Origin of the sequence: Chryseolinea lacunae (assembly GCF_016735595.1) — a bacterium.
Classification (GTDB): domain Bacteria; phylum Bacteroidota; class Bacteroidia; order Cytophagales; family Cyclobacteriaceae; genus Chryseolinea; species Chryseolinea lacunae.
On the sequence record NZ_JAERRB010000014.1, the window covers coordinates 57,672 to 115,342 of the forward strand.

A 57,671-nucleotide genomic window follows, 5' to 3' on the forward strand; every position below is an offset into this window, starting at 1 on the left:
CAAAAACTGCAAAGAGGCCCACAGGCCCGGCACCAATGATACAAAGATCGGTCTGGATCATAATCTGGGAGGTTTGTATACTCAAATGTAGTGTAATAACTATTAGTATAACAACTATTTTGGTACGAATAAAGTTGCGCAAACAGGCTGTTATTTTCAGCCCAGGTTGTTATAAATGGTGTCGAGAATTTTCTTGAATTGGTTGAAGTCGCGCTCCGACAGGCCCTCCCAGGCTTTGAGGCGAATGGCTTTCACTTTGGGGGTGAGTTGTTCCACTTTGCGGATGCCTTCCTTGGTGAGGTTCACCACAAAGCTGCGCCGGTCGGTGGGGTGGACGTTACGCACCGTGAGGCCTTTGTCGCACAGCAGGTCGATGATGCGCGTGAGGGTGGGATTGTCTTTGAACAGCAGTTCGGCCAGCTCGTTCTGCTTCATGTTGTCGTGCTCATAGAGGTGCTTCAACACAATCCATTGATCCACCGTCACGTTGAAACCAAGTTCTGTGAAACGTTGCTGGGCATATTGCTTCACGCGTTTGGCGGTGCGGTCCAGCAAAAAGGAATATGAACTGTATTGATCGTCGCTCATAGCACTAATTATTAGTGTACAAACTTATCAATTTAACACCAGCAAAGAATTTTTTTACGGAATTTGAATGGGCCTGTGCTATTCGCTCTTGAGCGTAGTGGCCGGATTGACACGCGCCAGCTTCAGCGTGAGATAGCCCAATGTGGCCCACGCCACCACCAGCAGCAACACACCCGCGCCCACAAACACCAATGGACTCATGCCTACCCGGTAGGTGAAATGCTGAAGCCAGTCGTTCATGATCCACCAGGCCAGCGGTGCCGCAATGACAACGGCAAACAACACCAGCGTTGTGAAATCTTTGACGAGCAAAAAGATGAGGTCACCAAACCCGGCACCCAACACTTTGCGCACACTCACTTCTTTGGTTCGGTTCTGGAAGGTGAGGGCCGCGATGCCCAGCAAACCAAAACACGCAATGAGGATGGCCACCACCGAAAAGGTGATGAGTACCTGCGCAATTTTTTTCTCTTCGGCATACTGTTCGTTAAGGGTGTCCGACAGAAAGGAGAACTCGAAGCCAAACCGGCTGTCGAACTTCTTCCACGTCGACGTGATGGCGGCAAGCGTTTTGGGAAAGTCTTTTGTGTTGAGCTTCACCAGCACATAATTAAAATTCGCTTTGCGCACGGTGAAGATGAGGGGCTGCACGGCCTGGTGAAACGACTGGTAATGAAAATCTTTCACCACCCCAATCACGTTTCCCTTCAGCGCGTCGCCGTCGCGATCGAGCACAATGGTTTTGCCCACGGGTTGGTTCAGGTTGAGGCTTTGGGCTGCGGTTTCGTTGATGAGGAATGAATTTTCGTCGGCGGCATTTTCGCGCAGGAAGTTTCTTCCCGAGGCCAGCGGAATGTCGAGCACCTTCAGCAGGTCATAGCTCACGGCAATCTCCGAAGCGTCGACCCGTTGCTGGGGATCGCTGTCGGCAAAAATGGTTTGCTGGTTAAAAGACTTGCCGGGTATGTTCGACGCGGCCGACACTTCTTTCACGCCGGCAATCTTGGCCAGCTCGGTGTGGAGTTCGTCCTGGTGAGGCGCAATGGCGTGACGGTTTTTGATGGGGATCACCAGCACTTCTTCGCGGTTAAATCCCAACCCCCGATTTTCAACAGCGTTCAGTTGCTGATAGATGATGACGCTCACGCAAATGAGAATCATGGAGGCGCTGAATTGAAACACGGTGAACACCTTGCGCAAGCCGGTGCCCCGCGGACCCTGAAGGCCTTTGCCTTTCAACACAGCCGCGGGTTTGATGCCCGACAGGAACAGCGAAGGGTATAGTCCAGCCAACAGACCAGCCGTGAGGCCGAGGCCCACCAGCAACACCACAGCATAGCCGCTAAGCTGAACCGTTTGATGTGTGGCCGCATTGAACAATGGAAGTGCAAACTGAATGAGCACCAGCGAGAGAAACGTGGCCAGCAAAGCCACCAGCATCGACTCGCCCGTGAACTGTGTGATCAGTTGGGTGCGGAATGCACCAAGCGATTTGCGAATGCCAATCTCTTTGGCGCGCCCCGACGATTGCGCCGTGCTGAGGTTTATGAAGTTGATGCAGGCGATGACCAGAATGAGAATGGCCGCGGCGCTCATCATATACACATAGTCGATGTTGCCGTTGGGTTCCAGTTCCCAACGCAGCACCGAGGTGAGGTGAATGTCGGTGATGGGTTGCAGACGGAAGCCGTAGTGATTGGCTTCGAGGTAGCGAAACTCTTCGGGTGTGAGGTCGATGTATTTTCTTACCCAGGGGAGAATTTTTGCTTCGAGGGCTTTTGCATCGGTGCCGGGTTTGAGACGGATGTAGTTATAATGTCCGAAATCTTTCCAGGTATAAAATTCGCTGTCGGGATCTTCGTCTGCTTTCTCGTGAACATACGACACCAGAAAATCGAAATGAAAGTGCGACTGGGCCGGCACATCGCGGAACACACCGATCACCTCGATAGTGTTGCGATCGTCGTTCACGGAAAGAAATTTGCCAATGGGTTCGTCGGTTCCAAAATAGCGCTTTGCTGTAGACTCCGAGATGAGCAATCCATCGGGTCGCTTCAGCACTGTGGACGGATCGCCTTTGAGGAGTTCAAAAGAAAACACCTTGAAGAAATTGCTGTCCACGGCCAACACGTTGGTCTCGTCGTATTGAATGTTTTTTTCGATGTTCCGGAACGAGAACGTTTGGCGTGTGAGGCCCGGACCCCACAGGGGCGTGAGGCTCACGGCACTCTCCACTTCCGGAAAGTCGTTGGCCATGGCTTGGGCCATAGGGTGCGGCACACGCGTTTGCGGATTTTGATTTTCCCAGGTGATGCGATAGATGTTTTCGGCGCCATCGTGAAAACGATCGTATGCCAATTCGGTGCGCAGGTATTGCACAATCAGAAACACACACGTGATCCCCAGCGTGAGGCCACCGATGTTGATGAGGCTGTAGTTTACGTTCTTGAGAAGACTCCGGAACGAGGTGATGAGGTAGTTTCTGAACATGGCGATAGGTTAGCGTACCTGGTCTTTCAATTTGTGTACCAACGCTGCAAAGGCAGCCAGGAGCAAAGGAACAACCTATTTCAGAAAGATCATTGGTCGGTTATGGCAAAGCGCCGTTCGGTTCCGGACTGTTGTGGACGTTTCAAATGTTTTCTTATTTTTGTGCCGGTGAAAACAAACGTTTCCACATATCGCCCCTTCCCTGCCGGAATTCGGATAGCGTAGGCGACAGACGTATCGATTTGCATCGCATACAAGTTTGTCTGTCGTTTCCTTAACGTCCTATTCATTTTCTGTTACCAGGAATGCATGACGCCGGTCAGGCTTCGTTCGCATTCTTCAAATTTTCACCATCATGAACATTCTTCAACTATATGGCTGGGAAGCCTATCGTGAATCCTTATCTATAACAATACCCGAAGGCCTCACCCCGGCGCGCATCATCAGCATTAAAGGATTTAAATATTATGCTGTTGCCGACGATGGCGAACTGGAAGCCGAACTGTCGGGCAAGCTGCTGTATGGCGCGGAGTCCGAAGAGTTGCCCAAGGTGGGCGACTGGGTTGCGCTGATGCGTTATGATACCCTCGGCTACATCATCGAGGTGTTGCCGCGCAGCAATGCGCTGTCGCGCAAAACTCCGGGCGCCCAAACACAACGACAAATTCTGGCCACGAACGTGGACGCCGCATTGGTGGTGCAGGGCCTTGACCGCGACTTCAACGTTATGCGGCTGGAGCGCTACCTCGTGCAGTTGCAAGCCTGCGGCATCGCGCCCGTGGTGATCCTCAACAAAGCCGACCTGGTAGACGACCCGAATGTGTTTCTGCAAGACGTGGAACGGCTGCAACGCGATGTGCCCGTTCATCTGTGCAGCACACTGAGCAGGCTTGGGATGGACGACCTGCGTCACACGGTGTTGAAACCGCAGCGCACCTACATCATGATCGGCTCGTCGGGCGTGGGCAAAAGCTCGTTGCTGAATGCGCTGCTGCCCGGCGTTGTGCAAACCACCGGCGCAACGAGTGATGCAAACCACAAAGGCAAACACACCACCACCACGCGCGACCTGTTCCGGTTGCCCAACGGCAGCCTGCTCATTGACACACCGGGCATGCGCGAGTTTGGCGTGACGGCCGAAGAGGGGCAGGGCACCGACGACCTGTTTCCCGCCATTCAGCGCGCAGCCCAAGGCTGCAAGTTCTCGGACTGCGACCACATCGACGCGGCAGGCTGCGCCGTTATCGCCGCCGTGCAGCAGGGCGACCTTGATCCGGACCTCTACGACAGCTATCTGAAACTGAAGAAAGAGCAACGCCGTTTCGAAATCCGCATCGAAGACAAAAAACGCCTCGGCAAGCAGTTTGGAAAACTGACGCGTGAAGCAAAGAACTATCGCAAGAAGTACAAGTTTTGAACCGCGCCGTTTCGGAATGGCAGGCGTTGCGTGTATGTGAATCGTTATTTTGCCTGCACGCGATGCCCGCGCCGGAACCTACACCACCGAAAGCACGTTTCACAACAGACCCGATAAACTATGAAACAAATTCCAACTCTCTACACATGGGCCGGCGGAACCGAGGCTCTTGAAAAACTGACAACCGTTTTTTATGAAAAGGTTCTCAAAGACGACCTGCTCTATCCTGTTTTCAAAAACATGAGCGGCGACCACTCCAGACACGTGGCCCATTTTATAGGCGAAGTGTTTGGCGGCCCGCAGCAATACACAAAGGGCGATGGTGGAAGTCATGCCAGCATGGTGGCCCACCACCTCGGCAAAATGCTCGACGACAAAAAACGGAAACGCTGGATGGAACTGCTGCTGGAAAGCGCCGACGAAATTGGATTGGCCAACGACCCCGAGTTTCGATCGGCACTGGTGGGCTATCTCGAATGGGGCAGTCGCATTGCCGTGCTCAACTCAGTGACCACCACCAACCCCATCAACGAAAATGAACCCATGCCCAAGTGGGGTTGGGGTGAAACCGGCGGACCGTATTTGCCGGAATGATTTTTTGTGTTGACAACGACTACCTATAAAATAAAAACGGGCGGCATATAAAATTGCCACCCGTTTTTTTTATTCGTTTGCCGATGTCATTTCTTCAGCCACAAATCAACGGGCTTTTCCACTTTCGGACGGAACGGCAATTCTATTTTCTTTCCTTGTCCTGCCGAAGCATAGGCCGCGTAGATCACTTCCAACACGGCGCGTCCCAGTTCGCCGGTCACCAACGGCTCTTTGTTTTGCTGCACGCATTCAATGAAGTGTTTCAGTTCGTGCGGGTAGCCTTGATTAAAAACTTCTTCAAAGATGGGGAAGCTCCAGCCGGCCGTGGTGTCGGCTTTTTCCATGGCATAGCCGTAGCCGTTCTTGCTGTAGGCCAGTGCGGCGTTGCCCATGAACAGGTCGGCATAGATCACGCCTTCGGTGCCATACACTTCGCTCTTGTCGTCCATGCCGCCGTGTTTGGCCCAGCTGTTTTCGGCAAGGGCCGTCACACCGTTTTCGAATTCCACGATCACCACCGAGTTGTCTTCACCTTGTGTGCGACCGTTGTGAAGCACGGTGGCCATGGAAGCGGACACTGATTTCACTTTCGCATTGTTCAGCATCCAGAAGAACCAGCCAAAGGCATGGCATCCCATGTCCATGAGCACGCCGCCGCCGGCTTGTCTGATGTCATAGAACCAATCGCCGTGCGGGCCGGAGTGTTTTTCGGATTGTTTCAGCATAAACACTTTTCCAACGGCGCCTTCTTTCACGAGGTGGCGCACGCGTTCATACTTTGGTGCAAAACAAAGCTCTTCGGCATACATCAGTTTCACGTTTGCTTTTTTGCACGCGTCGATCATGGCGTCGGCTTCTTCCAGGGTAACGGCCAATGGCTTTTCGATGATCACGTGTTTGCCAGCCTTCGCGGCCTTCAGCGTCACCTCGGCGTGGAGGAAGTTGGGCAGACAGATGTCCACCACATCGCAGCCTGACTTTTCAAGAAGTTCGTCCACGTTGTCATACCACTGTGCGATATGATATTTTTCGGCGTGGGCTTTTGCTTTGTCTTTGTTGCGGGCATAGACCGCCACAACTTCCGCTTCGGGAATGAAACGGTGATAGCTTTCGATGTGAATGTCGGTGATGAAACCGGCGCCGAGAATGGCTACTTTGGTGCGCATAGGGTGTATGGTGAGTTTGGGTTGTTGAATGTTTATGTTTTGAGTTTCAGTGATGACTTATGTTGCCCAGGCCTTGCCATCCGAAAAAGGAATGCATCCTTCGAAGCGTCCGGGAACAGCCACATAGGTTCGTGCAGTTGTGGCGCCTGGTTCGGACGTGAAGTAGCCCAGCGTGGTGAGCTGTTTGATGAGTGTGAAATAATGTTCGGGATCGTTGTGAAGTTTGGTGTTGGCATACGCCTTTGCTTCCTTGTTCACGGCGTTGAGTAAGGCCCGTTGATCGTCGCCCGAAAGGGAAACAAAATCGGTATCGTGTTTTTGCTGCGCCAACGCTTTCAGGGTTGTTATGCCGTCGAAGAAAATTTTTTGCTCGTGCTCATCGTAGCAGTCGGTCACCATCACGTTCATGAACTCGCCTATGCGGGCGGCTTTGGCGCCGGGCGATCTCGGTGTGGTGGGAATGATCACTTCCCCAACGGCGTCGAGAAAGGCTATGTCATGTTCCGAAAAGGAAGCGATTTTCTCCGGCGTCGATTTGCAGCCGTTCAGAAAAACGTTGGATCCAACAATAGTGCCACCCAGTAGGCGTGCCGTGGTGGCTAAGGCTTCGCGTCGGTTCATGGTCAGAGGTTTTGGCGTTTCATTTCTTTCACAGCATGGTCCACTGCGCGGGCCGTCAGGGCCATGTATAGGATCGACGGACTTTGGTTGCCTGTGCTGGTCATGCAGGCGCCGTCGGTGACGAACACATTTTTGCAATGGTGCATCTGGTTCCAACCGTTGAGCATCGATGTTTTTGGGTCGCGCCCCATGCGGCAGCCGCCCATCTCGTGTATGTCGAGGCCGGGGGCTTGTTTGTTGTCTTGTGTGGAGATGTCGAGGCAACCGGCCTTCTCCAGCATCTGACTGCTTTCGTGGAGAAAGTCCTTGATCATCTTCTCGTCGTTGTCGTCGTAGCCAACCGACGTGATCAATTGCGGAATGCCCCATTGGTCTTTCCCCGTGGTGCTGAGACGAACGTGGTTGCTTTCTTTGGGAATGGTTTCACCCTGCATATACATGTAGGTGCGCCACCCTCCCGGCTTTGACAACGCATTTTTATAGGCCGTGCCCAATTCTGTTTCGGCCGCATCGTCGGCGCCGCGGGTGCGATAGGCGCCGAGAAAGGTGGTGAAGCCGCCCACGTAGTCGGTGTCTTGCTTGTGCAGGTTCCGATAGTTGGCCAGTATGGGTTCCGTTGGGTTTCGGCCGTAGTAATAGCGGTCTTCAAATCCTTCCACCGATGCGCTCACGCTGCCGCGATAGAGGTGGAAGGCCACATACTTTCCGAGCACGCCGCTGTCGTTGCCCAGGCCGTTGGGAAACCGTTTGCTCACGGAGTTCAATAACAACAATGTGCTGTTCAAAGCCGAGGCATTCACAAAAATGACGCGCGCAAAATATTCCGTCACCGCTTGCGTGTTTGTGTCGATGATGCGCACACCGGTGGCCTTTCCTTTCTGTTCGTCATACATGATGGAGTGCACAACAGAGAACGGGCGCACCGTGAGGTTGCCGGTCTTCGCGGCCCACGGCAAGGTAGACGACACCGAACTGAAGTATCCGCCATAGGGACAACCGCGCATGCACAGGTTGCGTGCCTGACATTTGCCGCGTCCCTGTTGCAGGTGAACTTCGGCAGGTTGTGTGAGGTGTGCCCAGCGCGCATGCACCAGGTGGCGGTCGGCATAATGTTCTTTGAATTTTTTCTGCAGGTGTGCTTCCACACAGTTGAAGTCGAAGGGCGGAAGAAACTCGCCGTCGGGCATCGCCTCAATGCCATCCTTGTTTCCACAGATGCCGATAAATTTTTCGACGTGCGAATACCACGGCGCCACGTCGTCATAGCGGATGGGCCAGTCGATGCCGTAGCCGTATTTTGCGGGCGCGGTGAATTCGAAATTGCTCCAGCGTTGCGTAGCCCGTCCCCACGTTAGCGACTTGCCGCCCACCTGGTAGCCTCTGATCCAGTCGAATGGTTTTTCCTGCACGTAGGGATGGTCTTTGTCTTTCACAAAGAAGTGCGCCGTGTCATCGCCAAAGCCTGCGGCTTTGCTGATGAGGGGATTCTCTTTCAGAAATGCACGGGTCATCTGGCCGCGGTGTTCAAACTGCCAGGGATCTTTGGTGGCGGTGGGATAATCTTTCAGGTGCTCCACATTCCGGCCGCGCTCCACCACCAGCGTTTTCAGTCCGCTTTCGCAAAGCTCTTTCGCCGCCCAACCGCCGCTGATGCCCGAGCCAATCACGATGGCATCGTAGGTGTTGCCTGCGACGCCCGAAGCATTGATGTTCACAGAATCGACTTGCATAGGCGAATGGGGTTATGGTCTGCCTAATGTTGGAAACTCACGGCGATTTCGCAAGCGATAATCCACAAATGAAAGAACAGTACGAGCCACGAAGAAGGGCAGGGCCAACGCTCACCCGTGTGGCATCACACAAGCGATCGGCGTATGCCCACTTCAAGACCGCGCAGTTCGGCAAGTCCCCTCAGTCTGCCAATGGCAGAATAGCCTGGGTAGGTTGTTTTGTGCAGGTCGTCCAGCATCTGGTGGCCGTGGTCCGGACGCATGGGAATGGAAACCTGGCGGCGTTTCATCAACTTCACAATGGCTTCCACAACGGCTGGCATATTGGCATCGCCTTCCAGATGGTTGGCTTCATAGAAATTTCCCTGTGCGTCGCGCTGTGTGCTGCGCAGGTGCAGAAAGTGGATGTTGTCGCCGAGGCGTTCCACCATGCCCGGCAGGTCGTTGTCGGGGCGTGCGCCATACGAGCCGGTGCAGAAGCAAAGTCCGTTGGCTTTGGATGGACTGGCACGGATAATTTCCTGCGCGTCGGCCTCTGTGCTCACAATGCGTGGCAGGCCGAGAATGGGATACGGAGGATCGTCGGGATGGATGGCCATCTTCACACCGGCTTCTTCGGCCACGGGCACCACCTGTTGCAGAAAATAGAACAAGTGTTGTTTGAGAAGGGTGGCGTTGATGCCTTCGTATTTTTTGAGCGCGTCCAGAATTTCTTGTGGCGTGAAGGGAATGTCGCTGCCCGGAAGTCCCAACAGTGCGTTGCGAAAAAGTTTGCCGCGTTCTTCTTCCGACATGCCGTCGAAGCGCTTGCGGGCGATGGCTTGTTCTTCGGCGCTGTAGTCTTTTTCGGCGCCGGGTCTTTTCAGCAGGAAGAGGTCGAACGCAATGAAGGCGGCGCGTTCGAAGTATAGTGCCTTACTGCCGTCGGGCAGCGTATACGAAATGTCGGTGCGCATCCAATCGAGAATGGGCATGAAGTTGTAGGTGATCACCTTCAGCCCGCAGCGGCCGGTGTTGCGCAGACTTTGTTTGTAGTTTTCGATGTGGCGCAGGTAGTCACCACTTTGGCGTTTGATGTCTTCGTGAACCGGCAAGCTTTCCACCACGGTCCACGTGAGCCCTGCTTTTTCGATCACGGCTTTGCGCGTTTCAATTTCTTCTACCGTCCACACGTCGCCCACGGCAATGTGATGCAGGGCGGTGACCACGCCGGTGCAACCGGATTGGCGAATGTCGGCGAGGCTAACGGGGTCGTTGGGCCCGTACCAGCGCATGGTTTGTTCCATTGTCATGTGGCGGATTCTTTTTTGTGGAAACGAAAATAGACGTTGCGTCAGAACTTCACTACTTCGCCATACACTTTTTTGACTTCAGGTTCAGATCGAATAGCAGCGGCGGGTTCTTTGATCGCCGTCGCAGTCTATTCTTCTTCCTCGCTGTTCTTCATTTTACCCAACAGGTCGTAGGCACCTTTAATCACCACGGGCGAGCCGGTCACAAAGTCGCGCGGCACCGTCACTTCGGTGAAGCCCTGCTCCTGAAATCCCGTTGTGATTTCGATGATCTTGAAACGATGAACGTTTTGTTCGGCACCGGGGGCTGCAATGAAAATGTATTTCTTTCCATCGAACGTAACAATGGCCTGGTCGGGTAGCGAAGGCGTTTCGTGGCTGGCTGTTTCCACGTGGGCCGTCAGATACATGCCGGGCAAAAGGTCGGTGTCTTCATTGTCGAGGTGGCAATGCACGCGCACGGTGCGTTGTTCGCTGATCTCGCGGCCGATGAGGTGAATGGTGGCCGTGCGTTCGCGGCTTTCATTGGCCAGCACAAACCTCACTTTCTGACCGATCTTCAGTTTCAAAACATCTTTCTCAAACACGGTGAGCTCGGCATGCAGGTGGCGCGTGTCCACAATCTTGAAGATGGCGTGCGTGGGCGCCACATACATGCCGATGTTGGCATTCACTTCCGTCACAAAACCGCTGATGGGTGTGTAGAGTGGAATGGTTTGTTGAATGACCGATGTTTCCTCCAATCGTTTGGCGTCAATGTTGATGAGTTGCAGCTTACTTTTCAAACCGCTCACTTTGGCCAGCATGCTCCGATAGCTCGACGATGCTTGCTGCAGCGTCTTGGTGGCATTCACATTTTCTTTCGACAGCGCTTCCTGGCGTTTGAATTCTTCTTCCAGAAAATCGAGCTGACTTTTCTGATCGAGATAGTCCTGTTGCAGCTGAATGTATTCAGTGCTTTCCATCACCGCCACCACTTCGCCTTTTTTCACGGCGCGGCCTTGCAGCAATTCGGTCGATTTCAGAAAACCACCGAGGGGCGCGGAAATGCTCACGAGGTTTTGCGGGGGCACGTCGAGCATGCCGTTCACCACGATGGCGCCACTGAGCGCGCGCGGTTCAATTTTTCCCCAGGTAATGTCGGCGCTGGCATATTGCGGGTCGGTAAGTTCCACTTCGTCGGCCAACGGTGTTTCTGCTTCGGGCGCCGCGGCCGCTTCGGGTTTGGATGATTGACAGCCCGCGAGAAGTGTGAGCACAAAGAATGTGAGTATGAAGGATGATAGTTTTGTCATGACAAGATTCGATTAAAGTTGACCTTGAATAAATTCGATGCGCAACACGGCCTGGTTGTAGAGGTTCAGTGTTTCGAGGTAGCCCATGCGCAGGGCTGTGGCCGTGTTCAGCCCTTGCAGATATTCCACATAGCCAATGTCGCCGCTGCGGTAGGCCCTGGCCGATTGGTTGAGGATGAGGTCTGCCTGCGGGAGCGCGCTTTGCTGATAGTAGGCCAGCGACTCCTGGTGTTTTTTCCACTCGGCCACCAACGTGGCGTATTCGCTTTCGGTGTTGCGTCGCGCCTGTTCGTAGTGATTTTGTGCCGACTGTTCTTTGAACGCCGCAGCTTTTATTTTGCTGGCCTGCGGATGAAACCACAACGGAATGCTCAGCCCCAGTTGAAAGCCTTGAAAGCGATTGCTCCGGGTGGCCAGCTCGTTGTTGGCCGTGTTGAGCGGTGTGCCGATGAGCGTTTGGTTGAAGTAGCCAAACGTGATGTCGGGCAACAGATGATTTTTTTCCAGGCTTGTTTCTTTTTGAGCCACCACCAGATCTTGCCTGTAGAGCTTGAGCGCCACATTGCCCGCCACGGAAAGGCTATCGGCAGTGGCGAGTGATCGTGGGGTGAGCTCGCCCGACAAAACATCGACGGGCTGGTCGGTATACAATAGTGTTTGTAGGCGTGTGCGGTAGATGCGGATGTCGGCTTCGTTCTGGCGCAGCGTGGTGTGAAATTGCTGTGCTCGTGCTTCGGCCGTTGTTTTTTCGAGAAGGTTGGTTTCGCCCACGCGCTGGCGGGCAGCGGCAGCCGTGGCAAATGCCGAGAAGGTGCTGTCTTGTTGCGTGAGCCAGCGGTTCAGTTGTTTCAGGTAGGCCAGATGATACCACGTGGACTTCACCTGGTAGGCCAGTTCGTTTTCGGTGGAAGCCAGAACCAGCTCGCTACGTTCCACATGGGCCTTGCCCAACGCACCCCGTGCACCAAACACGGTGGGAAACGGAATGGACTGCGACACGGTGATGTTATTGTCTTCTTTGGCGATGCTGTTGTATTGCCCAAAGGTGCCCAGCACAACCGTCTTGCTCACATCGCCCGCGGTGCGCTTCAGGCTTTTGCTGGCTTCCACATCGTAGGTCGCCGCTTTCACCGACAGGTTGTTTTGCAACGCCATGGCTACCGCCTGTTCGACCGGAAGGGCCGACGTGTTTTGGGCTGTGGCGACGCCGGGTAGCACCAGCGCCAGCAACAGCATGATCGTGATGTGTGGTTTCATTTTTATTCCTTTTTCAACGTAGATGTATAAACAGGGCAGCACCAGCAGCGTGAGCACGGTGGCACTGATCAATCCGCCGATCACCACGGTGGCCAACGGCTTTTGCACTTCGGCCCCGCCGCCTTGCGACAAGGCCATGGGCAGAAAACCCAGCGACGCCACAAGGGCCGTCATGATGACAGGACGCAAACGGATGGCGGTGCCTTTAAAGACAATCTCTTTCAGGTCTGTCATGCCTTCTGCTTTCAGGTGATTGAACTCGGCCAGCAACACGATGCCATTCAACACCGACACGCCAAACAACGCAATGAACCCGATGCCCGCCGAAATGCTGAACGGCATGTCGCGAAGCCACAAGGCGAGAATGCCTCCGATGGCCGAGAGCGGAATGGCACTCAGAATCAACAGACTTTGACGCAGCGAGTGGAACGTGAAATAGAGCAACAGAAAAATCAACGCCAGCGCGATGGGCACGGCAATGCTGAGGCGCGTGCGGGCTTGTTGCAGGTTTTCGAAGGTGCCGCCATAGGTGGCGTAGTAGCCGGGGCTGAATTTTATTTTTGCATCGATCTTTGCCTGCAACTCTTTCACGATGCTCTCCACATCGCGACCGCGCACATTGAAGCCCACCAGGATGCGGCGGTGTGTGTCGTCGCGCTGGATTTGGTTGGGACCCACCGTGAGGTCTACGGTGGCGAGTTGCGACAGTGGCACGGGGTGTCCTTCGCTGGTGTTCACATACAGGTTTCGAAGATCTTCCACGCTCTGGCGATTTTGTTTGTCGAGCCGCACCACCAGATCGAAGCGACGGTCGCCTTCAAACACGAGGCCCGCCGATGCACCGGCAAAGCCCGCACGGATAACGCGGTTTACTTCGTCGATCGACAAGCCGAATTGTGCCAGCTTGGCGCGATCGAAGTGCACCACCACCTGGGGCAATCCTTCCATCACTTCCACATAGGTGTCTTGTGCGCCCTCGATCTTGCGGGCAATGGCACCAACCTGTGCGGCATAGTCTGACAACAGGCGCATATCTTCGCCATAGATTTTCACCACCACATCCTGGCGCGCGCCGGTGGCCAGTTCGTTGAAACGCATTTGTATGGGTTGCTGAAATCCATAGGTGATGCCCGACAACTGTTGTTCCAGCGTGGCCTGCATTTTTTCGGCGAGGGCTTCGCGGCTGTGGGCACTGGTCCATTCCGATTTGTCTTTCAAAATCACAATCAGATCGCAGGCTTCCACAGGCATGGGGTCGATGGGAATTTCGGACGAGCCGATTTTGGCCACCACTTCTTTCACTTCCGGAAAATTGGCCAGCAACACGCGCGACGATTGTGTGGCTGCGTCGATGGTCTTCGACAAACTGCTGCCCGTGAGCACGCGCGTTTCCACGGCAAAGTCGCCTTCTTCGAGTGTGGGAATAAACTCAGCACCCAGCGTGTTGAACAACAGGAGGCTCAGCACAAACAACACCACCGAGGCGGCGATCACGGCCAGCCGTTGTTTCACCGCGAAGCGAATGGCGGGATCATAGACCTTGTGAAAGAATGCCATGATCCGGTCGGATATATTTTTTTTCGTCGACAGTTCTTTGCTGAGAAATTGTGCGCTCATCATGGGCACATAGGTGAGCGACAACAGGAACGCGCCCAGGATGGCGAACGAAACGGTCTCGGCCATGGGGCGGAACATTTTTCCTTCGGTGCCCACCAGTGCAAGAATGGGCAGGTACACAATGAGGATGATAATTTCGCCAAAGGCAGCGCTGTTCCGGATCTTCGATGCCGACTGATAGACTTCTTCATCCATTTCGGGTTGTGTGAGCCGACGCGTGATGCCGCGAAGGTTGAGATGATGCATGGTGGCTTCTACGATGATGACGGCGCCATCCACAATCAAACCAAAGTCGATGGCACCCAGGCTCATGAGGTTGCCCGACACACCAAAGAGGTTCATCATGGCCACCGTGAACAACATGGCCAGCGGAATGACGGAGGCCACGATGAGACCCGCGCGCAGATTGCCCAGCAACAACACCAGCACAAAGATGACGATGAGTGCACCTTCGGCGAGGTTGCGTGTGACGGTGCCAATGGCGTTGTCGACCAGCTTTGTGCGATCGAGGAACGGTTCGATGGTGACGCCCTCGGGAAGGTTCTTGGCAATTTGCGCGATGCGTTCTTTCACGTTGCCGATCACGCGCGACGAGTTGGCGCCTTTGAGCATGAGCACGAGACCGCCCACCACTTCGCCTTCGGTGTTGCGTGTCATGGCGCCATAGCGCGTGGCGTGACCAAACTGCACATCGGCCACGTTGCGCAGCAACACGGGAATGCCCTTGGTGTCGCGCTTCACCACAATGTTTTCAATGTCTTGCAGGCTGGTGATGAGCCCTTCGCTGCGGATGAAGTAGGCGCTGGGATTTTTGTCGATATAGGAACCGCCGGTGTTTTGATTGTTCTTCTCCAGGGCAGCAAACACCTCGTTCATGCCGATGTTCATGCTGCGCAGCCGTTCGGGGTTGAGGGTGATTTCGTATTGCTTCAGGTAGCCGCCAAAGCTGCTCACATCGGCCACACCTTCCACGCCCAGCAACTGACGGCGCACAATCCAGTCTTGCAGCGTGCGCAATTCCATAGACGAGAATTTGGATTCGAAGCCGGGTTCGGGTCGGAGTATGTATTGAAATATTTCGCCCAGCCCGGTGGTGACGGGCGCGAGCTGCGGCTTGCCCATGCCGGCTGGAATGTCGCTGGTGACTTCCGACAGCCGCTCGCTCACTTGCTGCCGCGCCCAGTAGATGTCGACGCTCTCTTTGAACACGATGGTGACCACCGACAAGCCGAACCGCGAAATGGAACGGATCTCTTCCTTGCCGGGAATGGTGGCCATGGTTTGTTCGATGGGGAAGGTGACAAACCGCTCCATGTCTTCGGCACCGTTGGAGGGCGACACCGTATAGACCTGAACCTGGTTGCTCGTGATGTCGGGCACGGCGTCGATGGGAAGTTGGGTGAGCGAATAACTGCCCCAGACCATGAGCCCCGCCACCAACAACCCCACGATGAATTTGTTGTGGATGGAAAAATGAATGATCTTATCTAACATACGATTCTTGCTGTATTAGAAATGGTCTTTTGAAGTCGGCGCGTCACTTGCCGACATTCTCTGGAATAAATTTTTTTGAATGGCATATTCTTTCACAGACGAAAGAACGGCGATCTAAAAAAGGGTGGACGCAGAAACAGTCTTACGACAACCGGGGTGGCTGCCAGATGGATGTTTGGCTGTGGAGGATGTGTTTGTCCAGATAGGGTGTGACAAACGAAGAGTTATGTTCAGGCGATGCCGGCACCACGGCATGTGCCGTTGTTAGTGGCACCGAGGATGCGCAGCAGGAGCAAATGCAGAACGGCGAACAATGGTCGGGCTCGCCGGGTATATGCTGATGATAGGGTGTGAAGATGCTGACGGTGCTGGCGTTGTTGTCGGGACATGCTTCGGCGTCGCTGCACGGGTAGCATGCGAGCAGGAGCAGGTAGAACGCCAATATGATGTGCAGAGGCTTCACGGTAGTTCAAAGGTAACACGAATAGATGTGCAACAGGTTTTCACGTGAGATTTTTGTGAAATTTGGACCCATTCTAAATTCGACCGCTCTGGGAGATGAAATTTGCCCTTGGCAGAGCTTGACTGCTTCCTTAATTAAAGGGTGTTATTTTTAAGAGTCGGCCAGAGCCAGGGCGCGTTGTTTCCTGTAGGTAAATACAAATTTCTCATGAATGCCCGCGTGTTGCCAGTGCCTTTTCGAGGCCATGATTTACCCCGGGGTTTCAATGCCCGGTGTGTTCGTGTTTGCCTACTTTCAGTTTCTTGACCAGCCATGGCAGCGTTAGGCCCTGGCCCACGATGGTGATGAGCACCACCACAATGGAGATGTAGAGAATGGCGTTGCGCAGCGGAAACGGTTCGCCGTTGCCCAGCGTGGTGGGCAACGCAATGGCGGTGGCCAGCGACACAATGCCCCGCATGCCCGACCAGGTGATGATCATGCTGGTTTTGAAATCGAGCAAAGCGCCTTCGGTGATGCGTCCTTTTTTGCTTTGGAATGCGCGTTGCAGATTGACCTGTTGCAGGAAGACACGCGCCATGCGCAGCACAAACGCCACAATGGTGATGAGCACACCATAGCCCGCATAGATGAGCAACTCGCTGCTGTTGAGCGTGCGCACCACGTAGGGAAACTCAAGGCCGATGAGAATAAAGATCAAACCGTTTAGCAGGAAGAGGATGACGTCCCACAGGGTTTTGGATTGTTGCTTGAGGGGTTCGGGAAACACCTTTGTGCTGAAGCGCGAAATGGCCAGCCCCAACACCACCACGCCGATCACACCCGACACGCGCAACTCTTCTGCTATGCGGTAGGTAACAAACGGCATGAGCAACATGAAGGCGATAGACACCAGCGTGTTGTTGCGCACCCGCGACAAAATGAACGCCAGCAGCCGACCCATGACAATGCCCACCAGAAACCCACCCCCCAGCACCATCACAAAATTGAGAGACGCCTTCCACACGACCACCGCCGTGCCCGTGGCGGCCAACACCGAAAAGCGATAGGCCACCAAAGCCGACGCGTCGTTGACCAGGCTTTCGCCCTCGAGGATGGTGACGGTTTTGTGCGAGAGGCCGAGGCCCTTGGTGATGCTGATGGCCGACACGGCGTCGGTGGCCGAAAGAATGGAGCCGAGCACAAACGCCAGCGGCCACGTCATGCCCGGAATGAGGTAGTAGGCCACCACGGCAATGCCCGAAGCTGTGATGAACACCAGCGACACGGCCAGCGTGGTGATGGTGTTGAAGTTGGTTTTGAACTCGGCAGACGAGATGTTGAACGCGGCATCGTAGATGAGTGGCGGCAGAAAGATGAGGAAAATGATTTCCGGATCCAGCTCGATCATGGGGATGGTGGGAATGTAGCCGATGGCTATGCCCGCCGTGATCATGAGGATGGGATAGGGTAACCTGATTTTTTCGGCCATGGCCGACAGCCCGATCATGACAGCCAAAAGAAAGATGACGACGCTGTAGTGTTCCATGTGTGTTGAGCCGGTGGAAGATGTCTGAAGACACTTCGCAGTTGATTTTAGTTTGTTGATCACGACAGCAAGCGCGAGTTATGATTTGATGTGAACCGCTGCGTGCTGGCGTCGTATGAACAGACGTCTGTAAACATACTGAAATTAATTTAATACGGCTGCGACCAACGGCAACACCTCTGGTGGTCTTGGTCGGTAGTGTATGAGAAATGTTTTTTTAAACGATGCACGAAGGATGGTAGCGGAAAGCCCACGGCGAGGACTTGCAGCGGACAGCCTGACCCGACGCGAGGAGGGACGCACATAACAAACGGCAAAATTGGGATGGACTGTGTGCGCTGTTGAAAACGAAAAAGCCCATGACGTAGGTCACAGGCTTTTGTTGTTTTGCTGAATCGGGTTCAATAGAAATACTGCTCTTTCACAATTTTTCCGTCGCTCACTTCATAGACGCAGAGCTCTTCCATTTTCTGGCGGCCGGCGTTTTTGAAGGTCATGTCGGCCATCATGCCGAGGGCGAAAAAATTCCCAATCACGATGGGTTGGGTGATGGCGCCGTCGTGTGTTTCCACCACGTTTTCATACCACGCCCTGAGCCGTTCCATGACGGCCGTTTTCCCTTTGACGCCGGGCATGGGCGAGTGGTCGGGTTCGATGCATTCTATGGCGTCGTGGAAAAGCTCGTGTTGAATGTCAACATACTTTCCAAGGCTGGCCAGTTCCATGAAGCGGTTGGCTACGTCTTGTGTTGTCATGCGTTGTGTTGTTTAAAGGTTTGAAAAGAACAAGTTTGTCCGGGGAGCGATGCAATCTTACGGAGGGCTACTGCAATGGGGTTGCAGTGGTTTGTTTTTTTAGAAGACGCGCCGGGAGAGCATTTAATCAATGCTCCGTCTTCCGACGGTCTTCCGATGATCTTCCGACGGTCTTACGACAAAAAATACATCCATTATTCAAGGCGTGTTTCTGAGGCGTCAGCTCTTTAGAAAAAAAGAAAAGAAGATTGTTTTTATGCCATGTCTGAGCCTGCAGCCAACGAAATATCGTTGGCCCGACGAAATGTCGTTGGCTTTAGATACCCCCATCGTTGGGGGTTGTACGACAAATTTTGAGAAAAACGAAGATCAACTTTTGGCACTGATTTGGTAAAGCCGGTTGACATGCATGCACGTTCCGGGGCAAGCGCGAATGTTAACAATGTTCCCGGAGCCAGATCTGAAAAAGTGTAGTAGTTGTTAAAAATTTTAAAACGTTACGAAAATGAGTAAGTCAGAAGGAAACCCCATCGTTGATGGGTTCAGAGGAAAGCTGGGAAAGTTTCTGGTTTTCAAAAAGGTGAATGGAAACACCATTGCCACCATAGCGCCACAAGGCGAAAGAGGCCAAGGCACAGAAAAACAACAAGCCGTGCGTAGTCGCTTTAGCGATGCCGCAACGTTTGTGAAGTCACATTTTAAGAACCCTGCAAACAAAGCCCTCTATCAGGAGGCTGCCAAGCGAAAGGGCTATGTGAATGGACGCACAATGGCGATGGCCGATTTTTTTGGTTCACCAAAGATCACCGCTATAGACGTGTCGGCATATGCCGGAAGCGTTGGCAGCAAAATCTTTGTTGAAGCCGACGACGAACTTGAGTCGGGCGCGTGGGAGTATGTGGCAACCGTTGAAAACGCAGACCGCACTGGCGACAAGGTGGTGGTGTCGGTAACGGACCGGCCGGGTAATACCACCACGAGGGAAAAGGTTTTGTAAAACCTGACCACGTTGTGTGAGAAAATGGAGAGCCGGCGCGACGGCTCTCTACTTTTCAAAAACAACCTATCGTGTTTTCAGTCGACGTCAGATCTTGTCAAGGCCTGTTTATTTTTAATCTTCTTAAACCAACACACGTATGCAACCGGCAATTCTCAAAGCAACCGTTTTCTGTAACGATGGCCAATTTCGCTTTATTAAAATCTCGGAACTTATGATTCCGAAAAAAGCATAGCAGCGTATATTGATCATTTCGAAAAACAGGCGTATGAAAAAACTAAAGCGCCTGTGGTTATCGTGATTTATCTGGAGCGCACACTGCACGATGAAGACGGAAATTATGTGTAAGTTGTATAATGGGAAAATTTCACTGGGCCTGTTTGATGGAACTTCGTACAACGGAGGCGTTTACACAGGAAGGCAAGCCACCACACGCATCGCTGAAGATGGTTCACTGTTAATAACATATCAACGTATGAACGGCCAGATATTAACGGTTGATGGTATCCGTTCGTTGTTTGGTGGTCATGAATACTACGCTCATGGCATATTGGGATTGGTGCATCCGAATGATAACGAAGAAATTGATAGGATAGAATCCGCTTATCCTTATTAAACCACTATTACTCTTAATTCTTTTCAAATGAATAGAAAAATATTATTAATAGCACTATTTGCATTAATTGTATGCAGATGTCAATCACAATGCGATATTCGAGGTATGTGGTTGGTAACACAAGGTAGAATAATAGAGAACTATGAGATGGCGCCTGCCTATTCAAATAACAGAATCACGTTTTCAAATGACAGCATAGAGTTTGCTTCGGGTTTCTTTTACAATACTCTTAATTTAGATAGTGATACCTATGCTTTAGGGAGGTATCCTTTTGTTTACTACGGAAAAAAGGAGAAGTATCGGGTGTTGGGTGATACGTTGTTTGTTTACAGTAAGCCTTATCAGAGTTGGAATAAATTTAAAATGCGATGTGTCAATCGCGATGAATTGCGCTTGGACGGCAAGAAGGACAACTTAGTTCTGGTGAGGAGAAAAGTTAAAGAGACTTCTAAGGCATGTCCTATCAAATACATAAAAGCACATGTTGATGGAGGTAGTCTTGATCTGTATAATGTTAACTATAAAGCCACCTATACAAAGGATGATAGATTGTTTTTTGAACAGAAAGACTCCCTAGCTGAAAGGTTTAACGGAGTTGAAATAAAACTAGCTTTAGGAACATTTAATAGTATTTGCAGAGGATTCTATGATATCGATCTTCAGAAAGTTAAGAAAATGTATCCGACTAAAGTGTCAGATTTTAGTATCATTAGAGTTGAAATTGGATTGGAGGACGGGGTAATTATTAAATCCGAAATCCAGAATCAAGAATGCCCGGAGGACTTGTGGATAGCCTTGATTCCAGTGTTATACGGGCATCAGCAACTTCTTTATTCTACGTATCCACCTTTAAAATGGAAATAGTGGAAAGGCGCGAAGATGCCACTTGTTTATGTTTAAGGATGGCTAAATAAGTTTAAGAAGGAGTATGGAGTTGAAGTTACTGATATTTATTTTCGCACTTCAACCAAGTCAATTTTCAGATTCGATAAGCATTGAGTTGCCAAAGAAGAATATTTACCTCCGATCGAACGACTGTGTTTGATATTGAGGTGAAAATGCACAATTTCTCGAATGAGAATTTATTATTGTATAATTTTAACAGTGAAACTGAACAGGCGTTTAGAGAGGAGTCCTTTTTCTGCAATGATCGAATGTCTGCTCGGTCCACAATTTTAATTTATGATGAAGATGCTGAACCCATTTGTGCATCGCTCGCGCCCATCCCAAAGGAAATAAACCATAAACCCATTTCGACTTCCGAATTTCAAACGGTGATTGACGAGGAGAAATCGAGCTTCCGAAAGGCTTTGCAAGTTGTTAAAAAAGGACGGGACATAGTGATGAAGAAGAAAGTCAATGTAGAACACTTTCATCTGGAGCCCGGTGTGTATTTTATAAGATTTTTTTACACATCTGGAACGTCAACAAAAAATATGGTGTCGCAGCAAGAAGTTGAAGAGGACGCTGCGAGATATAAGGCTAAGGTATTTAGTGGATGCGTTAAGTCTAACCTTGTAAAACTTATCGTGAAGTAAGCCTTTTACCTGGCGTTGCAATCGACTAGTATGCTTATGAAGTGGCATTGCTGTGAAATTTAGAATTATGAAAAGAGTATTATTTCTTTCTCAAATCTTGAATGTAATAGGTATTGGTAATTTTCTTACCGTTTTGTTATGCAAAACCACATGAGCCCGGTTACAGCAAACTTTGGGTTCAGGTTTTCGGTTGTGGTAATATTAGTTATCATACTTATGGTGGTGCTATGGAAGCAGCGCGGCTGTCCGCAGCCGCAAAGGACTTAGCTGAAGAACAAGTTGAAATGATTCTTGGTAGCCAGCCTAGACCAGCCACTGCTACTTTAGAGAAAACATTCCTTACTGAGCTAAGAGCCATACTTACACCATTTGGTGCCCGTGTTTCCCTTACACCGAACTATGGCCCTGTACCAGTGAATCCTTATAGCAAAACACCATGGGGGAATGGCAGATGATATTTTTAGAGTTGATCAAAAAGAATGCAATACTTTACTCAATTTTAATTAACGGCAATTTTGCACAGGTTGATTTGCGTTCGCAGAATGTAGTTGCGTGGTCAGATCGAGCAATTGAGATAAAGAACATCAGGCTTGGTGAGCATGAATTTGATTCTGTTATGGTAGTGTTGTATGGCTCTTTCATCTCGATGGAGTTTAGAACTGCTGATGCTAAGTTCTTCAACGATACAAAGCATTATTTTGGAAAAGATGCGTTGGTACGCTCGAAGAAGTCTTACCTTATGGGCAACGACGTTATTGAAGAAGAATACAAAGATTTAGGAACGTTCAAAGGTTTGGAAGGCCTGGCATCTGCTATGGTCAGGAATTCCAATCTATTTGGTTTTACGATAAGTCTTCGTTTTTACGGAGAGACGGCTCAGGCAAAGAGTCTATCAAAACCTACTTACTTCCTCACAGGTATTGAAGTTGCGCAGGAGGCATTACATCTATTCAAGCCGAATGAAATTACTTTGGTGCCTACGTTTAGTCCGTTTGATTACGCCCCAAGAATTGAAATTGTTGTAAGGAACTCCGAGCATCCTGTTCTGAAATATGTTGCAAACAAAGCCTCACTATCTTACGGTAACAGGTTATACGAACATGGCAGAATCCCAAGGCTTGATCCTTTTCGCGTTTGTGGACTAACTTATGTTGATCAGGCTGGCACTGATGACGACACTTTAGAAGTAAAGTCAGTTTTGATTGTAAACTTGTGTGCTTCCGGCCAGACTAGTACGGACGGAAATGTAGGACATATCTCTTATGAAGTTCTATCTCCTGAGGTCGAGTTTTTTCAAGTCGGAAACCGTGTGCTTACAAAAAATGAACTTGAAGCAAGCGGACTAAATTTGGAGGGCGACTACATCTTGGAAAAGACGCTCTTTGGAAAGGAAGCTGTTGACGAATTTAACAATCTTGATTACGCTCAGGGAATAAGCGTGTACAAGTCAAAGAAGTAATCCAATTCATTCGCTAGCGGGAACTTCGGCAGGAAAACCCTATGCTAGCTGCATAAGCAAGATGATGTATAAATGTCTGCCAAAATGATTTTCCTCGAAACTCGAAAAAGACTGGAAAGTGAAGTAGATTTTTCTTTTTCAACTGAAAAAAATAAGGGCTTATTTTGCAGCTGGTTGTTCATTGAAACGGTGGCGTGTTGAATGTATTGGGTAGATTGATGCAGATCGATCCGTTAGCCAGCAAATTTTCGTCCATTACGTCGTATAATTATGGGTCAATAACCCAATTTTTTGGAACGATCCTTCAGGTGCAGCCGGCGCCTCGCCTGGTGAACCGGATTATGTGCCGCCGAGGGATTTGGGATTAGTTTAGGCTGCATGTAGGAACTTTGGTGCAGGATCGTTGCAAGGTCATTAGAGGCCTTTAGGCTATTAAGTTTATGAAGTACTTTGCATTAAGAGGAGAATCTAACCCCAAAATGATAGGTGTCAAGAATGGGGTTGCTCAGGTAGAGATCGACGAAAGTCTATTTGAAAACAAAAAAATGTATAGTTCAATCCGATCTTTTTTTGACGCATTTGCCTATTGGGAAAAGACCAGCTTTTATCCGGAGTTAGATTTTCAGGTTGAGGCTGCCAGAATGTTGCCGCATGCAAAGCTAACAGATTTTTTATCGTTCAAACCGTTTCTGATTTCTTGTCCATTTATGGTTAACGAAAGAATCAAGTCTTTGCTGAGCAAGCATAACCTTCAAGAACATTACTATTTTCCGGTAAGGGTTTTTGAAAAGGAAACGTTGCGAGACGGAAACTATTATTTGTTTTACAGTCCAATGCAGGACTATGATGTTATCGATTTTTCGAAATCGACTTTTTTTTCTGGCAGTACAATATCAGGCAAACAGTATTTTCGATTTGGCGATAAGGATGAGTTTTTAAAGGCTATGGAGTCAAATCCTCTTCTAACCGGAGAAAAGCTGGTATTGAATCGAGATTTTGACAAAACGCTGGATCTATTTAATCCACGATTCGGTCCTGTCTGTATTTCTGAAAAACTAAAAGATGCACTACAGACTATGGATGCTACCGGCATTAACGTGATTGATGGCGTCGATCCAAAGATTGAGGTTCAAGTGGTCTGAGGAGGACGATATGTGAAAGACAGATTTTATGGATATTTAAAGACGAATTGATAGGCATTGAAAATGAGCGTGATATTTACGAGGCAATGTGAATCGACTTTTTTCGTGGTTCCCTATGAACTGAACTAGCATGAATAACATTTTGTCACTAAAATTCGCATTTACTTGCTCATTGTCCTTCTTATGTTTGTGTTGCCGTTCTCAGGATGGCTGGCAACATGTGACAATAGACGGTGGATATAATTATTCTGTTCCAAATTTTGGTCAACTTAAAAGAACTTTAAGTGAAAGAGCCAATACAATCACCGCAGAAATTACAGTAAATAATGACTCTCTTTCAAAGATTCAATTTGCCAAGGCGGAATAAATAGAGACACGTTGCGCGTCAATGCCTATAGTTTAAATGAAGCAACCTATGATAAGCTGTCAATAACTGTTACCAATGGAAAATTTCATGCCGACTATACTTTTATTCAAAGTGGTGAGCAGGAGAAGGTAGTAATGGAGGAACTTTATAGTAAGTTGGTATTGAAGACAATGGATTTTGGGAGAGGATCAGTGGTTAGGGGGTATATTGAGTATAAATCGAAATGTAAGCAAGGGTGTGTTAGTCAGAATTATTTAATAGAGATTAGGGGTAATTTTGTCGTGATTGTTAAGTGATGAATTTCTTACTGTGCAATTTTAGCAATGAAATTATACAGGCGTATAGAGAGGAATCATTTTTTGCAATGATCGAATGTCTGCTCGGTCCACAATTTTAATTTATGATGAAGATGATGAGCCCATTTATGCATCGCTCCCGCCCATCCCAAAGGAAATAAACCATAAACCCATTTCGAACTTCCGAATTTCAAACTGTGATTGACGAGGAGAAATCGAGATTCCCGGAAGGCTTTACAAGCTGTTAAAAAAGGAAGGGACATAGTGATAAAGAAGCTTACGGTTTCTATTTTGGTCTCGACGGCGGATTTAATGTTGCTTTATTTTTAGGAGGAAGCTTAAATATAAAAATAGGAACAAAGTATGTTTTTAAAGAATAAAATGGGGCGTATTTCAAGTTCAATAACGGTTATTTATAGATGGATCATTCCTTCATGTATCGCGCTGATGAATGTCGTCTTAATTGTATTTGTGTTTTTTTTGCCCCTGATGTTTATTGGGACCTATACGTTGTTATAGTGCCTTTTTTCTTAGGAGGATCGATAGTTGTTGTGTATCCTTTGCTGCAATTAAGAGAGATTTTTCTTGATGATGAGTTTGGAATAACGATAAGGGATCGGGGCAAGTTGATAAAAATCCCGTTTAGTAAAATTTCTGGTGTTGACCGGTTTATTTTTTTTCTTTTTTAAAATCTTCTATCACTGTCCAGACGGCAAAGCCCGGGTAGTGGTGGTTATGCCTAGGATACGAGAATTCGCACGTACCTATGGGTTTGGTGATGTGAAAAGTTTTAAATTTCTTAAACAAAAAGCCAAGGTTTAGGTAAGCAAAGCATGCTACCTGACACGCTCTATGTTGATTGAATGAGAAGAGAAGGGGAATTTCCGGGGGTCGCGATGTCTTGGAGTAGCTGGGGATAAGCAAGGGGAGATTATGAGAAACGGAAATCTTAAAAGTGGCGGAGATGTTAAAACTAGATACCTCAGTTTTAAGAAAGAGGAGCACGATAAGAGGCTATACCGAGTTTCCCTTGGAAAATGTACAGGATTTAGCTGGGATGACAGCATTGCAGTGAAGGGATACTTTAGTGTTGTGATTGAATGATTTGTGGGCAGGGATAGAATTTTTTTGATAATAATTTGTAAAAAAGATGCTTAGATGAATTTTGCAATCGTTGAAGAGTTGTCCCTGGATTTGATAGAACTGGCAAACGTATTTGCCGGAATTTCTGATCATGTAAATGACAATCTCAAAGACAGTGGCTACGGGCCTGGGGTGAGTTCGATTATTTTTGGAGTCAATTGTATAGACCCCAAACTTCTGGTTCCATCGCGGGATTTTGAGACGGGGTTCGTGCTTTATAAGAAATACACAAAAGCCAGTAGGCAGTTGGATGTTAAAATTAAACTTAATCACAAAGAACTATCGGATGCGACCGAAATGGACGTGGCGAAAATACTTGTCCGGGGATTTTTCAATTCACGTTTGAGTGTTGTAGAGTTGAACATTAAAGACTTCGCAGCAGATGCCTTTTATGAAGATGTTATTTCAGTCTTGTCGAACTACTTACCTGCAGAAGAGTCCTATCAGGAAAAAATTTTTCACTACCAACATCGGCAAGCACTGAAGTTTGAAGCGAACGAAAAAATGTTGCGCGAAGAGTTTTGGCGATTGGTTCATTCTTCACGGTCAGAAACTAATAATAGTCTTGATAAGCAGATTGAGATTTTGACTACTAAATTGGGCGCACTCACTGAATCGGAAATTGTCGGCTTCGAATGTATGCTGAGAGAATTGCTAGTGGAAGCTAATCACTATAATGTAATGGCCATTCAAAAAATGGCTGAGGGATGGGTCACCGACGATTCGTTTCTGTATTTTCGATGCAAAATCATATTGCAAGGGCAAGCCATTTTTCAAAATGCAATTGAAAATCCGGATCTTGTTGTAGAGCGGATGGATGCATCTCAAAGTGGTGAACTTCTGTTGTATGTAGCGGATACGGCGTTTGCGAACAAGTTTGGAGAATCTACCGAAAAGGTATTCCCTCGTGAGTACGCATCAAAAATAATTGACTACAACTCGGACGATTTTCCTATTGGCGGAGAAGATTGGAATGAAGAAGATTTGCCAAAACGTTTTCCTGCACTGTGGAAGGCATATCATTAACAACCCTCGACTACGCCGCCACCTTCTCCTTCTTCACCTTCTTCTTCATCGGAAACTCAAATCCAAATCGCACATTCAGCACATCGCCATAGGGACTCTTGTGGTGCGGATCGAACGTGCGCAGCATGATTAGTGCGGTGCCTTTCACGTTCTTGATGAAGCGGTATTCTTTTTTCACGCCCACAAACACGCCCCATACCCATTCGCGTTGGCCTTGGTCGGGGAGGGTTAGGCGGGAGAGGGGGGGCACGTAGGTGTTCATGGTTTCCACTTCGAGGCGTGGGGAGAAACCTTTCCAGAGTTTGTATTCGCCAAACACACGGGGGCCATAGATGCGCGAGGCGTGGTCGAAGTAGCGGCGTTCGGTGTTGTAGGCCACGCGTTGGTTCCAGCCGGCGCCGGCGGTGAGGCGGCCCGTGAAGCGATAGCCCGCATAGGGATTGAAGTCGACCATCACGTCTTCGCCTTTCTTTTGGATTTGCATGGCGATGCCGGGCACCACGCGTTCGTACCACGGTTTGCCGCGCATTTCGTTGGGACGTTTTTTGGGAATGTCGCTGAGGCTGTTGAGGCTGCCGTATTTCTTTTTGTATTTGGCCACCATGTCCATGGCTTCCTGCAGTTGTTTTTCTTTGCCGGCAAAGTGGTTCACGGCCATCTGTTGCACTTTGGTAGCGGCTTCTTCTTTCATGGCGGCAGGATCTTTGGCAGCACCGGCCATGTCTTTGTATTGGTCGAGCACGTTGGCCTGACCTTGCAGGTCTTTGATGCCGGCCACTTCGGCGGCTTTGGTTTCGGCGGTGTTGGGCAGCGCCTTCACATCGCCCAGGTTTCCGCTGGTGAGGGCTTTGGCGTCTTTGGTGTATTCGGAGGCCTGGCCTGTTATTTTGGAGAGGTCGCCGGTTTGGTTGGTCACATTTTTAAGGTCTCCTAGTTTCTCGGTGCCGGGCACGTTGCCAAGGCCGGGCACGTCGGTGTTGGGCAGGTTGGGCACGTTCACGCCGCCGAGTGAGGTTGAGCCGCCCAGGTTGCCTAGCGGATTGCCTCCGGTGGAGGGTAGTCCGAGTTGTGATGATGGAATGTTGAAGCCTTCTGCTTTGCTGGTGAGGCCCGACACCTTTTCGTTCAGCTCGGGGGGCAGCTCCATGGTTTTGAGTTTGCCAGTGGTTTTTTCTTTGATGGTGTTGAGCTTTTCGTTGAAGCCGGCCACGGTTTTTTCGCGCAGCTGGTTCACGCTGTCGAGGGCGTGGGCGGTTTTGCCGGTAGGCAGTTGCAGGGTGGTGAGGCTGTCGAGGCGGCTTTGCAGTTTGCTTTGGGCGGCGTCGAGTTTTTGGATGGGGGCCTGGTAGAGGTTTTGCAGGCTGTCGGTGCGCTGGTAGAATGCGTTTTGCACGGAGTCGACGCGTTGGCTGGAGCGCTGCAACAGCGTGTCCTGGGGCATTCGCAAATGAAGACTATCGGCCGAAGGGACACGCCCGAGCAGGCTATCCAAAGACGTTTGTTGGGCTTGAACCGTCGCACCCAGACAGATTAAAACTAAAATAGCACACAACCTCATACGGACTGTAAAGATAATGATATCCATTATCGGCGGTGAGCGTGTGATGGTAAAAATGTTAAACGCGTCAAAATGCCCGTAATTAGATGGCAAATGGGCTAAATCCGGAGGGGTGATGTGTCTGGATTCTTTGAATTGCGAGTGATGACGTGACTTTGATAACAACAAAAAAGCCCGACAATTGCCGGGCTTTTATGTGATGAAAAATGATTTTTCTTAATGTCCCACTTCACTCATGTCCACTTTGTTTTTCGCGGGTTTGAGGAGTAACACCAGGGGCACGCAGATGAGGAAGAACAAGCCGATGCCGAGGAACACGTCCATGTAGGTGAGGAGGGCGGCTTGTTTTGTTACCATGCCGTCGATCACTTTGAGGGCTTTGAGGCTGGCCAGTTCGGCGCCGTCGCCGTTGGCCATGAAGCCTGCTTTGAGGCCCGCGAGTCGTTGTTGCACGCTGGCGCTGTAGCCGGTCACGTAGTTCACCATGTCGGAGCGGTGTTGCACCGTGCGGCGGCTGATGTAAGTACTGATCAAAGCAATGCCGAACGAACCACCCAGCTGGCGCACCATGCCGGTGAAGGCTGCACCTTGACCAATCTCTTTTCCTTTCAGCGACGAGAGTGCCAGGGTTGTGGTGGGCACGAACAGGAAACCCAGTCCGATGCCGCGCACCATGAGCAGCCAGAAGAAGTCACCTTCGCCGGTGAACGGTGTGATGATGGTGTAGGCCCAAAGGCTGTAGCCAAAAAACACCGAGAAGCCGAGTGCGATGAGATACTTATGCGGTATGTCTTTTTGAATGGCGCGTCCCACGATGGGCATCATCAACCCGGTGGCTACTGAACTGGGCACCAGCATCAGTCCCGATTGCAGGGCCGTCCATCCTAAAGCATTCTGTGTGAACAGCGGGATGACAAACGTGGACCCATACAAGCCGAAGCCGAGTATGAAGGAGAGCACTGTGCCCATGGCGAGGTTTCGGTCTTTGAGCACTCGCAGTTCCACCACGGGGTTTTTGATGACGAGCTCGCGCCAGATGAACAAGTACACGCCGAGGGCTGCTACTACCGAGAGGCCAACAATCCATCCGTCTTCAAACCAGTCGTGCTCTTGTCCTTTCTCCAACACAAACTGCAGTGCACCCACGGCCATGATGAGGAAAAGAATGCCAAACCAGTCTACGTCGCCCAGCGATTTTTTGCCGCCATAGTTGGGGCTCTTCACATACGACATGGTGAGCAGCGTGGCGACAACACCGATGGGAATGTTGATATAGAAAATGTAGGGCCACGAAAAGTTATCGACAATGTAGCCACCCAGCGGAGGACCGAGGGTAGGACCCACAATCACACCCATGCCATAAAGGGCCTGGGCCATACCTCTTTTTTCGGGAGGATATACTTCGGTGATGATGGTTTGGGATGTTACCAGCAATGCGCCGCCACCCAGACCCTGGATGAAGCGGAAGAACACCAGCTCCCAGATGTTGTCAGCGTTTCCGCAGAGGAACGACGACACCGTGAAGATGATGATGGAGGCTGCAAAATAGTTGCGCCGTCCGAATTGCTGTGACAACCAGCTGGTGAGGGGCACGATGATGACGTTGGCAATGGCATAGGCTGTGATGACCCAACTGACGTCGTTGAGTGTTGCGCCCAGGTTTCCCTTCATCTCATTCAGCGCCACGTTCACAATGGTGGTATCGATGATTTCGAGCAGGGCGCACATCACCGCGGTGACGGTGATGATGACCCGCTTCCAACCATGTTCCACCAATGACTCTTGCTGAAGCTGCATAGTGCTGCTATTAATCTAAGTGTACGTCAACAATCACGTTCATGCCGGCGCGGAGCAGGCTTGCTTTTTCGGGTGCTTCGGTCAGCACAATTTTCACGGGCACACGTTGCACCACTTTCACGAAGTTGCCCGACGCATTGTCGGCGGGTAGCAAGGCGAATTTGGCTCCGGTGGCGGGAGAGATAGACTCCACTTTGCCTTTGAACGATTCGTGCGGGAAGGCATCGACGTTGATTTCAACAACTTGACCCGTTTTCATTTTTTCGAGTTGTGTTTCCTTGAAGTTTGCAATCACCCATTTCTGACGTTCGGGCACAAGGGCAAACAACGACTGGCCGGCTTGCACATATTGGCCGGGTTGCACACTCTTGCGCGAGATCACGCCCGTTTCGGGGGCGAGGATGTAGGCATACGACAATTGCAGTTGGGCATACTCAAGGTCGGCTTCGCGTTCTTTCACTACCGTTTCAGACAATGCGATGTTGCGATCGCTCACGTTGCTTTGTGCTTTGCGCGATGCGGTTTCGCGGGTAAGGGCTTCGCGCTGACGTTTGGATACTTCCAGTTGTTTGAGGGCAGCATCGCGGTCGGCTTCGGCCTGTTCGAATTGTTGTTGTGTAATGGAGTTTGTTTTGATGAGCTCCTGATAGCGTTTGAAATCCTGTTCGGCACGACGCGCTCTTACCTCGGCAATGGAGATGCTGGATTCGGATGCATCCTGGTTCGACTTTGCCGTCAACACGTTTTCGGAAGACGTAACATAGCCGGCTTTGGTGGCGGCCAGGCTTGCCTTCGCGTTTTCGAGGGCAGCTTGTGCCTGCAACACGCGCACGGCGAGGTCGCGGTCGTCGAGCACCACCAGGGTGTCGCCTTTTTTCACAGGTTGGTTATCTTCTACAAACAGTTTTGCTACGAAGCCCGGCACTTTGGGAATGATGGGGCTGATGTCGCCTTCCACTTGGGCATCGTCGGTTTCTTCGTGATGTTTTCCGTGGATGTATTTGGTGATGCCGAACGCGCCGCCGGCAATGACTAAGACGCCTAACACAATGGCAAATCTTTTATTCTTCTTAGGTTTTGTTTCCATAAAATTTAATGATGATGCTGTTTATTGAAGTGTTCCAATAGATTCCTGAAGTTCGTAGTAGGCGATCATGCTCTCGGCCTTGGTGGTGACATAGTTGATCTGCGAACGCAGCAGGGCCACGTCGGCGTCGAGATAGTCGGAGAGAATGAGCAAGCCTTGTTTGTATTTGTTTTGTGAGATCTGAAAATTTTCCTGGGCCTGTTCGATGGCGCGCTGGTTGATGGCGAGCTTGTCGAGCATTTCCTGGCACTTCAGGTATTTCTGACGGATGTCGACTTTCACGTTGTCGGATGCAATTTGCTGGTAGGCGCTGGCTTGTTCGTAGCGCGCTTTGGCTTCGTGCATGGAGTGTTTGGCGTGTATGGCTCCCGTGATGCTGTATTTCAAAGACACACCGGCGTTGAGGGCGTTGGTCACGGTCATCACGTTGGGGATGTAGACGTTGGCATAGCCAGCGCTCACGTTCAACGTGGGCAAGCGGTTTGCTTTCGCGATTTTATAGCCCGAGTCGCTGGCTTTCACCTGGAAGTCGGCCGACTTGAGTTCGGTGCGGTTGGTGAGGCCGGCTTGCAGACTTTCTTCCCACGTGGTGAGTTTCGACAAGGTGAAGATGCCCGTGGTGTCGAGTTGAATGGACGTGTCGTCGGGCAGGCCCAGCAGGATGTTGAGGTTGTATTCGGCAAGCTTCACGCTGTTGCTCACTTCGGTGAGGGCGAGTTCCACGTTGTTGGCTTGCAGCTCGGCTTTCAACCGGTCGTTGCGTGCCAGCAAACCCTGGGCTTCCTGATTTTTGAATTCCACCACGCGTTGTTGTTCGTGCTTCAGGTTTTCTTCGATGGTCTTGCGGCTTTGCGTGAGCTCGTAGTATTGATACACCGCTTTGATGGTGTTTACAGCCACGTCGCTTTTGGTGGTTTGGGCGTCATACTGTGCGGCTTGTTGCAGGTAGTCGTTCATCACCTTGGTGTTGCGGATGCGCATGCCGTTAAAAACCGGCATTGAGGCGCTAACCTGAGCCAGCCCGATGTTGTGAAGGTTGGCCAACGAGGCCAGCGGAGAGTCGGAACTTCCGCTGTTGTCGGTAGTCGAATTGGAGAACGACACATTGGGTGTGTTGATGTGGAGGAACGTGCCGCTGATGCCAAGTTCGGGCAGTGCCTTGTCTTTGGCCTGATCGAGCTTGGCCTGCGCTTCTTTCACCTTCGCGTTAGACACCATCAGTTGCTTGCTGTTGGTGTAGCCCAGGTCGATGGCTTCCTTTAAGGTTAAGGTTTTAACCGATTGCGCCTGCAGCTGAATCGCCGCCAGCAGGAACGCACATCCGATACTGATTTTTCGATACATAAATTTGTTAAACATCTATTTCGCTAAATAACTAATGAGCAGATCGTACATAAATTTTTCGATGCGTTTGCGGAAGGCATCGTCATCTTCGCCGCTGCGCCGGTAGCGCTTGGTGAACAGCGAATGCGTGGTCTGGTAGATGATGCCAAACATGGTGGCACTAACCAGTTCGATGTCGGCATCTTTGCGGAACACTTTTTTCTTCTGGCCGTCTTCAAAGAACTTGCGCAGTTCGTTGGTGTTGCGGCCCAGAATTTTGGTGAAGCCTTCAATGAGCTCGGGCCGCGAGGTGTTGGAGAGTTCGCGGTGGATGAACTGGTAGTATTTGCAATTGGAAAAGATCTTGTTCACATAGAGTGAGGTGACCTCTTTCAATTTTTCTTCGGGTGTGTTGGGCGAACTGTTGATGTCGCTCAGTTTCATCCGCGTGGTGTCCATCGATGCTTCCATGATGGTGAGCAACAGGTTGTCTTTGGAGCCGAAATGATAATTGATCAACGCCACATTGACACCTGCCTGTGCAGCAATTTCGCGAACACTCGTAAGGTCGAAACCTTTCTCTTCAAAGAGCTCGCGGGCCGCCGTAAGTATTTTGTCGCTTGTCATATGCTTGATAACGGGCGTAAAATTAAACGGTTGTTTAAATTTAAACAACCGTTTAAAACAAAATTATTTTCCGCCGCTTTTTGTCGCGGCGCAAACGGATGAAGCGTTTAGAAAATTTTTTGACCACCGGTCTACCCGGACGTGCAGACACCGTGTTTCAAATGAATGACACAGCAAAGGTTACATGCTCATGGAACAATCAAGGGGCACAAAGGGATGTTTCATTTGGCGATATAGCGCACTTGCCAAAGGGTATTGGATACATCGTCGGTAATGAGCAACGATCCGTTGGGAAGCACCACCACGCCCACGGGGCGGCCGCGCACTTTTTCTTTCTCCAGGTCCACAATGAAGCCCGTCAGAAAGTCTTCGGCTTTGCCCGAGGGCTCGCCGTTGCGGAAAGGCACGAACAGTACTTTATAGCCCGACAGCGTGGAGCGGTTCCATGAACCGTGCTGGGCAATGAAAGCACCTTCGCGGTATTTTTCGGGGAAGGCTTCTCTGTTATAAAAGGCCAAACCCAACGATGCCGTGTGGGCGTTCAGGTTCACATCGGGCACCAGGGCCTGTTTGGCCATAACGGGTTTGTCTTTCACGCGCGGGTCTTCGTGCTGGCCATAATACACATAAGGCCATCCATAGAAACCACCCTCTTCCACATGGGTGAAATAGTCGGGCACAAGTTCATCGCCCAGTTCGTCGCGTTCGTTCACCACCGTCCACAGGGTTTTGGTGCCCACGGCCCATCCCATGCCTACGGGATTGCGCAGGCCGCTGGCATATACGCGCAGTTCGGAGCCGTCGGGGTTGATTTCGAGAATGTCGGCGCGCAGCAGTTCGTTGGCCATGCCGTGTTCGGCCACGTTGCTGCCCGAGCCCACGGCGATGTAGAGTTTAGAGCCCTCGGCGTTGGCAATGAGGTTGCGCGTCCAATGGCGGTTGTGTTTGCCCGCGGGCAGGTCGAGTATCTTTTTTCCTTTGTCAACAATTTTGATCTGGCCCGGTGTGTAGGGAAAACGCCAGAGGCCGTTGGTGTTGGCCACATAGAACCATCCGTCCAGCACCAGCATGCCAAAGGGCTGGTCGAGGTTGGAGAGAAAGGTTTCGCGCACTTCGGGCACACCATCGTTGTTGGCGTCGCGCAGCAGGGTGATGCGGTCGGCGCTGTGGCGAAGGTTGTTGGATTTGTTTGCTCCGATAAAGAGCGCCCCGATGCGTTCGTACCACGGGTGATTGGAATTGCTTTCGGCCACCAACAGGTCGCCGTTGGGTGTGACATACATCCAACGCGGATTTTCAAACCCGTCGGCATAGTTCGACACCTGAAACCCTGACGGTGCTTTGGGCATGCTGCCGTTCCACCCTACCACGTTGCTGAAGTTCATGCTCGACTTGGTAGCATAGGGCGCCGGGAGTGTGTCGCTGGCAGAAGTTTTTTTATACGTCGCCGCAGCTTCGCGGGCTTTCTTTTGCGACGAGCATGCAAACGTGAGAAGCGTGACGACGAGGATGAAAAAGGAATATCGAAAGGACATGGCGATGGGAATGATGGTGGCGATTACGCGCCCAGGTTTTTCAGGCATTTGTTGAGGTTGTTCTTTTCTTTCAACACGGGCGCAAACAGGTCACCGGTCCGGGCGAGGCGTTTGCCAATGTTCTTCAGCGTGAAGTCGCTGGGGTGCAGACCATGCTTCACTTCTTTCCAGGCCAGCGGCGTTGAAACGGTAGCGCCTTCTACCGGCCGCACACTGTAGACCGACGCCAGCGTTTGTCCGCGTTTGTTTTGCAGATAGTCGAGGTAGATGCGATTTTTTCGTTTCGAAAGCGAGCGCTCCAACGTGGTGCTGTCGGGCAGGAGCGCTTGCGCGAAGCGCGCTATGATTTCCGAGAAGTCGCGCGCATGGTCGTAGGAATATTGGGCGTGCAGCGGCACGTAAACATGCAGACCGCTTGCTCCCGATGTTTTGCAATAGGAAGAAGCACCAGCCTTGTCGAGCACTTCCTTCACGGCCAGAGCTGCGTCGATCACTTCATTGAATGTGTTTTTATCGGAGGGGTCGATGTCGAGAATCAGGTAATCCGGGTTATCTAATTTTTTGACACGCGAGTTCCACGGGTTGATTTCAATGCAGCCGAGGTTGTTGAGGTATAGCAGCGTGGCTTTGTTGTTGCAAAGGATGTAGTCAATGTCTTTGTCGGCACTTTCGGAATAGAGTTCGATGTGATCGACCCACCGTGGCGCAGCGTCGGCAGCGTCTTTTTGAAAAAAGCCCCAGTCGCCAATGCCGTTCGGATTTCGTTTCAGTGATTGTGGACGATCTTTCAGGTAGGGGCCGATGTAAGGATAGATCGTATTGTAATATTCAATCACGTCACCTTTGGTGATGTGATCGTTGGGAAAATAGATTTTGCCGGGATGCGTGACGCGGAGCTCGTGGCCATCAACTTTTCTTATTTCGGCAGCGCCGTTTGCTTTTGTGTGTGAAGAAGATATACTGGAAGCTGATTTTTTAGACGCGGTTTTCTTTGGCGTCTTTATACTTTTTGTTTTTGCGGGCACGTCCACATGATCTACCTCTTTTGCACTCTTGTCCACACGAAGACCCATGAACACGGGATGGCGAAGGATGCCGTCGTTGGTGATCTCCGTAAATTTCACCTGACATACTTTCTCGGGCGTGACCCACGTGACGGGTGAGTTAACAGGAATTTTTTCATCGAAGGGCGATGTTTTGCGAATGAGTGGCTTGAGCTTGTCGTGAATTTCCTGCAAAAGTTTTTCCGTGAAGCCGGTGCCCGTGTGGCCAATGTATTTCAGTTTCCCTTTTTCGTAAACGCCCAGCACCAGCGCGCCAAAGTGGCTCCGGCTGTTGCGTGGCGCGGTGAACCCCGCGACGACGGCTTCCTGTGTATTTTGATTTTTTATCTTGAGCCAGTCTGCTGTGCGCTTTCCGGATGCATAGGTGCTGTCTTTCTTCTTCGCGATCATGCCCTCCAATCCCATCTCCGAGACTTTGTTGAAGAACGTGGTTCCATCATTGTCCACATGATCGGAATAGCGGATCACATCGCTTTTGGGAAGAAGCTTTTCTAAAATCTTTTTGCGTTCCACCAACGGAAGATGCGTGAGGTCTTTGCCTTTATGCTTCAGGCAATCGAACACATAGTAGACCAGCGGCCGGTTGCGATTTTCGTCGTAGTGTTGCAGCTTCTGGAAACTGGGTTTGTTGTTGTCGTCAAGCACCACAATTTCGCCGTCGAGCACCACGTCGTCTTTTATTTTTTCCAAAGCCTTTGCCACGGGTTCATACAGTTTCAGGAACGACAGTCCATTGCGCGAATACAGTTTGATTTCTTTCTTCGATACTTCGGCCACGGCACGATAGCCATCCCACTTCACTTCAAAGAGCCAGCCATCATCGTCGAAGGCTTTGTCTTTGGTTTGTGCCAGCATGGGCGTGATGAAATGCGTTAGTTTTTCTTTTGCCGACCGAACCGAGCGCACGGGTGCCGCGGTGGCTCTGATAGCTTTACTTTCCAGTGTTTCGTCGGCATGCTCGTCTTTGTGTTTGATGAGGAGCCAGTTCTTTTGTTTGTCGTCTTTAATTTGAACCAGGGCAAACGAGCCTTTCAATTTTTTGCCGTGAAGGTTTATCTTCAGCGATCCTTTCTTTAGCTCTTTCAATAATTCTTTTTCCGGATCGGCCGACGCTGCTTCGGCGGGTTCATAGGTTCCGGCGTCCCAGATCTCGACGGTGCCCGCGCCATAGTTGCCCTCGGGAATCACGCCGTGAAATTTTCCATACGACAGCGGGTGGTCTTCCACCATCACCGCCAGGCGTTTGTCTTTGGGATCCATGGACGGGCCTTTGGGAATGGCCCAGCTTTTCAACACGCCGTTCATTTCCAGACGGAAGTCGTAGTGCAGGTGCGATGCATCGTGACGTTGCACCACAAAGGTGAGCCCATGTTTTTTTGATTTGCCCGACGTTTTGGGTTCGGGTGTTTTCTTGAAGTCGCGTTTTTTATGATAGGTGGCGAGGCTCATCACGATGCACGTTTAATACTCGCTTTGAGCATGCTCATGAGGTCGTCGGTTTTGCGATGCGTCACCTTCATCGGCGTTGTCTTCAGCGGTTTGCCTTTTGCCTTGGCGCGAATCAGCTTCATGAGCTCGGCCGAGTATGTGTCTTTGAAGGTGTCGATCTTGAAGGGTGTGGTGAGTTGGTCGATGAGGTTCAGGGCCATTTTCAATTCCGGCGCTTTGGGTTTGGCTGCGGCCGGCACTTTGATGGCGCTGGTGTCGCGGATTTCTTCGGCAAAGCGAATCTTGTTGAGCACAATCACTTTCTCGTAAGGCTTCACAATGCAAAGGTGTTCTTTGCTTCGCAGCACGAAGCTGCCCACCCCGGCTTTGCCACTTTTCTTAAGCGCATCGCGCAAGAGCACATACGCTTTCTCGCCCGACTTTTCAGGCTCCAGATAGTAAGGTGTTTCGAAGTAGATGCTTTCCACATCTTCTTCGGAAATGAAATGATTGATCTCGATGATCTTTGATTTCTGAGGACTGGCCTGTGCGAAGTCTTTGTCGGAAAGCTCCACGTATTCGCCGTTGTATTTATAGGCCTTCACAATGTTGTCCCATTTCACTTCTTTGCCCGTGTCTTCGTTAACGCGGTGGAAGCGGATGTGAGCACGATCTTTTTTGTCGAGCATGTCGAGATCGAGATCGCTCGACTGCGATGCGCTGTAGAGCTTCACCGGAATGTTCACCAGGCCGAATCCGATGGCGCCTTTCCAAATTGATCTCATGTTTTGATAGTGATTAGTGAAACATCACGAAGCGGTTGTGTTGAGCAGCTTCTTTTTCTTGAGTTTGTCGAACACGGTAGAGGTGACGCCTTTGGCCAGGAAGGGAAGCACAAGTCGGCTTACCCAATTTGATTTGGCCAGCAGCTTTTGCCGGAGCAGCAACTCCACGCCAATGTCGGCACCAAACTGAAGCAGGCTTTGGTCGGGCTTGCGTTTAAAGATACCCACAAAAGAAAGCAACGCAAAAATGGGTGAGAGCTTTTCTTTGACCGCATGGGCTTCGGTGGTGATCACGGTTTTGTGCTCGCGTATCAACGCTTCCAACCGGTGGCGTTCGGCCATCAGTTCTTCGTAGTTGCTAATCCTGGTCATACATTTTCTTTATCAACAGGTTTCGAATGTTGGGTAGAATGAAATTGCGGGCGGTGAGCAGAATGATGATGAGCACCAGCGAATAAAAGCCGCCCACAATGAAGAAGCCGGCTTTCATGTTGTTGAGGGCTTCGCCTACCCACCACGCAGTGCCCACGCCTGCAAACAGCAAAATGAAAACCACGACCGTCATGGTCACGATGCCGAGGATGCTGACCGAGGCGCCCAACGAAGTTTGCTCCACGATGCGAACCGTGAGCAGGTTGCGATAGGCATCGAACAGGTCACCGGCCGCGTCCACAATTTTTTCCGTGGGTTTCTTTTGCTCTTCCATGGTCTATGCTTTTTCCGTCAATGCCTTCACACCTTTCTTGATGTCGGCGTAGGTTTCTTCACCTTGCGATTTCACTTCCGTGGCCACCTCGCGACCCAGCGAGAGCAGTGAGCTCAGCTCGGCCATCCAGTCTTTGGCGCCGTCGCGGATTTTCTGTTGAAGATCTTTGCCTTTTTCGGGGGCCAATAACATGCCGATCACGGCGCCAGCGGCTGCCGCTGCGGCCACACCCAATACTACTTTTGTTGCTGTTTTCATTTTCATGGTTATTTATTTTTCGGATACTGTTTCGGATGGAATGCTCACGGCCAGGTTTTCATTTTTCAGTTCGGCCGTGTTGGTGTCGCTCTTGCGCGATGCTCTGGGCTTGCGTGAATGGGACAGGGTTTTTACTTTCGATAGTGCCACCCGCGCAGGGAGGAACGATGTGTCGGGACATTCGTCGCCAAGCAACACGCCCCAGGGCTGAAGCTGTGGCACTTTGTCGAAGATGACCTTCGCCACTGCCAGGGTTGGGATGGCCAGGAACATGCCGGGGATGCCGCACAGTGCACCCGCGATCAGCACACCCACAATGGTGACCAACGCGTTGATGCGCACCTTGGTGCCCACAATGAGCGGCATGCCAATGTTGTTGTCGAACAGTTGCACCACGGCCAGCACAAGGCCCACCCACACCACGTCCGAAATGTTATCGGAACTCACCAGCGTCACCAGCATGCACATGATGTTGGCCATGATCATGCCCACATAGGGAATGAGGTTGAGCAACGCCGCCAGCAGCGCCAGGAACACGGCATATTTAATACCCAGTACGAGGAAGCCCACAGCATTCAAAGCAAACACGATGGAGGTTTCGATAAGGAGGCCAATCACATATTGTTGCGCAATGGTGCTCGACTCGGTCAATACTTCACACACTTGTTTTTCGGATCCGTTGCGAAACACACCCACCAGAAACATCTTGATGGTGTCTTTATAGTAGAGCATCAAAAACGTGTAGAGCGGAAGAAAGATGAGGTAACTGAAAATCCCGGTGAGCGATATGAACGTCTGGCCCACAATCTGCGGCCCGTTGTCGCGCAGGTTTTCCATGGCCTGGGCGATGTATTGATTTTGTTTTCGAACGGTGATGTGTGTGTTCTCATTCACCCATGTTTGAAAGCTGTTGCCCACTTCGGTCATGCGCGCCTTCAGCGCAGGAATGTCGTCGAGAAAATTCACGATCTGGCTGGAGAGTAAATACAGGATGCCGCCGAGCACCACAATAGACAACAGCACGGGTATGATGATGGCCACCACCTTGTGCGCTCCCTTGCGCCGCAGAAACGAACTGAGCGGCAGCAGGAGTGTTGACAGCAACACCGAGAACATGAGCGGAAGAATGATGTCTTTGCCCAGGAACACAAGGAGACCAAGCAGCACAATGGCGAGCAGGGTCAGGCTGAGCTTCAGATAAAACGGTGCTGTGGGTTGGGTGGCGTCCATAGGGCGTTGGTAAAAATCTTTTCTGGTTAGCCAACTGCTAATTTCCGTGCCAAGTAAAAAACACCGCCGTGTCATTTCGATGCGATGGTAGCGCCTTGTGGCCTGGGCAAATATATCCACACCAAAATGCTTCTTATTCTACAACGCGTCACGACACGGGCTCACAGGTCATCGCTGGGAGCATGGCACGCGCGTTCGCATCGGGGAATGTTTCTTGCAAGAAGGGAGATAGAATATGCTATGAAAAAGTTCTTAACCTCCAGCTGGTCCATTCTCAAAAAGACCGTTCTCAATTTTATTGAAGACGACTCCTTCAGCTATGCGTCGTCTATCGCCTTCTATACCATCTTTTCGCTGCCGGCCATTCTCATCATTTCCCTTTCGGTGGGGTCGGCTTTTTTTGAGCACGATGTGGTGCAGCAGGAGTTGGTGAACCAGGTGTCGCGGCTCATTGGTCGCGAAAGCGCACAAGAGGTCGAAAAGATTCTGATGAACGCGGCCATCGATGCATCAAGTGTGTTTGCTAAAACTGTGGGTGTTGTCACCCTGGTGTTCAGTGCCACCACGGTGTTCATTTCGCTGCAGGCGAGTCTCAATAAAATCTGGGGCATCAAACCCAAGCCACTGCGGGGGCTGGTGAAATTTGTATTGAACCGGTTGCTGTCGCTGGCCATGGTGATGAGCATCGGGTTTGTGTTGCTGGTGTCGCTGGTGGTAGACACGGTGCTGGTGGTGTTTCAGGGGTTCCTGTCGCAAATCCTGGCCGGGATGACGTTGTATGTGCTCACCGCCATCAACATCGTGGTTTCGCTGGGCTTCATCACCCTGATTTTTGGATTGATGTTTAAAGTGTTGCCCGATGCGAAAATAAAATGGCGCGACGTGTGGGTGGGTTCATTTGTGACCACGGTGTTGTTCACGATCGGCAAATACCTGATCGGTCTTTATTTGGGCAACAGCTCATTCAACTCTGCCTATGGTGCGGCCGGCTCGCTGGTGATCATTCTTGTGTGGGTGTATTATTCCACCGTCATTTTTCTGTTTGGTGCCGAGCTCACGTCGGTGTATGCCGAAGAAATTGGAAGCGAAATCACTCCCTACGAAAATGCCGTGAAAGTGCAGATGGTGGAGCTTGAGAAAGACGAGAAGCACGGCGAAACAGTGGTGGTGTCTAACAACCATGCGCGCCATTCAGAGAACCTGGAAATTGTTCCACACACCGCACCAGAAACGCTACAGGGAGACGGTCCGAAATTAACGGTGCGACCGGCCGACAAGGGGCAATGATCATTGTGGCATAATTCTTTCTCTGGACTTTGAGAACCAAAACGATTAAAGTTATGGACAAGAAAACGAAACGTATTGACGCACGAAAGGAACACGCCCGCCGACAAGGTGCAAAACAAGTGGTGCGAAAACGTAACACGCCTGCGCCGGCTCCCGAGCCTGTCACTGAAAAGGAGATTGATCAGGATGATCGCGATTTGAACGAAGACGAACAACGCAAAATTGTGAACAACGCCGAGGAGAATGCCCAGCACAATCCCGGTCTTCACGACGCCGTTGAGAAATAAAAACAACACCTTCATCGTTACCTATGCGTTGACGCCAAACGGATTTGTATGGCTTAGTAGGGCCCTTGTTGATTGTGCGCGAAAATGGTTTGTTTGTATCGCGTGCAACAGGAAGGCGCCCTACGAAGCCGCCCGAGGCAACCTGTTGTGAGGTAACGCTTTAATTTCTTCTGCTGAATTTTTCCCGTATTCTCTATGATTGCAAGAGCCGCGCTATGCCTCCTTCTGGTGGGTGCCATCCGAGTTGTTACGTTCTTCCAGGTGATGCTGTTGAAACTGAGGTTTGGCTTTCGATCCTGAGAGTTAACCCTTCTTCTTTTCTTCCTTCTTTGCAGGACCATCCAGCACGCTGGACTTCAACCCCGACAGTATCGACTTCCACCACAGGTTGAAGATTGCTTTGCGTTTGTCGCGTTCGAATTGAATAACACCCAGGCGCTTCGCTTCACTGACCGTGCGGTCTTTGTCTTTCTTCAGAAACAAATTGATGATCCACGATTTTAAGCCGCTGGTGTGGGAGTCTTTTTCTTTGGTGAGACCATTGATTTTCAGGTCTTCGTAGTTAATGACAACGGAGCCTTTTGAACCGTCGTCGGTATAATAGAAGTTGAAATACAAATCGTTTAGTCGTCCGGACTCGATGCTCACGAAGGCCATGTTTTCCAGCGCGGGGTTCAGTCGTGGCAATGCCAGCTTGCGGATGTGGCCTTCGGCCTTGTAGGGTTGGGCGTTATCGTAGGGCAATGTGAAATTGGCGTCGATGCGCCCCTGTCCCATCAATTGGGCCGATGCGATGAGGGTTGCGTGGCCGTTTTTGTCGCCACCGCGGTTGCGTAAATTTCCCAGCGCGGCATTCAAATGAGAAAACTCGACCTGCCCGGTGTGGAAACCCTGTTCGGGAAATTCTTCATATACAATTCTGGCGTCGCGAAGTTTGAGGCTGTCCACCACAAGCAGAAAGGGAAACGCCCTGATCATGGCCATGGGCAATTGCACTTTCTTATAGTTTCGGAAGGGAACGCGTTTGTCGCGAAACACGAGGAGCGTGGGCGACACAATATTCACATGCGCCATGGCAACGATGCTGTCTTTCAACTGGTCGAACTTCATGCCCTTCACTTCCACCTGCGGCACACGCAAGGTGAAACGATCGGTTTGTTTGCCCACGCGATGTGCGAACGCGAAGCGCGAATAGTTTGGAGTGACAGAAATGGAGTCCAGCCGGATGTTCTCGTCGCCACTGTGAACATGCACGGTGCCCACCCGCGTGGTGTAGAACTTCGACACGTGTGTGACGGCGGTCACATCGCCTTGCAGCGTGGCCAGATAAAGCGCGGAGAGATTATTTCCTTTCGACAGGCTGTCAAGTTGCAGGGAAGAAACGCGGAGATTCAACACACCACTGAGCGATTGCACCGAGTCGAGCTGCACGTTTGTGCGAACATTGTCGAACACAATGGCGTTGATGGCAATGCCTTTGAGCGGAGAATCGCCAGACGATTTGCGTTGCTTCAGGGTGGTGTTGTAGCGCACGTCGCCATCGCGGAATTCGAGCGTGGCAATGCTGATTTTTTTGTGCGCGAGCCATTGATAGAGGCTGATGCCGCCCACATGCACGCTCTTCAGGGAGACATGGTGTGGCACATCGGCCGAGTCGGCCCGGGGGTAGGTGAGCCTGAGCCCGGTGGCCGTAATGGATTGTGTGAACAGATTAACGTCCAGGTCATCGATTGTTCCATTCACGCGGGCGAGGGCTGTTGTGACCTTTTGTTTCAGTACAAGCGACAGCACAAAGCCTCCGACAAGAGCCAATGCAAACACGATAACTAATGCGATGCCTACGCGACGCAGGATGCGTGTGGACGATGTATGTTTCATAGAAGGAATAAAGCTGTCTTTGTTTCCAATCGAAGAACAAAGACAGCTCCAAACATCATATTCGCTCTCCGCGAATCAATCGCAGAATGACAGCGACAATAGCAATTACAAGCAGTATATGGATAAGACCTCCTGCACTGTAGACGAAGAAGCCAAGCGCCCATGCAATGATGAGGATGACGGCAATGGCATAAAGTAAATTAGTCATAGGGTTTACAATTTGATTTGCATGGTGAATTCACATTTTCGTGCCATGCGCGCGACGGGCTTTTTAGCGGACTGAGGCATGTTATGGTTTGTGGAATGACGCTTTTTCGCACAGATGGGGAATGTTTTCCACACTCGTGGCCTGCCGAAACGGGCTTGCGGCCAACGGGGTGGCATGGCATGATTTTTACGAGTGATGTGCTAAATCCTTAATTATGATGGAATTCTTGAAATTTGTTGCGCTGATGGGAGGAACCTATTTGTGCAGTGTGGGTTTCGCCATAGTCTTATTTAAGCTATTTTTCCCCTTGAAAGCCAAGGAGGAAGTGCAAAAGATCAAAGTTGCAAGAAGTGCCCAGCCCAGACCTAAGCGTCAGCGTCGGGAAGTTCTTTCACTGGCGGGTCACGGACATTAGTCCCCCATACGAATGAGAAAAATTTTAGTCGTTGACGACGAATTGGAAATTTGTCTGTTAGTTACACAATACCTTAAAAAATTAGGGTATGAAACGGATTTCGCCCTTTCCATAAGTGAAGCGCTATCGAAAATTTCGGGGTCGCCCTTCGACATCCTGTTTGTGGACCTGAACCTCACCGACGGTTCGGGCTACGACCTCATCAGCACCCTGCAGGAATCGAAAAACGCCTCCAAAATTATTGTCATCAGCGCGTATGACAGCGAGCGTCAAAAAGCTTTGCAGAAAGGTGCCAGTGTTTTTCTGGCCAAACCTTTCACGATAAAAGGCATTGACGAGTCACTTCAAAAGCTGAACTTTATATAGTAAAGCAATCAGACGGAACACCTCTTTATACTAACCCTGTTTTTAGTTTTGCCTATGCCCAAATTACTGATCATCGACGACGATAAAGACATTTGTCTCGTATTGTCGAAATTCCTGACCAAGAACAACTATGAGGTTGATGTTGCCTACAAAGGCGAAGAAGGCCTGAAGTTGTTGCGGGCGTCACGCTACAACCTGGTGCTGTGCGACTACCGGTTGCCCGATCACACCGGTGTGGAAATGTTGCGGAAAATAAAACTGCTGCAACCCGATGTGGCCGTGGTCATCATCACCGGCTATTCTGATGTGCGCACGGCAGTGGAAACTTTCCGCTACGGCGCAAACGACTATGTGACCAAGCCCCTCTATCCCGACGAACTGTTGGTGACTATCAAAGAAACGATCGCCAAAAACGAAAAGCGGAACACCAGCAATGCCGAAAACGCAGATGCTGTTCAGGATGTTCGCAAAGGCAAGTCCACAGTGAACGGAGGCACGTTCATTGTCGGCAAGAGCATTCAATCGCAAACCGTTCAAAAATACATAGAACTCATAGCACCGTCCGACATGTCGGTCATCATCAATGGTGAAACCGGCACGGGGAAAGAGTTTGTGGCGCAATCTGTGCACAAATTCAGCAAGCGGTCAGACAAACCTTTTGTGGCCATCGACTGCGGCGCGTTGCCCAAGGAACTGGCCGGAAGCGAATTGTTTGGTCATGTGAAAGGTGCCTTCACCGGCGCTGTGAGCGACAAGCAGGGAAGCTTTGAAGTGGCCGACACCGGCACCATCTTCCTCGACGAGATCGGAAACCTGTCGTATGAAAACCAGGTGAAGTTGTTGCGCGTGATCCAGGAAAGAAGAATCAAACGCATCGGTGCCACCCGCGACATTCCCATCGACGTGCGCATCATTGCTGCCACCAACGAAGACCTGATCAAGGCTGTGAAAGAAGGACGCTTCCGCGAAGATCTGTATCACCGCCTCAACGAATTCAAAATACAACTGTCGCCCCTGCGCGAACGCAAGGAAGACATCATCATCTTTGCCAACTACTTCCTCGAGAAATCGAACCAGGCCCTGCAGAAAAATGTGAAATCGTTCTCGCCCGATGTGGTGGATCAACTCACAAACTACTTCTGGCATGGCAACCTGCGGGAGCTCAACAACGTGATCAAACGTTCGGTGCTGCTCACGATAGGCGAATCGGTGCAAGCCGACAGTCTGCCACAAGAGATCATTCAGGCCAACAACACCGTGGCGGCAACCGGCGCGCTGGTGGAAGATAGCGTTGGCTTGCTGAAGTCTATCGCCGGCTCGGCCGAACGCCAGGCCATCATCGACGTGCTCGAAAAAGTGAACTACAACAAATCGAAAGCAGCCGAGCTGCTGCGCATCGATCGCAAAACACTATATAACAAGCTTAAGCTTTATAGCATCAGCGCCTGACGTGAGCAGGAGCAACCTGGTGTGAAACAAATTTGTATTGGGTCAATGAGTAACAAAAAAAAGAGGTTCCGACATGTCGGAACCTCTTTTACCTATTTACCTACCCCTAGATTATTTCGCTTGTGCGTTGTTGAGGTTGAATGACAGATAGAGTTGAGCAAAAGAGTTCTTGGAGTCGCCAAGCACTGCCTCTGCCGCGTCGCTGTCGGCAATTTTAACCAGACCATAGTTGTAGCGTGCGCCCACTTGCACTGCGCCAAAGTTCAAGCCAAAGCCACCGGCCAATCCATAGTCATACGATTTGAGATTGTCTTTCTTGATCTCGTCGCTGCCGTTGGCAATGTCGCCTTTGTAGGAGATGTTGGCGTTGAGCAGGTAGCTGGCATAAGGACCAAGGTGAATTTCGGCAGCGTCGCCCAACTTGAATACCGCCAGCACAGGAAGGTCAAGATAGTTGAGGTTATACTTCACGGTTTGATTCACAAATTGGCCATACTCAACTTTCGAACCTTTGGTAGAGTAGAGCAATTCGGGTTGGATTGCAAACGACTCGGTCGACAAGATCTGACCATATACACCAGCATTGAAACCGTAGCGAGCATTTTCATCATCAACATCGTCTACGTACAGGTTACTCACGTTCAAACCACCCTTCACACCAGCTCTTGCCTGTGCATTTGCGTCGTTGTTTGACATTACCCCGAGAACGGCGGTAATAAAGAAAATGGATAAAAGTTTAATTTTGGTTTTCATAGTTTAATTCATTTGTTTACAAAGCATGATGTAAACATCAGGCCAAATGCAGAAAAACGTCAACTTCTTTATTTTCAAGCGAAAACAAATGTGTTGCCCACGCTTGAGCGACGGTTTTTCTACACACCGTGTAGACCACCTACCCCAGCCATGAAGAATAAGTATATCAAAATTGTATTTGTGGGAACCGTGATGGTGCTGCTGGGCATCAGCCTGGTGACCTATCGCAACCTGAACAACTACACGGCTGAGGTGCAGTCGCTGAGCCACTCGAGTGTGGTGTTTCGTTCGCTTGAAAAACTCATGTCCACTATTAAAGACGCAGAGACCGGGCATCGCGGTTTTCAACTCACACGCGACAGCATCTATCTTCAACCCTATATCGCGTCGGTGAAAGAGTTGCCCGACCAGCTACGCAACCTCAAAGCGCTGGTTGCCGACAACCGCCTGCAAGCGCGCAAAGTAGATTCCCTCGAACACCTGGTGAACTATCAATTCTCTGTTATCGGAAAGATCCTGACCAACGCCCAGCGCAGCTCCTTATATATGGATCGCTACGAAAGTGCACTCCTGCAGGAAGGCCGCACCAACATGAACGACATCCGCTCGCTGGTGAAACGCATCGACCGGATGGAGGAAGCCATCTACAAAAGACGGAAGGCAAGTGAAGCCGACTACAAGGTTGTGGCACCGGTGGCCTTGCTGCTTTATGGCGTGGTGGCCCTGGTGGGATTGTCCATTTTGTTTATCCGCATACTCGACGCCCTCGAAAAACGCCGCGTGGCCGAAGATCAGCTGAAGGAGAATCTGAAAGCCCTGCGCAGCGAAGTGGGCATACGCGAATTCACACAGCGAACGCTGCGCAGTGTGCTCGACAATTCGCCCTCGGGCATCATGGTGTTTCGTTCCCTGCGCGACAAAGAGGGAGCCATCTATGATTTTGAATGGGTGCTGGCCAACGCCATGAGCCTGACCATGGCCCGTGTGAAAGAAAGCAGCCTCATCGGAAAACGATTGCTCGAGGTGATGCCCGGGCACAAAGAGCTGGGCTCCTATCATCTCTATAAAGAAGTGGTGGAAACGGGCAAGCCCGGGCAGTTCGAAAAATTCTACGAGCCCTTTGGCATATGGCTCGATGTGACTGTGGTGAAATTTGAAGATGGCTTCATCGTGACATTCGCCGACATCACAAAACAAAAGTCGCAGCGCCTATTGCTCGAAGAGCGCGAGCTGTTGCTGAACGACGCGGAGCACCTGGCGAAAATGGGCAGCTGGAAATGGACGGAGAAAAACAACGAACTGATTTGGTCCGACGGCCTGTGCACCATGCTGGGCAAACCCACGGGCTTCACGCCCGACTGGAATTCGTTTTTGGAAAATGTGCTGCACGACGATCGCTTGCTCGTAGAAGATTTTCTCCGGGAAGTGAAAACAAACAAGGTTTGGATGGAAGTTGAGTACAGGATTGAACGCGACGACACTGTGCGGCATTTTTCGCTGGTGGCCAAACCCACCGCCTCCAACGACCAGCCGTCGGTGGTCGACATGATGGGAACGGTGCTCGACATCACCGACCGCAAGCAGTATGAAAACCAGATGAATCAATACACACAAGAGCTGCAGCGTTCTAACGAAGACCTGGAGCAGTTTGCCTATGTGGCTTCGCACGACCTGCAGGAGCCCCTGCGCAAGATCAGGGCCTTTGGCGACCGGCTCGCCAACAAATACAACGACAAGCTGGAGGGGCAGGGCGTGGACTATATACAACGGATGCAATCGGCGGCCGCACGCATGCAGGTGCTCATCGAAGACCTGCTGGCCTTCTCGCGTGTGTCGAAGAATGCACCCGTGCTTGAGCCGCTGGATGCCCCCCAGCTGTTGCGCGACGTGATAGACGACCTCGACGCCCAGGTGCGCCGCGAAGAGGCCGTGGTGCGTGTGGGCATGGTGCCCGCGTTTGCCGGCGACAAGATGCAGATGAAGCGGTTGTTTCAGAATATCATCAGTAACGGGATAAAATTCCACAAACCCGGGGTTGCCCCCGTGGTGGACATTCGCGGTCGTTTGCTGAAAAGCAACGAAGTAAAGACCATCCCAGGCCTTTCCCTAAACGAACAGCAGTATGTAAAAATCAGTGTGAAAGACAACGGCATCGGCTTTGATGAAAAATATGCAGAAAAGATTTTTACCATCTTTCACCGGCTGAATGGCCGCAATGAGTACGAGGGAACGGGTATTGGGCTTTCGATATGCCGCAAGATCGTGAGTAACCACAAAGGCGTCATCACGGCCAGGAGCGTTGAAAATGAAGGATCAGAATTTATCATTATTTTGCCGGTAGGTTAAAACAAACGTGCGCATGAAGCCCATCCTAACCCAGCTGTCTATTCTTATGGCCGACGACGATCCGGACGACCGGATGTTGATGAAGGAGGCATTGGAAGAAAACAACCTCACCAATCCCATCCATTTTGTGGAAGACGGCACCGAACTGCTCGACTACCTGCACGTGCGTGGAAAGTTTATGAAAGAGAAGATCATCAAACCGGCCCTCATTTTGCTTGACTTGAATATGCCGAAGATGGACGGACGTGAAGCCCTGCACCACATCAAAAATCACCCGGAGCTGCGACGCATTCCGGTGGTGGTGCTCACGACCTCGCGGGCCGAAGAAGACATTGTGAAAACCTATGATCTGGGCGTGAACTCTTTCATATGCAAACCCGTGAGGTTTGACGAACTGGTGGAAGTGACCGCCAAGATTGGCAACTATTGGTTCGGCACTGTGGCCCTGCCCCGAACCTGAATTCTCCCTGAAACGCTATGAAGAAAACACCGTCGGTTAAAGTACTGTTGATTGAGGATGACGAAGATGATGTTTTGCTGGCGCGCGAATATCTGTCGGAAAGCGAATACTACCACTTCGATGTGGAATGGGAACCTCAACCCGAAAAGGCCAAGGAAAAAATGGTTAACGGCCACTACCAGATCTTTTTGATCGACTATCGGCTGGGCAGCGAAAACGGTCTCGACCTCATAAAATTTGCACAAGACAAAGGTGTCATCACACCCTGCATACTATTGACCGGCCAGGGCGATCTGAAAGTCGATCTGGATGCCACACGCTATGGCGCGGCCGACTATCTGGTGAAGACAGAATTGAACGCCTCCATCCTGGAGCGTAGCATACGCTACGCATTGAGCCAGGCCGGTGTGATCCGCGAACTTGACGAGAAGGAAAAAAAATACCGCTCGCTGTTCGAGCGCTCCATCGACCCCATCTTTCTGGCCAACAACGACCTGAAGCTGATGGACGTGAACGATGCGTTTCTGAAGTTTTTTAAATACACCGAAGAAGAAGCCCACTCCATTACCATTCGCGAAATTTTTGAACAGGAAAGCGACTTCGACTATTTCTACAAAACCCTGAAAGACACCGAGCAAATCCGCGACTTCGAAGTGATTCTCATCGACAAGAACGGCGAGAAAAAAATCTCGATGCTCAACTGCGTTTTTATCCCCGATCAGATTTCGGAGTTCTGTTGCTACCAGGGCATCGTGCACGACCAGACGTTGCGCAAGAAAGCCGAACGCGACATGCTGGTGGCCGAACGTTTGTCGATGACGGGGAAAATTGCGCGCACCATTGCACACGAAGTCCGCAACCCACTGACCAACCTCACCCTGGCACTCGAGCAATTAAAAGACGAGATGCCCCCCAACAACGAAACGGTGAAGCTCTACAGCGACATCATTGAACGCAATGCCAACCGCATCGAACAGCTCATTGGTGAAATGCTCAACTCGTCGAAGCCCAAAGAACTCAACCTTCAGCTGTCGCACGTCGACGAAATTCTGGAAGAGACTATCGCGTTGGCCATCGACCGCATGAACCTGAATCAGATTCGCCTCGAGCGCAATTTTGCCGCCGACCTTCCCCGCGTGCTGCTCGACAAGGAAAAAATAAAAATAGCCTTCCTCAACATCATCGTCAACGCTGTGGAGGCCATGAAGCCCGGCCATGGCGTGTTGAAAATCGATACACAGCTGTCGCCCTACCGCATCACCGTGTGCATCACCGACAACGGCAAGGGTATTCCACAAGACGACATCGAAAAACTGTTCGATCCCTTCTTCACCGACAAACAAGGTGGCATGGGCTTGGGCCTCACGTCAACCAAAAATATTCTGAACAGCCACAGCGCCGAAGTGGAAGTGACCAGCAAGCTGAACGAAGGCACCACGTTCAACATCTCGTTTAAACTCGCCGAATAAATTCTTTCTGAATTTGTTGTGTGATGATGTTCTGTCGCGAACGGTCAGAACGGATAGCCGATGGCAATGTTGAACACGAGGTTCTGCCCGCGCCAGGTGCTGCTACCAAAATCGATGTCCTTGGCAACCCACCCCGTGGGCTGACGCAGCGGGAAGGCCGTGTCGAAACGCAGCACGAAGAAGCTGAAATCAAAGCGCAACCCAAACCCGGTACCCACCGCCAGTTGGTTCAGAAAGTCGCTTGATATGGCGCTGCCCCTGCGATTGTCTTCCTTCCACAACCAGATGTTGCCGGCGTCGATGAACACGGCTCCCTTCAGCATGCGAATGATGTCGAAACGATATTCAAGGTTTCCTTCCAGCTTGATGTCGCCGCGCTGGTCCACAAACAACTGTCCCTGATACAGCGAGTCTTGTCGCGCATTATACAACCCCGGGCCAATGGAACGCGCCGGGAAAGCACGGATACTGTTGGACCCACCAATGGCAAACTGTTTCACATAGGGCAACGTGGCAGAGTTGCCAAAGGCATAGCCCGCGCCAACAATGAGACGCGAAGCGATTTTGTTGTGCTCATCCAGCTGCCAGTAGTAGCGGAAATCCACATCGCCTTTGACATATTCTGAATAGGGCAGACCAAGAATTTCGTATGGACCATCATTGTCTTTGTCGAACTGTCGTTGCACGGCGTGCAGAAAATTGCCGGCCACATCGGCGTTGCCGTTCAGATAGAAGCTGTGGGTTTTGTAGGTTCTGCGATCATATTGTTGCTGCTGACTTTCCACCAGCTGCGTGTTGAACGTGTAGGAATAGCGGGTGCCCAGGATGAATTGATTCTCAAACGAATTTCGCAGCACAGGATTTTCGGCCAGCAGGTCGTCAAATTGTTGTGACCGCTTGTCGGTGCGCACATAGTTAAGGTCGATGGGATAAAATTCGTGCGACTTCGAAATGGTTTCGCGCCACGTGTAGCCATAGGCTGCGTTGATGGAACTGAGACGATAATAGCCCACACGATTTTGCAGGTTGAAACCTGTTTTGATGACGGTTTTGGGAAGATATTTCCGCGCGCTATAGTCAATGTGTATGGGCGTGATGAAACGCGGAATGGTGAGGCTTGCTTCGGCGCCCAGCTCAAACGAGTTGAGCGGCGTTTGTTGCTGCTTGCTGATCTGAACTTCATAGGCCGTGTTCAGCTTAAGTTGAAACAACTCCGCCCCGCGCAGAAAATTCCGGTTGGTAAACGTCAGCGTCAGTCCGGGTCCAACAAAATTGTTGGATTTGGAAACGCCCTGTATTTCGCCGCGAATCGATTTCTTTTTTAGGGGTGTCAGAAAAACATCGGTGTGCAGGATAGACGAATCCTGGCGTTCTTCCGAAAACTTCACGTTCACAAACTTGAACACGCCCAGGCCCATGAGGTGACTCAGTGTGAGGTCTTGTGCTTCGCGGCTGTAGCGGTCGCCGGGCGTGAGGTTGATCACGTCGGTGATAATTTTTGGACGGAACATGTTTCCTTCATCCACATATTTGTAGCCTTCCACGTCGATCGTTTTCGAAACGCGGTTCACCGAGTCGAGCGAGAGCGCGTAGTTTGGATACACCTTCACTTCGCCGAGCGTGTAGATCTTGCGCGCCCGTGGCGGAATACCTTTCTCCAGCCGCAGGGTCAGGTCCACCTTGTGATCGCCCACCGTGCTGTCGGCTTCAAAGATAAGGTAGCGATCGTCGAAATAATAGAAGCCGAAATCCTTAAGCACTTTTTCAATGCGTTGTTGTTCGGCTTCCATGCGCTGCAGGTCGTAGCGCTGCCGGGGTTCGAGCAACGATTCTTCTTTCAACGTTCGGAAGATGGCCGCATAGGTGCTGTCGCGTCCGGCGGGATAGTTGATTTCGCGGAGGCGATAGGGCCGTGGCAAGTCTACCGTGTAGATCACCTTGCTGTTTTTTTTCTTCGTCTCCACCTTGGCCGTCACGTTCGATTCGAAATAGCCCTGGTTGTTCAACTGTCCGTTCAGCGTTTTGGCTGTGCGTTCGGGCGTGGCATCTTTCAACAACACCGGCGGTTGCCCCAGTTTATTTTTTATAAAACCTCTGATCCCCTTTTTCGATTTGGTGTCGCCGGCAATAAAATAGAACCACACGCCGGGGCGCATTCCGAAAAAGGTGTTGTTGGGTTTGGGATAGATAAACGTTTGAAGATCTTTTCGCAGTGCCTTCCGGCGGCCCACGCGTTTTCCATGCGTGTCGAAATCAATCTCGGCGCCGTTGTAGAACGAATCGCCTTCTTTCAGAAAGCCCGTGGCCGTGCAACCCGTCAACAAAAATGCTGCGAGCACCACAAACCAGCCGGAGGAGGCGAACGTTTTCAGTATGTTATTTCTCCTTTGCATTGTTGGCCTTGAACAGTTCTCGAAGGGTGTCGTAATCTTTTATGTAAATCAAACCGGCGCCGGTTTCCGTCAGTTCGCCGTCAATCATATCGTAGTTGCTGTTTCGGAAGCCGGTGATGCGCAGGCGGCCGTCTTCCGTGATTTTATATTCCAGCGCGAGATCGCCGATGTAGTCGGCAAACGAACTTTGGGATGACGTCTCGCCTTCCACATCCACGTTGCCCGACACTTTCACGATGAGCCGGTTGTTCAGCAAACTTTTTGAAACGCCCAGCTGCACCTCGGTTTGTCCTTCGGCCCGTCCGGACGAATAGTCTTCATACGACTTCACATCGAACGTGAGTTGAACACCCTTGATGTTTTCGGTGAGGCGGTTCAATTGTTCCGTGAGCAACTTGCCCACGCTGTTGCGCGCCGTCGACGAAACATCGGAGCCGCCGCCTTGTGAGGCAAACGGATTGTCGGCGATGAAACGTTTCAGAATCAACAACGCAAACACCTGTTTGTTGAGATCGGACTCGCGCGTGTTGATGTCTTTTATTTGTGCATACACCGCGGGGTCGCGTTTGCCTTCGGGCATGTCGAGCAGGAAGCTGATCTCGGGCGTCATCATGTTGCCTTTAATGATGAGGTAGACCAGGAAGGGCATGCGCTGCCGGGGATCGACAGATCCACCTTGCGCAGAACTTGGCGTGCCCAGTTCTGCAGGCGATGTCTCCACGGCATAGATGGCGCGAATGTCCATGAGCGGAGTCAGCGGGTCGCCCTGCCAGGTGATGCTGCTTCCTTTCTCGATTTTGAAATCACGTTTCACAAGTTTATAGAACGACAGGTTATAGGACCCTTCGGAGATTTCGTATTGTCCCGTCAACTGCATGTTGCCCGTGGGGTCGATGTCGAGCGTGAGGGTGGAGTTGCCCTTCACGGTAAGTTTGTCGCCGGCGATGGGATCGATCACGATGTTGAGGTCTTCTTTGTCAGACAGTTCAATGTTGGCCGTCAGTTCGATTCCTTTGAACCGCGACTTCACCGTGTCTTTCGGGTTGATGGCCTTGAGGAACGGATCGTTTTCAGCATCGCGATCCACGAAGACCACAATGCCTTTTTGTTCCAGCACACCCTTCTCCGACTGTGGCACAATGTAGGTGAAGCTGCTACCGTCGGTGATGCTCACGTCGGCGCGCACGTTGGGCACGTTCAGGTTGCCCGTGATGCGGGCGCGCAGGTCTATGCCCACTTTGCCAAAGAAAAGATCGTTGTCGTCTTCGGTGGTGTTGATGAGCTGGAAGTCGGAAGCGTTCAGGTTCAGGTCGAGGTCGAAGTCGGAATACGATTTTGTTTTGATCATTCCCTGAAGCGATGCCGTGTTGTTGTTCTCGTCCAGGATGCGAAAGTTGCGCAGTTCAATGCCATCTTCTGTAAACGACAACCTTTCGTCTTTCAGCACAAATTTGCTGTTGACAAACGCAGGCACAAACGCAGCTTCTTCAAAATGAAGCTCACCCCGAATGGACGGGCTCGAAGGATTGCCGGTGATGGCGATGTCGCCATTCATACGCCCCGAAGCATTTTTCAATTGCTTGCCCGACAGCGGTTCCACAATGGCGAGGTTGGTGATGTCGATCGTCGTCTTTAGGTTAATGTCGGGTGCGTCTTCGTCGGGGGTGTAGGTTCCGTTCACGGCCAGCTTTGCTTCCTTGCCCGTCACACGCACGTCTACCAGATAGGGCTTGGCGGTGCGCGCCACATTCAACGCAAGGTCGCCCCACAACTGTCCAAATATTTTTAACTCCTGAATGGTGAGTGTTGACTTAAACGCCCCTTGTCCGGCAAGTTTGAAGTCGCCGTTCATTAATCCTTCGGCGGGTGTGATGCCTTCCACGAGGCTGGTGATGTTGGGAAGGTTAAGATCTTTGAACACCACCGAGAGGGTTGAGTCGGTTGCGCTTTTGGTGATGAGCGATATTTTTTCGTTTATGTTGGTAAGCGAAAAGTTATGCGCCACCAGTCCCTTCCGGGTGAAACGCAAGGCGTTGTCGGCAGGCGCTTCCCAGGGCCAGTAGTTTAACACCACTTCACTGGGCAGCAAATGAAACTGGAATGTTTTTTTAAGACTATAGAACGCGCCCCCAAAAACATACTTTTCTTTTTGAAGCGAGTCGAGCAGCGTGAACTTGGTGCGAATGGAGTCGCTGGCCACTTTGCCCGAGAGTGACACCGCCGAAATGTGAAGCGAGTCCACGCGCAAATCGCGCACACGCAAACCATAGTCAAACGATTTGGCGTTAGACGTTGCCAGAAAACTCACCGAGTCCACGCTCACCGCAGAATATTTCACTTTGGCAAAATTCACTCGCAGGTCCAGCTTATACTTCTCACTGTCGAACTCGCCCGAAATTTCGCCTGGCACAAACGGATCGAGTTCGGGGAATATAATTTCCGTGAGCAGGTCGGTGTTCTTCAGGACCAGCGAGAATTTAAAATTCTGGGGCACGGTCGGCCGCTTTGTGTAGAGCGTGTCTTGCAGGGAAAAATAGCGGTTGAAGTGATGCGTCAACACCTCGGGTAGACTATAGAGATTGATGGTGCCTTTGAAGTCGCCCGAGAGGATGTCGGAGCGAATGGAGATCTCACTTTCCCCCCGTTGATCGATAGACGCAAACAGCAGCGAGTCTACGCGATAGAGCGAAGTGCCATTGAAGATGGCAACCTTGCGGATGTCGAGATTTCCGTTGAGCACTTTGAAGTCGGATGTCGCCAGCTTCACGTCCAGTGTGCCGCGCGCGCGCAGGGGGCGTTCAGAAAGGCGAAGCGCCTGGAAATCTGCGTTCTCCAGGGCAAACACGATGTTATACTCAGGCACCTTGTCGGTATAATCGAAATCGCCTTTCAGATTGAAACTGAGATTTTTGTCGTTGAGCTTTGCGTTGCCCGAAAAGAAATATTTTTTTAACGAGCCGTTCACGATGAAGTCGCGATAGGTGTAGCCGCCGTAAGCAAAGTCGGCGATGCGCACATCCACGCTCGTGTTCAGCGTCTCCATCGACAGCCCGGAGCCTTTGGCGCTGGCCGTCATGTTCAGCTTGCCCATGGCGTTTTGCTTCAGCAGTTTGCCGAGGGCGAAGTCTTTCACCAGCACCTTGCCGTCGTAGCGTTCGCGTTTCTTTTGGCTGTCGAGATCCATGCGGGCATTCACCGCCACATTGCCGAAAGCCGTTGCCAGCAAAGCATCCACATGTGGTGTTTGCAGCGAGCCATTCATTTTCCCCGTCAGCTTCAACCATTCGGGAATGGCGATAGACGACGGAAGCATGCGCTTGGGCACCACCGTTTGTATGTCAACCGCGGTGGTGTAAAATTCTTGTAAGGTGAGGCGCATCTCAACCTTGTCCATATCGGGCAGTCCGACCACCGTGCCCGACGCCTTCAAGGATGTTTTCGACAGTGTGTTCAATGCAAGCTTTTCGATGGAAAGATCCTTCACCTTTCCTTGCGCCACGGCGCTTATGGTTACCGTTGTGTTGGGAGGAATATCCAAGGGCAGACTGTCGGCCAGCGCGGGATAAAAATACAATACGTCCCGCACGGCAAGCGTGGCATTGCGCAGGTTCAGGTTTACAGTGGCTTCAGGATAGGTCTGCCCCAAGGAAGCCAGCGAAGCGAACTGTGCCGACGCCTTCAGCGAAACGATGCTCTCGGGCGATTGGAAATAAAAGTCCTTTACCTCCAATGCCTTGTCGGTCAACGAAAAATTTGTCTTCAGGGCAGTCACCCCAAAGCCGCTCTTTTCCTGAAATGAAATGTTTTTAATGTCGCCGCCAAAGGTGTTGTCGGCGTAACGAAGATCTTCGGCTTCACCGTTGAGGCGGGTCACCCACAAGTGCGCGAAGTCCATTCCCTGGGGCTGAAGCGGTTTGCGGAAGTCGTGATATTGAACGTTGTTGTTGGCCAGCGATAGCGATTTCACACTCACGTCCCAGGGCGCGGAAGCGGTGGAATCGGTTTGCTCGGGTTGGGATGGCTTTTTAGCGGAGGCTTCGGTTGCCGCCTGGTGATAGGCAATGAAGGTGT

Annotated in this window: 47 protein-coding genes (2 of these 47 cut by a window edge); 18 read left to right on the forward strand and 29 right to left on the reverse strand. The window is 51.0% G+C overall.

Annotation, left to right across the window (positions count from 1 at the left end; all coding sequences use genetic code 11):
- The 3 genes from JI741_RS27800 to JI741_RS27810 form a co-directional block, all read right to left on the reverse strand.
- A protein-coding gene (locus JI741_RS27800) for an NAD(P)/FAD-dependent oxidoreductase (RefSeq protein WP_202015260.1) crosses the window boundary here: on the reverse strand, positions 1-61 show its 5' end (the start). It extends 944 nt beyond the left edge of the window; the window shows 61 of its 1,005 coding nt (coding positions 1-61); it begins with the start codon at positions 59-61; its stop codon lies off the left edge, out of view.
- A gap of 95 nt (positions 62-156) precedes the next feature.
- Positions 157-588, reverse strand: a complete 432-nt coding sequence (locus JI741_RS27805; RefSeq protein ID WP_202015262.1) for a MarR family winged helix-turn-helix transcriptional regulator — start codon at positions 586-588, stop codon at positions 157-159.
- A gap of 78 nt (positions 589-666) precedes the next feature.
- Positions 667-3,078, reverse strand: coding sequence for an ABC transporter permease (locus JI741_RS27810; RefSeq protein WP_202015264.1), 2,412 nt, complete (start codon positions 3,076-3,078; stop codon positions 667-669).
- Positions 3,079-3,433: 355 nt separating this feature from the next.
- Here JI741_RS27810 and rsgA point away from each other — a divergent pair, with 355 nt between their 5' ends.
- Positions 3,434-4,495, forward strand: a complete 1,062-nt coding sequence (gene rsgA / locus JI741_RS27815; RefSeq protein WP_202015266.1) for a ribosome small subunit-dependent GTPase A — start codon at positions 3,434-3,436, stop codon at positions 4,493-4,495.
- A 120-nt stretch (positions 4,496-4,615) separates the two neighbouring features.
- Positions 4,616-5,089: a group II truncated hemoglobin gene (locus JI741_RS27820; RefSeq protein WP_202015268.1), complete on the forward strand. Its 474-nt coding sequence runs from the start codon at positions 4,616-4,618 to the stop codon at positions 5,087-5,089.
- Between the two features lie 86 nt (positions 5,090-5,175).
- Here the strand turns inward: JI741_RS27820 and JI741_RS27825 are convergent, their stop codons facing one another.
- From JI741_RS27825 to JI741_RS27865, 9 genes are all read right to left on the reverse strand, one after another.
- Entirely contained in the window at positions 5,176-6,255 is a 1,080-nt protein-coding gene (locus JI741_RS27825; RefSeq protein WP_202015270.1) for a Gfo/Idh/MocA family protein, read from the reverse strand.
- Positions 6,256-6,312: 57 nt separating this feature from the next.
- Positions 6,313-6,876, reverse strand: a complete 564-nt coding sequence (locus JI741_RS27830; RefSeq protein ID WP_202015272.1) for a gluconate 2-dehydrogenase subunit 3 family protein — start codon at positions 6,874-6,876, stop codon at positions 6,313-6,315.
- A 2-nt stretch (positions 6,877-6,878) separates the two neighbouring features.
- Positions 6,879-8,606 (reverse strand): GMC oxidoreductase, encoded by a 1,728-nt coding sequence (locus JI741_RS27835; RefSeq protein ID WP_202015274.1) that lies wholly within the window; start codon positions 8,604-8,606, stop codon positions 6,879-6,881.
- Positions 8,607-8,731: 125 nt separating this feature from the next.
- Entirely contained in the window at positions 8,732-9,898 is a 1,167-nt protein-coding gene (gene uxuA, locus JI741_RS27840; RefSeq protein WP_202015276.1) for a mannonate dehydratase, read from the reverse strand.
- A 128-nt stretch (positions 9,899-10,026) separates the two neighbouring features.
- Positions 10,027-11,193 carry an efflux RND transporter periplasmic adaptor subunit gene (locus JI741_RS27845; RefSeq protein WP_202015278.1) on the reverse strand — a complete coding sequence of 389 codons (1,167 nt, stop codon included), beginning with the start codon at positions 11,191-11,193 and terminating at the stop codon, positions 10,027-10,029.
- Positions 11,194-11,205: 12 nt separating this feature from the next.
- A complete protein-coding gene (locus tag JI741_RS27850) occupies positions 11,206-15,561 on the reverse strand; it encodes a CusA/CzcA family heavy metal efflux RND transporter (protein ID WP_202015280.1) in 4,356 nt (1,451 codons plus the stop codon).
- A 142-nt stretch (positions 15,562-15,703) separates the two neighbouring features.
- Positions 15,704-16,024 (reverse strand): DUF6660 family protein, encoded by a 321-nt coding sequence (locus JI741_RS27855; protein WP_202015282.1) that lies wholly within the window; start codon positions 16,022-16,024, stop codon positions 15,704-15,706.
- Positions 16,025-16,286: 262 nt separating this feature from the next.
- Positions 16,287-17,552, reverse strand: coding sequence for a Na+/H+ antiporter (locus tag JI741_RS27860; protein WP_202015283.1), 1,266 nt, complete (start codon positions 17,550-17,552; stop codon positions 16,287-16,289).
- Between the two features lie 401 nt (positions 17,553-17,953).
- Positions 17,954-18,307: a SnoaL-like domain-containing protein gene (locus JI741_RS27865; RefSeq protein WP_202015285.1), complete on the reverse strand. Its 354-nt coding sequence runs from the start codon at positions 18,305-18,307 to the stop codon at positions 17,954-17,956.
- A 505-nt stretch (positions 18,308-18,812) separates the two neighbouring features.
- Between JI741_RS27865 and JI741_RS27870 the strand changes: the two genes are divergently transcribed.
- The 8 genes from JI741_RS27870 to JI741_RS27900 all read left to right on the forward strand — a co-directional run bounded on the left by JI741_RS27870 (position 18,813) and on the right by JI741_RS27900 (position 26,891).
- A complete protein-coding gene (locus tag JI741_RS27870) occupies positions 18,813-19,304 on the forward strand; it encodes a hypothetical protein (protein ID WP_202015287.1) in 492 nt (163 codons plus the stop codon).
- 325 nt (positions 19,305-19,629) lie between these two features.
- Positions 19,630-19,920, forward strand: a complete 291-nt coding sequence (locus tag JI741_RS27875; RefSeq protein ID WP_202015289.1) for a hypothetical protein — start codon at positions 19,630-19,632, stop codon at positions 19,918-19,920.
- Between the two features lie 27 nt (positions 19,921-19,947).
- The gene (locus JI741_RS27880) at positions 19,948-20,784 is read left to right on the forward strand and encodes a hypothetical protein (protein WP_202015292.1); all 837 of its coding nucleotides are present in this window, start codon (positions 19,948-19,950) and stop codon (positions 20,782-20,784) included.
- A gap of 787 nt (positions 20,785-21,571) precedes the next feature.
- Positions 21,572-21,913, forward strand: coding sequence for a hypothetical protein (locus JI741_RS32675; RefSeq protein ID WP_236676309.1), 342 nt, complete (start codon positions 21,572-21,574; stop codon positions 21,911-21,913).
- On the forward strand, positions 21,895-22,917 hold the full coding sequence (locus tag JI741_RS27885) for a hypothetical protein (protein ID WP_202015294.1): 1,023 nt from the start codon (positions 21,895-21,897) through the stop codon (positions 22,915-22,917). Before JI741_RS32675 ends, JI741_RS27885 begins: the two co-directional genes overlap by 19 nt.
- Before the next feature lie 440 nt (positions 22,918-23,357).
- Entirely contained in the window at positions 23,358-24,059 is a 702-nt protein-coding gene (locus tag JI741_RS27890) for an imm11 family protein (RefSeq protein WP_202015295.1), read from the forward strand.
- Between the two features lie 130 nt (positions 24,060-24,189).
- Positions 24,190-24,426, forward strand: a complete 237-nt coding sequence (locus JI741_RS27895; RefSeq protein ID WP_202015297.1) for a hypothetical protein — start codon at positions 24,190-24,192, stop codon at positions 24,424-24,426.
- 1,454 nt (positions 24,427-25,880) lie between these two features.
- Complete coding sequence (locus JI741_RS27900) at positions 25,881-26,891, forward strand: DUF4240 domain-containing protein (RefSeq protein ID WP_202015302.1); 1,011 nt, start codon at positions 25,881-25,883, stop codon at positions 26,889-26,891.
- Positions 26,892-26,901: 10 nt separating this feature from the next.
- On the opposite strand, the gene JI741_RS27905 is transcribed toward JI741_RS27900, so the two are convergent.
- The 12 genes from JI741_RS27905 to JI741_RS27960 all read right to left on the reverse strand — a co-directional run bounded on the left by JI741_RS27905 (position 26,902) and on the right by JI741_RS27960 (position 40,289).
- Positions 26,902-28,383, reverse strand: coding sequence for a hypothetical protein (locus tag JI741_RS27905; RefSeq protein WP_202015304.1), 1,482 nt, complete (start codon positions 28,381-28,383; stop codon positions 26,902-26,904).
- A 282-nt stretch (positions 28,384-28,665) separates the two neighbouring features.
- Positions 28,666-30,246 carry an MDR family MFS transporter gene (locus JI741_RS27910; RefSeq protein WP_202015305.1) on the reverse strand — a complete coding sequence of 527 codons (1,581 nt, stop codon included), beginning with the start codon at positions 30,244-30,246 and terminating at the stop codon, positions 28,666-28,668.
- A 10-nt stretch (positions 30,247-30,256) separates the two neighbouring features.
- Positions 30,257-31,333 (reverse strand): HlyD family secretion protein, encoded by a 1,077-nt coding sequence (locus JI741_RS27915; protein WP_202015306.1) that lies wholly within the window; start codon positions 31,331-31,333, stop codon positions 30,257-30,259.
- 21 nt (positions 31,334-31,354) lie between these two features.
- Complete coding sequence (locus JI741_RS27920) at positions 31,355-32,677, reverse strand: TolC family protein (RefSeq protein ID WP_202015307.1); 1,323 nt, start codon at positions 32,675-32,677, stop codon at positions 31,355-31,357.
- A 15-nt stretch (positions 32,678-32,692) separates the two neighbouring features.
- Complete coding sequence (locus JI741_RS27925; RefSeq protein ID WP_202015308.1) at positions 32,693-33,283, reverse strand: TetR/AcrR family transcriptional regulator; 591 nt, start codon at positions 33,281-33,283, stop codon at positions 32,693-32,695.
- Positions 33,284-33,504: 221 nt separating this feature from the next.
- A complete protein-coding gene (locus JI741_RS27930) occupies positions 33,505-34,866 on the reverse strand; it encodes a PQQ-dependent sugar dehydrogenase (protein WP_439647556.1) in 1,362 nt (453 codons plus the stop codon).
- Positions 34,842-37,331, reverse strand: a complete 2,490-nt coding sequence (gene ligD / locus JI741_RS27935; protein ID WP_202015309.1) for a DNA ligase D — start codon at positions 37,329-37,331, stop codon at positions 34,842-34,844. Before ligD ends, JI741_RS27930 begins: the two co-directional genes overlap by 25 nt.
- On the reverse strand, positions 37,331-38,095 hold the full coding sequence (ku, locus tag JI741_RS27940; RefSeq protein WP_202015311.1) for a non-homologous end joining protein Ku: 765 nt from the start codon (positions 38,093-38,095) through the stop codon (positions 37,331-37,333). The genes ligD and ku overlap by 1 nt, the downstream gene beginning before the upstream one ends.
- 24 nt (positions 38,096-38,119) lie before the next feature.
- A complete protein-coding gene (locus JI741_RS27945; protein ID WP_202015313.1) occupies positions 38,120-38,467 on the reverse strand; it encodes a hypothetical protein in 348 nt (115 codons plus the stop codon).
- Positions 38,454-38,801, reverse strand: coding sequence for a hypothetical protein (locus tag JI741_RS27950; RefSeq protein WP_202015315.1), 348 nt, complete (start codon positions 38,799-38,801; stop codon positions 38,454-38,456). The genes JI741_RS27945 and JI741_RS27950 overlap by 14 nt, the downstream gene beginning before the upstream one ends.
- Positions 38,802-38,804: 3 nt before the next feature.
- The gene (locus tag JI741_RS27955) at positions 38,805-39,065 is read right to left on the reverse strand and encodes a YtxH domain-containing protein (protein WP_202015317.1); all 261 of its coding nucleotides are present in this window, start codon (positions 39,063-39,065) and stop codon (positions 38,805-38,807) included.
- Positions 39,066-39,071: 6 nt separating this feature from the next.
- The gene (locus tag JI741_RS27960) at positions 39,072-40,289 is read right to left on the reverse strand and encodes an AI-2E family transporter (RefSeq protein WP_202015319.1); all 1,218 of its coding nucleotides are present in this window, start codon (positions 40,287-40,289) and stop codon (positions 39,072-39,074) included.
- Between the two features lie 240 nt (positions 40,290-40,529).
- Between JI741_RS27960 and JI741_RS27965 the strand changes: the two genes are divergently transcribed.
- Both JI741_RS27965 and JI741_RS27970 read left to right on the forward strand, forming a co-directional pair.
- Positions 40,530-41,576 carry a YihY/virulence factor BrkB family protein gene (locus JI741_RS27965; RefSeq protein ID WP_202015321.1) on the forward strand — a complete coding sequence of 349 codons (1,047 nt, stop codon included), beginning with the start codon at positions 40,530-40,532 and terminating at the stop codon, positions 41,574-41,576.
- Positions 41,577-41,629: 53 nt separating this feature from the next.
- On the forward strand, positions 41,630-41,863 hold the full coding sequence (locus JI741_RS27970; protein ID WP_202015323.1) for a hypothetical protein: 234 nt from the start codon (positions 41,630-41,632) through the stop codon (positions 41,861-41,863).
- Positions 41,864-42,166: 303 nt separating this feature from the next.
- Here the strand turns inward: JI741_RS27970 and JI741_RS27975 are convergent, their stop codons facing one another.
- Both JI741_RS27975 and JI741_RS27980 read right to left on the reverse strand, forming a co-directional pair.
- Positions 42,167-43,741: an AsmA family protein gene (locus JI741_RS27975; RefSeq protein WP_202015325.1), complete on the reverse strand. Its 1,575-nt coding sequence runs from the start codon at positions 43,739-43,741 to the stop codon at positions 42,167-42,169.
- Positions 43,742-43,796: 55 nt separating this feature from the next.
- Positions 43,797-43,949, reverse strand: a complete 153-nt coding sequence (locus JI741_RS27980; protein WP_202015327.1) for a lmo0937 family membrane protein — start codon at positions 43,947-43,949, stop codon at positions 43,797-43,799.
- Between the two features lie 214 nt (positions 43,950-44,163).
- Between JI741_RS27980 and JI741_RS27985 the strand changes: the two genes are divergently transcribed.
- From JI741_RS27985 to JI741_RS27995, 3 genes are read left to right on the forward strand one after another with little or no spacing between them, the layout of a single operon-like run.
- A complete protein-coding gene (locus tag JI741_RS27985; RefSeq protein ID WP_202015329.1) occupies positions 44,164-44,364 on the forward strand; it encodes a hypothetical protein in 201 nt (66 codons plus the stop codon).
- Between the two features lie 12 nt (positions 44,365-44,376).
- Positions 44,377-44,730: a response regulator gene (locus JI741_RS27990; protein ID WP_202015331.1), complete on the forward strand. Its 354-nt coding sequence runs from the start codon at positions 44,377-44,379 to the stop codon at positions 44,728-44,730.
- A 54-nt stretch (positions 44,731-44,784) separates the two neighbouring features.
- Positions 44,785-46,179 carry a sigma-54-dependent transcriptional regulator gene (locus JI741_RS27995; RefSeq protein WP_202015333.1) on the forward strand — a complete coding sequence of 465 codons (1,395 nt, stop codon included), beginning with the start codon at positions 44,785-44,787 and terminating at the stop codon, positions 46,177-46,179.
- Positions 46,180-46,290: 111 nt separating this feature from the next.
- Here the strand turns inward: JI741_RS27995 and JI741_RS28000 are convergent, their stop codons facing one another.
- Entirely contained in the window at positions 46,291-46,932 is a 642-nt protein-coding gene (locus tag JI741_RS28000) for a porin family protein (protein ID WP_202015335.1), read from the reverse strand.
- 150 nt (positions 46,933-47,082) lie between these two features.
- Here JI741_RS28000 and JI741_RS28005 point away from each other — a divergent pair, with 150 nt between their 5' ends.
- From JI741_RS28005 to JI741_RS28015, 3 genes are read left to right on the forward strand one after another with little or no spacing between them, the layout of a single operon-like run.
- Positions 47,083-49,278 carry a sensor histidine kinase gene (locus tag JI741_RS28005; protein ID WP_202015337.1) on the forward strand — a complete coding sequence of 732 codons (2,196 nt, stop codon included), beginning with the start codon at positions 47,083-47,085 and terminating at the stop codon, positions 49,276-49,278.
- Positions 49,279-49,291: 13 nt separating this feature from the next.
- Complete coding sequence (locus JI741_RS28010; protein ID WP_202015339.1) at positions 49,292-49,738, forward strand: response regulator; 447 nt, start codon at positions 49,292-49,294, stop codon at positions 49,736-49,738.
- Between the two features lie 17 nt (positions 49,739-49,755).
- Complete coding sequence (locus JI741_RS28015) at positions 49,756-51,207, forward strand: hybrid sensor histidine kinase/response regulator (RefSeq protein ID WP_202015340.1); 1,452 nt, start codon at positions 49,756-49,758, stop codon at positions 51,205-51,207.
- Between the two features lie 44 nt (positions 51,208-51,251).
- On the opposite strand, the gene tamL is transcribed toward JI741_RS28015, so the two are convergent.
- Complete coding sequence (tamL, locus tag JI741_RS28020) at positions 51,252-53,600, reverse strand: translocation and assembly module lipoprotein TamL (RefSeq protein WP_202015342.1); 2,349 nt, start codon at positions 53,598-53,600, stop codon at positions 51,252-51,254.
- Positions 53,584-57,671: the 3' portion of a translocation/assembly module TamB domain-containing protein gene (locus tag JI741_RS28025; protein WP_202015350.1), read on the reverse strand. It continues 853 nt past the right edge of the window; 4,088 of the gene's 4,941 nt are visible here — the last part of the coding sequence; the start codon falls outside the window, past its right edge; its stop codon occupies positions 53,584-53,586. The genes tamL and JI741_RS28025 overlap by 17 nt, the downstream gene beginning before the upstream one ends.

Bases quoted from the DNA above. Each gene is read 5' to 3' on its own strand.
- JI741_RS27805 (WP_202015262.1), bottom strand. From the start codon at position 588: ATGAGCGACGATCAATACAGTTCATATTCCTTTTTGCTGGACCGCACC.
- JI741_RS27810 (WP_202015264.1), bottom strand. From the start codon at position 3,078: ATGTTCAGAAACTACCTCATCACCTCGTTCCGGAGTCTTCTCAAGAAC.
- rsgA (WP_202015266.1), top strand. From the start codon at position 3,434: ATGAACATTCTTCAACTATATGGCTGGGAAGCCTATCGTGAATCCTTA.
- JI741_RS27820 (WP_202015268.1), top strand. From the start codon at position 4,616: ATGAAACAAATTCCAACTCTCTACACATGGGCCGGCGGAACCGAGGCT.
- JI741_RS27825 (WP_202015270.1), bottom strand. From the start codon at position 6,255: ATGCGCACCAAAGTAGCCATTCTCGGCGCCGGTTTCATCACCGACATT.
- JI741_RS27830 (WP_202015272.1), bottom strand. From the start codon at position 6,876: ATGAACCGACGCGAAGCCTTAGCCACCACGGCACGCCTACTGGGTGGC.
- JI741_RS27835 (WP_202015274.1), bottom strand. From the start codon at position 8,606: ATGCAAGTCGATTCTGTGAACATCAATGCTTCGGGCGTCGCAGGCAAC.
- uxuA (WP_202015276.1), bottom strand. From the start codon at position 9,898: ATGACAATGGAACAAACCATGCGCTGGTACGGGCCCAACGACCCCGTT.
- JI741_RS27845 (WP_202015278.1), bottom strand. From the start codon at position 11,193: ATGACAAAACTATCATCCTTCATACTCACATTCTTTGTGCTCACACTT.
- JI741_RS27850 (WP_202015280.1), bottom strand. From the start codon at position 15,561: ATGTTAGATAAGATCATTCATTTTTCCATCCACAACAAATTCATCGTG.
- JI741_RS27860 (WP_202015283.1), bottom strand. From the start codon at position 17,552: ATGGAACACTACAGCGTCGTCATCTTTCTTTTGGCTGTCATGATCGGG.
- JI741_RS27865 (WP_202015285.1), bottom strand. From the start codon at position 18,307: ATGACAACACAAGACGTAGCCAACCGCTTCATGGAACTGGCCAGCCTT.
- JI741_RS27870 (WP_202015287.1), top strand. From the start codon at position 18,813: ATGAGTAAGTCAGAAGGAAACCCCATCGTTGATGGGTTCAGAGGAAAG.
- JI741_RS27875 (WP_202015289.1), top strand. From the start codon at position 19,630: ATGAAGACGGAAATTATGTGTAAGTTGTATAATGGGAAAATTTCACTG.
- JI741_RS27880 (WP_202015292.1), top strand. From the start codon at position 19,948: ATGAATAGAAAAATATTATTAATAGCACTATTTGCATTAATTGTATGC.
- JI741_RS27885 (WP_202015294.1), top strand. From the start codon at position 21,895: ATGGGGGAATGGCAGATGATATTTTTAGAGTTGATCAAAAAGAATGCA.
- JI741_RS27890 (WP_202015295.1), top strand. From the start codon at position 23,358: ATGAAGTACTTTGCATTAAGAGGAGAATCTAACCCCAAAATGATAGGT.
- JI741_RS27895 (WP_202015297.1), top strand. From the start codon at position 24,190: ATGAATAACATTTTGTCACTAAAATTCGCATTTACTTGCTCATTGTCC.
- JI741_RS27900 (WP_202015302.1), top strand. From the start codon at position 25,881: ATGAATTTTGCAATCGTTGAAGAGTTGTCCCTGGATTTGATAGAACTG.
- JI741_RS27910 (WP_202015305.1), bottom strand. From the start codon at position 30,246: ATGCAGCTTCAGCAAGAGTCATTGGTGGAACATGGTTGGAAGCGGGTC.
- JI741_RS27915 (WP_202015306.1), bottom strand. From the start codon at position 31,333: ATGGAAACAAAACCTAAGAAGAATAAAAGATTTGCCATTGTGTTAGGC.
- JI741_RS27920 (WP_202015307.1), bottom strand. From the start codon at position 32,677: ATGTATCGAAAAATCAGTATCGGATGTGCGTTCCTGCTGGCGGCGATT.
- JI741_RS27925 (WP_202015308.1), bottom strand. From the start codon at position 33,283: ATGACAAGCGACAAAATACTTACGGCGGCCCGCGAGCTCTTTGAAGAG.
- JI741_RS27930 (WP_439647556.1), bottom strand. From the start codon at position 34,866: ATGCCTGAAAAACCTGGGCGCGTAATCGCCACCATCATTCCCATCGCC.
- ligD (WP_202015309.1), bottom strand. From the start codon at position 37,331: ATGAGCCTCGCCACCTATCATAAAAAACGCGACTTCAAGAAAACACCC.
- ku (WP_202015311.1), bottom strand. From the start codon at position 38,095: ATGAGATCAATTTGGAAAGGCGCCATCGGATTCGGCCTGGTGAACATT.
- JI741_RS27945 (WP_202015313.1), bottom strand. From the start codon at position 38,467: ATGACCAGGATTAGCAACTACGAAGAACTGATGGCCGAACGCCACCGG.
- JI741_RS27950 (WP_202015315.1), bottom strand. From the start codon at position 38,801: ATGGAAGAGCAAAAGAAACCCACGGAAAAAATTGTGGACGCGGCCGGT.
- JI741_RS27955 (WP_202015317.1), bottom strand. From the start codon at position 39,065: ATGAAAATGAAAACAGCAACAAAAGTAGTATTGGGTGTGGCCGCAGCG.
- JI741_RS27960 (WP_202015319.1), bottom strand. From the start codon at position 40,289: ATGGACGCCACCCAACCCACAGCACCGTTTTATCTGAAGCTCAGCCTG.
- JI741_RS27965 (WP_202015321.1), top strand. From the start codon at position 40,530: ATGAAAAAGTTCTTAACCTCCAGCTGGTCCATTCTCAAAAAGACCGTT.
- JI741_RS27970 (WP_202015323.1), top strand. From the start codon at position 41,630: ATGGACAAGAAAACGAAACGTATTGACGCACGAAAGGAACACGCCCGC.
- JI741_RS27975 (WP_202015325.1), bottom strand. From the start codon at position 43,741: ATGAAACATACATCGTCCACACGCATCCTGCGTCGCGTAGGCATCGCA.
- JI741_RS27980 (WP_202015327.1), bottom strand. From the start codon at position 43,949: ATGACTAATTTACTTTATGCCATTGCCGTCATCCTCATCATTGCATGG.
- JI741_RS27985 (WP_202015329.1), top strand. From the start codon at position 44,164: ATGATGGAATTCTTGAAATTTGTTGCGCTGATGGGAGGAACCTATTTG.
- JI741_RS27990 (WP_202015331.1), top strand. From the start codon at position 44,377: ATGAGAAAAATTTTAGTCGTTGACGACGAATTGGAAATTTGTCTGTTA.
- JI741_RS27995 (WP_202015333.1), top strand. From the start codon at position 44,785: ATGCCCAAATTACTGATCATCGACGACGATAAAGACATTTGTCTCGTA.
- JI741_RS28000 (WP_202015335.1), bottom strand. From the start codon at position 46,932: ATGAAAACCAAAATTAAACTTTTATCCATTTTCTTTATTACCGCCGTT.
- JI741_RS28005 (WP_202015337.1), top strand. From the start codon at position 47,083: ATGAAGAATAAGTATATCAAAATTGTATTTGTGGGAACCGTGATGGTG.
- JI741_RS28010 (WP_202015339.1), top strand. From the start codon at position 49,292: ATGAAGCCCATCCTAACCCAGCTGTCTATTCTTATGGCCGACGACGAT.
- JI741_RS28015 (WP_202015340.1), top strand. From the start codon at position 49,756: ATGAAGAAAACACCGTCGGTTAAAGTACTGTTGATTGAGGATGACGAA.
- tamL (WP_202015342.1), bottom strand. From the start codon at position 53,600: ATGCAAAGGAGAAATAACATACTGAAAACGTTCGCCTCCTCCGGCTGG.